49 protein-coding genes are annotated in these 54,119 nt (G+C 65.5%); 18 read left to right on the top strand and 31 right to left on the bottom strand.

The window, feature by feature from the left end:
* The first annotated feature begins 129 nt into the window (after positions 1–129).
* From CQ050_RS29050 to CQ050_RS29040, 3 genes are all read left to right on the top strand, one after another.
* Positions 130–954, top strand: coding sequence for a helix-turn-helix domain-containing protein (locus CQ050_RS29050; protein ID WP_105560302.1), 825 nt, complete (start codon positions 130–132; stop codon positions 952–954).
* Positions 955–1,055: 101 nt separating this feature from the next.
* Positions 1,056–2,924 carry a dihydroxy-acid dehydratase gene (ilvD, locus tag CQ050_RS29045; protein WP_105560301.1) on the top strand — a complete coding sequence of 623 codons (1,869 nt, stop codon included), beginning with the start codon at positions 1,056–1,058 and terminating at the stop codon, positions 2,922–2,924.
* Positions 2,925–3,218: 294 nt separating this feature from the next.
* Positions 3,219–4,100, top strand: coding sequence for a LysR family transcriptional regulator (locus CQ050_RS29040; protein ID WP_105560300.1), 882 nt, complete (start codon positions 3,219–3,221; stop codon positions 4,098–4,100).
* A gap of 36 nt (positions 4,101–4,136) precedes the next feature.
* On the opposite strand, the gene lpdA is transcribed toward CQ050_RS29040, so the two are convergent.
* The 11 genes from lpdA to CQ050_RS28985 all read right to left on the bottom strand — a co-directional run bounded on the left by lpdA (position 4,137) and on the right by CQ050_RS28985 (position 16,319).
* A complete protein-coding gene (gene lpdA, locus CQ050_RS29035) occupies positions 4,137–5,534 on the bottom strand; it encodes a dihydrolipoyl dehydrogenase (RefSeq protein WP_105560299.1) in 1,398 nt (465 codons plus the stop codon).
* 8 nt (positions 5,535–5,542) lie between these two features.
* Positions 5,543–6,844, bottom strand: a complete 1,302-nt coding sequence (locus CQ050_RS29030) for a pyruvate dehydrogenase complex dihydrolipoamide acetyltransferase (RefSeq protein ID WP_105560298.1) — start codon at positions 6,842–6,844, stop codon at positions 5,543–5,545.
* 10 nt (positions 6,845–6,854) lie between these two features.
* Positions 6,855–7,346, bottom strand: coding sequence for a VOC family protein (locus tag CQ050_RS29025; protein ID WP_105560297.1), 492 nt, complete (start codon positions 7,344–7,346; stop codon positions 6,855–6,857).
* On the bottom strand, positions 7,343–9,526 hold the full coding sequence (locus CQ050_RS29020; protein WP_105560296.1) for a thiamine pyrophosphate-dependent enzyme: 2,184 nt from the start codon (positions 9,524–9,526) through the stop codon (positions 7,343–7,345). Before CQ050_RS29020 ends, CQ050_RS29025 begins: the two co-directional genes overlap by 4 nt.
* A 37-nt stretch (positions 9,527–9,563) precedes the next feature.
* Positions 9,564–10,352: an SDR family NAD(P)-dependent oxidoreductase gene (locus CQ050_RS29015; protein ID WP_105560295.1), complete on the bottom strand. Its 789-nt coding sequence runs from the start codon at positions 10,350–10,352 to the stop codon at positions 9,564–9,566.
* Positions 10,353–10,387: 35 nt separating this feature from the next.
* Positions 10,388–11,119, bottom strand: coding sequence for an ABC transporter ATP-binding protein (locus CQ050_RS29010; protein ID WP_105560294.1), 732 nt, complete (start codon positions 11,117–11,119; stop codon positions 10,388–10,390).
* Positions 11,116–11,868: an ABC transporter ATP-binding protein gene (locus tag CQ050_RS29005; protein WP_105560293.1), complete on the bottom strand. Its 753-nt coding sequence runs from the start codon at positions 11,866–11,868 to the stop codon at positions 11,116–11,118. Before CQ050_RS29005 ends, CQ050_RS29010 begins: the two co-directional genes overlap by 4 nt.
* Positions 11,865–13,133 (bottom strand): branched-chain amino acid ABC transporter permease, encoded by a 1,269-nt coding sequence (locus CQ050_RS29000; RefSeq protein WP_105560292.1) that lies wholly within the window; start codon positions 13,131–13,133, stop codon positions 11,865–11,867. The genes CQ050_RS29005 and CQ050_RS29000 overlap by 4 nt, the downstream gene beginning before the upstream one ends.
* Positions 13,130–14,071, bottom strand: a complete 942-nt coding sequence (locus tag CQ050_RS28995) for a branched-chain amino acid ABC transporter permease (protein ID WP_105560291.1) — start codon at positions 14,069–14,071, stop codon at positions 13,130–13,132. Before CQ050_RS28995 ends, CQ050_RS29000 begins: the two co-directional genes overlap by 4 nt.
* 159 nt (positions 14,072–14,230) lie before the next feature.
* On the bottom strand, positions 14,231–15,466 hold the full coding sequence (locus CQ050_RS28990; protein ID WP_105560290.1) for a branched-chain amino acid ABC transporter substrate-binding protein: 1,236 nt from the start codon (positions 15,464–15,466) through the stop codon (positions 14,231–14,233).
* Positions 15,467–15,521: 55 nt separating this feature from the next.
* On the bottom strand, positions 15,522–16,319 hold the full coding sequence (locus CQ050_RS28985) for a shikimate dehydrogenase (RefSeq protein ID WP_105560289.1): 798 nt from the start codon (positions 16,317–16,319) through the stop codon (positions 15,522–15,524).
* Between the two features lie 238 nt (positions 16,320–16,557).
* Between CQ050_RS28985 and CQ050_RS28980 the strand changes: the two genes are divergently transcribed.
* A complete protein-coding gene (locus tag CQ050_RS28980; RefSeq protein ID WP_105560288.1) occupies positions 16,558–17,295 on the top strand; it encodes an SDR family NAD(P)-dependent oxidoreductase in 738 nt (245 codons plus the stop codon).
* A gap of 37 nt (positions 17,296–17,332) precedes the next feature.
* Positions 17,333–18,079: a FadR/GntR family transcriptional regulator gene (locus CQ050_RS28975; protein WP_105560305.1), complete on the top strand. Its 747-nt coding sequence runs from the start codon at positions 17,333–17,335 to the stop codon at positions 18,077–18,079.
* Positions 18,080–18,106: 27 nt separating this feature from the next.
* On the opposite strand, the gene CQ050_RS28970 is transcribed toward CQ050_RS28975, so the two are convergent.
* From CQ050_RS28970 to CQ050_RS28945, 6 genes are all read right to left on the bottom strand, one after another.
* Complete coding sequence (locus tag CQ050_RS28970; protein WP_105560287.1) at positions 18,107–19,444, bottom strand: NAD(P)H-dependent oxidoreductase; 1,338 nt, start codon at positions 19,442–19,444, stop codon at positions 18,107–18,109.
* Positions 19,445–19,525: 81 nt separating this feature from the next.
* Entirely contained in the window at positions 19,526–20,086 is a 561-nt protein-coding gene (locus tag CQ050_RS28965; protein WP_105560286.1) for a 5'-3'-deoxyribonucleotidase, read from the bottom strand.
* 45 nt (positions 20,087–20,131) lie between these two features.
* Positions 20,132–20,662, bottom strand: a complete 531-nt coding sequence (thpR, locus tag CQ050_RS28960; protein WP_105560285.1) for an RNA 2',3'-cyclic phosphodiesterase — start codon at positions 20,660–20,662, stop codon at positions 20,132–20,134.
* A gap of 27 nt (positions 20,663–20,689) precedes the next feature.
* The gene (gene cheD / locus CQ050_RS28955) at positions 20,690–21,469 is read right to left on the bottom strand and encodes a chemoreceptor glutamine deamidase CheD (protein WP_105560284.1); all 780 of its coding nucleotides are present in this window, start codon (positions 21,467–21,469) and stop codon (positions 20,690–20,692) included.
* Positions 21,470–21,820: 351 nt separating this feature from the next.
* Positions 21,821–22,729: an ABC transporter permease gene (locus CQ050_RS28950; RefSeq protein WP_105560283.1), complete on the bottom strand. Its 909-nt coding sequence runs from the start codon at positions 22,727–22,729 to the stop codon at positions 21,821–21,823.
* The gene (locus CQ050_RS28945) at positions 22,726–23,490 is read right to left on the bottom strand and encodes a cell division ATP-binding protein FtsE (protein ID WP_105560282.1); all 765 of its coding nucleotides are present in this window, start codon (positions 23,488–23,490) and stop codon (positions 22,726–22,728) included. Before CQ050_RS28945 ends, CQ050_RS28950 begins: the two co-directional genes overlap by 4 nt.
* Positions 23,491–23,814: 324 nt before the next feature.
* Between CQ050_RS28945 and CQ050_RS28940 the strand changes: the two genes are divergently transcribed.
* The 6 genes from CQ050_RS28940 (at position 23,815) to CQ050_RS28915 (ending at position 29,688) form a co-directional block, all read left to right on the top strand.
* Positions 23,815–24,831: an amino acid ABC transporter substrate-binding protein gene (locus tag CQ050_RS28940; RefSeq protein WP_105560281.1), complete on the top strand. Its 1,017-nt coding sequence runs from the start codon at positions 23,815–23,817 to the stop codon at positions 24,829–24,831.
* Between the two features lie 146 nt (positions 24,832–24,977).
* Positions 24,978–26,168, top strand: a complete 1,191-nt coding sequence (locus CQ050_RS28935) for an amino acid ABC transporter permease (RefSeq protein ID WP_105560280.1) — start codon at positions 24,978–24,980, stop codon at positions 26,166–26,168.
* A 1-nt stretch (position 26,169) separates the two neighbouring features.
* A complete protein-coding gene (locus CQ050_RS28930) occupies positions 26,170–27,270 on the top strand; it encodes an amino acid ABC transporter permease (RefSeq protein ID WP_105560279.1) in 1,101 nt (366 codons plus the stop codon).
* A 60-nt stretch (positions 27,271–27,330) separates the two neighbouring features.
* Entirely contained in the window at positions 27,331–28,071 is a 741-nt protein-coding gene (locus tag CQ050_RS28925; protein WP_105560278.1) for an amino acid ABC transporter ATP-binding protein, read from the top strand.
* 294 nt (positions 28,072–28,365) lie between these two features.
* Positions 28,366–29,055, top strand: coding sequence for a hypothetical protein (locus tag CQ050_RS28920; RefSeq protein WP_105560277.1), 690 nt, complete (start codon positions 28,366–28,368; stop codon positions 29,053–29,055).
* 267 nt (positions 29,056–29,322) lie between these two features.
* Positions 29,323–29,688 (top strand): hypothetical protein, encoded by a 366-nt coding sequence (locus CQ050_RS28915; RefSeq protein WP_233214354.1) that lies wholly within the window; start codon positions 29,323–29,325, stop codon positions 29,686–29,688.
* A gap of 154 nt (positions 29,689–29,842) precedes the next feature.
* Here CQ050_RS28915 and CQ050_RS28905 read toward each other — a convergent pair whose 3' ends face one another.
* Positions 29,843–30,322 (bottom strand): hypothetical protein, encoded by a 480-nt coding sequence (locus CQ050_RS28905; protein ID WP_105560275.1) that lies wholly within the window; start codon positions 30,320–30,322, stop codon positions 29,843–29,845.
* A 208-nt stretch (positions 30,323–30,530) separates the two neighbouring features.
* Between CQ050_RS28905 and CQ050_RS28900 the strand changes: the two genes are divergently transcribed.
* Positions 30,531–31,547, top strand: a complete 1,017-nt coding sequence (locus CQ050_RS28900; protein WP_105560274.1) for a tripartite tricarboxylate transporter substrate binding protein — start codon at positions 30,531–30,533, stop codon at positions 31,545–31,547.
* A gap of 69 nt (positions 31,548–31,616) precedes the next feature.
* Here CQ050_RS28900 and CQ050_RS28895 read toward each other — a convergent pair whose 3' ends face one another.
* The 10 genes from CQ050_RS28895 to gtdA all read right to left on the bottom strand — a co-directional run bounded on the left by CQ050_RS28895 (position 31,617) and on the right by gtdA (position 41,622).
* Complete coding sequence (locus tag CQ050_RS28895; protein WP_105560273.1) at positions 31,617–32,792, bottom strand: ABC transporter substrate-binding protein; 1,176 nt, start codon at positions 32,790–32,792, stop codon at positions 31,617–31,619.
* Between the two features lie 22 nt (positions 32,793–32,814).
* A complete protein-coding gene (locus tag CQ050_RS28890; protein ID WP_105560272.1) occupies positions 32,815–34,029 on the bottom strand; it encodes a 3-hydroxybenzoate 6-monooxygenase in 1,215 nt (404 codons plus the stop codon).
* 19 nt (positions 34,030–34,048) lie between these two features.
* Positions 34,049–35,401, bottom strand: coding sequence for an FAD-dependent oxidoreductase (locus CQ050_RS28885; RefSeq protein ID WP_105560271.1), 1,353 nt, complete (start codon positions 35,399–35,401; stop codon positions 34,049–34,051).
* Between the two features lie 26 nt (positions 35,402–35,427).
* Positions 35,428–36,429 (bottom strand): tripartite tricarboxylate transporter substrate binding protein, encoded by a 1,002-nt coding sequence (locus CQ050_RS28880; RefSeq protein ID WP_105560270.1) that lies wholly within the window; start codon positions 36,427–36,429, stop codon positions 35,428–35,430.
* Positions 36,422–36,799, bottom strand: a complete 378-nt coding sequence (locus CQ050_RS28875) for a chorismate mutase (protein ID WP_369869004.1) — start codon at positions 36,797–36,799, stop codon at positions 36,422–36,424. The genes CQ050_RS28880 and CQ050_RS28875 overlap by 8 nt, the downstream gene beginning before the upstream one ends.
* 8 nt (positions 36,800–36,807) lie before the next feature.
* A complete protein-coding gene (gene maiA / locus CQ050_RS28870) occupies positions 36,808–37,446 on the bottom strand; it encodes a maleylacetoacetate isomerase (protein WP_105560268.1) in 639 nt (212 codons plus the stop codon).
* Positions 37,447–37,486: 40 nt separating this feature from the next.
* Entirely contained in the window at positions 37,487–38,452 is a 966-nt protein-coding gene (locus CQ050_RS28865) for a tripartite tricarboxylate transporter substrate binding protein (protein ID WP_105560267.1), read from the bottom strand.
* Between the two features lie 75 nt (positions 38,453–38,527).
* Positions 38,528–39,787 carry a flavin-dependent oxidoreductase gene (locus CQ050_RS28860; protein ID WP_105560266.1) on the bottom strand — a complete coding sequence of 420 codons (1,260 nt, stop codon included), beginning with the start codon at positions 39,785–39,787 and terminating at the stop codon, positions 38,528–38,530.
* A 2-nt stretch (positions 39,788–39,789) separates the two neighbouring features.
* On the bottom strand, positions 39,790–40,488 hold the full coding sequence (locus CQ050_RS28855; RefSeq protein WP_105560265.1) for a fumarylacetoacetate hydrolase family protein: 699 nt from the start codon (positions 40,486–40,488) through the stop codon (positions 39,790–39,792).
* A 57-nt stretch (positions 40,489–40,545) separates the two neighbouring features.
* Positions 40,546–41,622, bottom strand: a complete 1,077-nt coding sequence (gene gtdA / locus CQ050_RS28850) for a gentisate 1,2-dioxygenase (RefSeq protein ID WP_105560264.1) — start codon at positions 41,620–41,622, stop codon at positions 40,546–40,548.
* Positions 41,623–41,805: 183 nt separating this feature from the next.
* Between gtdA and CQ050_RS28845 the strand changes: the two genes are divergently transcribed.
* Positions 41,806–42,741, top strand: a complete 936-nt coding sequence (locus CQ050_RS28845; RefSeq protein ID WP_105560263.1) for a LysR family transcriptional regulator — start codon at positions 41,806–41,808, stop codon at positions 42,739–42,741.
* A complete protein-coding gene (locus CQ050_RS28840; RefSeq protein ID WP_105560262.1) occupies positions 42,741–43,286 on the top strand; it encodes a hypothetical protein in 546 nt (181 codons plus the stop codon). The genes CQ050_RS28845 and CQ050_RS28840 overlap by 1 nt, the downstream gene beginning before the upstream one ends.
* 102 nt (positions 43,287–43,388) lie before the next feature.
* On the opposite strand, the gene CQ050_RS28835 is transcribed toward CQ050_RS28840, so the two are convergent.
* The 3 genes from CQ050_RS28835 to CQ050_RS28825 form a co-directional block, all read right to left on the bottom strand.
* Entirely contained in the window at positions 43,389–44,867 is a 1,479-nt protein-coding gene (locus CQ050_RS28835; RefSeq protein ID WP_105560261.1) for an efflux transporter outer membrane subunit, read from the bottom strand.
* Positions 44,868–44,939: 72 nt separating this feature from the next.
* Positions 44,940–48,155 (bottom strand): efflux RND transporter permease subunit, encoded by a 3,216-nt coding sequence (locus CQ050_RS28830; RefSeq protein ID WP_105560260.1) that lies wholly within the window; start codon positions 48,153–48,155, stop codon positions 44,940–44,942.
* 26 nt (positions 48,156–48,181) lie between these two features.
* Positions 48,182–49,378 carry an efflux RND transporter periplasmic adaptor subunit gene (locus CQ050_RS28825; RefSeq protein ID WP_199196958.1) on the bottom strand — a complete coding sequence of 399 codons (1,197 nt, stop codon included), beginning with the start codon at positions 49,376–49,378 and terminating at the stop codon, positions 48,182–48,184.
* 388 nt (positions 49,379–49,766) lie between these two features.
* On the opposite strand from CQ050_RS28825, the gene CQ050_RS28820 reads away from it, so the two are divergent.
* The 4 genes from CQ050_RS28820 to CQ050_RS28805 all read left to right on the top strand — a co-directional run bounded on the left by CQ050_RS28820 (position 49,767) and on the right by CQ050_RS28805 (position 53,975).
* Positions 49,767–50,846 carry a LysR family transcriptional regulator gene (locus CQ050_RS28820; protein WP_105560259.1) on the top strand — a complete coding sequence of 360 codons (1,080 nt, stop codon included), beginning with the start codon at positions 49,767–49,769 and terminating at the stop codon, positions 50,844–50,846.
* Between the two features lie 152 nt (positions 50,847–50,998).
* A complete protein-coding gene (locus tag CQ050_RS28815; RefSeq protein WP_105560258.1) occupies positions 50,999–52,114 on the top strand; it encodes an AI-2E family transporter in 1,116 nt (371 codons plus the stop codon).
* Between the two features lie 118 nt (positions 52,115–52,232).
* Positions 52,233–53,006, top strand: coding sequence for a phytanoyl-CoA dioxygenase family protein (locus tag CQ050_RS28810; RefSeq protein ID WP_105560257.1), 774 nt, complete (start codon positions 52,233–52,235; stop codon positions 53,004–53,006).
* 141 nt (positions 53,007–53,147) lie between these two features.
* Positions 53,148–53,975, top strand: a complete 828-nt coding sequence (locus CQ050_RS28805) for an IclR family transcriptional regulator (RefSeq protein WP_105560256.1) — start codon at positions 53,148–53,150, stop codon at positions 53,973–53,975.
* Positions 53,976–54,119 lie beyond the last annotated feature (144 nt).

Raw genomic sequence — 54,119 nt, 5'->3', positions numbered from 1 at the left:
GAGCCCGCAAGCTGCGCATGTTCGAGCAGCTGGTGGCGGTGGGCGTCAAAGAGATTCAGCAGGGATTCGGGGATGGTAGGTACACTGGGAAAGACCGTCTAACGCTATCCAGGCAGTAACCATCGCAAAATGGACATCCCGTCTTCCCCGCCGACCGCAAATACGCGCTCTCCCGCCGATGTGGATTTGTTCCCCTACGAATCGTCGCAGCGGCCGGTGGCGGGGCTGGCGGTGGATTACGAAGATGGCCATCGTGTGCGGCGGCATCGGCACCGCCGAGGGCAGTTGCTCTATGCGATTTCCGGGGTGATGGTGGTGGATACCGATGCCGGCATCTGGATCGTGCCACCGACGCGCGGGGTATGGGTGCCCGCCTGGGTGCCGCACGGCATCCGCATGAGCGGGGAACCGCGCATGCGCACCGTGTTCGTCGAACCCGGCGCCGCGGCGCATCTGCCGGAGCAATGCTGCGTGCTGTCGATTTCGCCGCTGTTGCGCGAACTGATGGTGGCCGCTGCCGATGTGCCGCTGGATTGGGCGCCCGACACGCGCGACGGCCGCCTGATGATGCTGCTGCTGGACGAACTGCGCCAGGAACCCGTGTTGCCGCTGCACTTGCCGCAACCGTCCGAGCCGCGGCTGGCGCGCATCTGCCGCGCCATCGTGCGCCATCCCGAGCGGCAGGCGGGGGCGGCGGAATGGGCCCGCGAATTGGGAGTGGACCCCAAGACGGTGCATCGTTTGTTCGTGCGCCACACCGGCATGACGTTCGGGCGCTGGCGCCAGCAGGCGCGGCTGTTGGCGGCCATGGAGCGGCTGGCGCGCGGCGCGCGGGTGCTGGACGTGGCGCTGGACCTGGGCTACGACAGCCCCAGCGCGTTTGCGGCGATGTTCCGCCGCGCGGTGGGCGAACCGCCCAGCGTGTTCGCGGCCCGCGGCGAGGCGTCCGCCTGATGGCCAAGAACCGCATCGGAGGCCGCCACCGGGCAGCGCCGCCCCGATCCAGCGTATTATTTACCGTTTTGCCGCCACGCTAACAGCACTCGAGACAAATCATGCCGCACTACCGTTCCCGCACATCGACCCACGGCCGCAACATGGCCGGCGCCCGCGCCCTGTGGCGCGCCACCGGCATGAAGGACGGCGATTTCGGCAAGCCGATCATCGCGGTAGTGAACTCGTTCACGCAGTTCGTACCGGGCCACGTGCACCTGCGCGACCTGGGCGCGCTGGTGGCCAAAGAGATCGAGGCCGCAGGCGGCGTCGCCAAGGAATTCAACACGATCGCCGTCGATGACGGCATCGCCATGGGCCACGGCGGCATGCTGTATTCGCTGCCGTCGCGCGAACTGATCGCCGACTCGGTGGAATACATGGTGAACGCGCACTGCGCCGACGCCATGGTCTGCATTTCGAACTGCGACAAGATCACCCCGGGGATGCTGATGGCCGCGATGCGCCTGAACATCCCGGTTGTGTTCGTGTCCGGCGGCCCGATGGAAGCGGGCAAGGTCAAGTCGCCCACCGACGGCACGGTCATCGCCAAGATCGACCTGATCGACGCCATGATCAAGGCCGCCGACCCGAAGGTCTCGGACGCCGAAGTGGCCGAAGTGGAACGCAGCGCGTGCCCCACCTGCGGCTCCTGTTCCGGCATGTTCACCGCCAACTCGATGAACTGCCTGACCGAAGCCATCGGCCTGGCGTTGCCGGGCAACGGCACCATCGTGGCGACGCACGCGTGGCGCAAGGGCCTGTTCGAGCAGGCCGGCCGTCTGGTCGTGGACCTGTGCCGCCGCTACTACGTGGAAGAAGACGAATCGGTCCTGCCGCGCAACATCGCCACCAAGAGCGCGTTCCAGAACGCGATGGCGCTGGACGTGGCGATGGGGGGGTCGACCAACACCGTGCTGCACTTGCTGGCCGCGGCGCAGGAAGCGGGCGTGGACTTCACGATGGCCGACATCGACCGCATTTCGCGCAAGGTGCCGTGCCTGTGCAAGGCGGCGCCTGCCACCGACAAATACCACATCGAAGACGTGCACCGCGCCGGCGGCATCCTGGGCATCCTGGGTGAACTGGCGCGCGCCGACCTGCTGGATCTGTCTTGCGGCAACGTGCACAGCGGCACGCTGGGCAACGCCATCAAGCAGTGGGACGTGGCTGGCGACGCAAGCGAAGAAGCGAAAAAGTTCTACCGCGCGGCGCCTGGCGGCATCCCGACGACAGTCGCTTTCAGCCAGGACGCGACGTTCCTGACGCTGGATACGGACCGTAAGACGGGCTGCATCCGCAGCAAGGAAAGCGCGTATTCCAAGGACGGCGGCTTGGCAGTGCTGTACGGCAATCTGGCCGAGAAGGGCTGCATTGTGAAGACGGCGGGCGTGGACGAGTCGCAGTGGGTCTTCACGGGCCGCGCACGCGTGTTCGAAAGCCAGGACGATGCGGTGGAAGGCATCCTGGGCGACAAGATCGTGGCGGGCGACGTGGTGGTGATCCGCTACGAAGGCCCGAAGGGCGGTCCGGGCATGCAAGAGATGCTGTACCCGACGTCGTATCTGAAGTCCAAGGGCTTGGGCAAGACGTGCGCGCTGTTCACGGACGGGCGTTTTTCGGGTGGTTCGTCGGGGCTGGTGATCGGGCACGCGTCGCCGGAAGCGGCGGAAGGCGGCACGATCGGCCTGGTGGAAGAAGGCGATGTGATCGAGATCGATATCCCGAACCGCAAGATGCATCTGGCAGTGTCGGACGAAGAACTGGCGCGTCGCCGCGCGGCGATGGATGCGCGGGCGGACGGCTGGGAGCCGGTGGGCCGCGAACGAGTCGTGTCGCAGGCGTTGCAGGCTTATGCGGCGTTGGCGACGTCGGCGGACCGCGGTGCGGTTCGGGATTTGTCGCAGCTGAAGCAGAAGGGCAAGCGGTGATTTTCTGATTTTTTTTAGGTGGAAGAAGCGGCGCTTATTGCGTCGCTTTTTTTTTGCGGGTACCCGGGGGCGGGTGTTGTGGGTGTGTTTGGATCTTCGTGGGGCCTGCGTCGTCTTGGTTTGCGCGCTGCTGGAGCGCTGTTTACTGACGAGGTTTGCGGGGCCCGCCTCATTCGGCCGCGCGGGCGGCCGCATTCGGCATACGCGTTGTTTGGGCGTAGTGGTTTGTGGCGGCATCTGGCGTGGTGGGGGGCGGGCTGCCATAAAATGGCGTCAGTCCCGTCTGGAGCCATCATGTCCCTTAACTCTGAAGCGTTGCGCGTGTTTCTTGGCGTTGTTGACGCTGGCTCGATGAGCGCTGCGGCGGAGGTGCTTGGCCAGACTGCGTCAGGCGTTAGCCGGGGGTTGTCGCGGTTGGAAGAAGACCTGGGCGTCATCCTCTTGAACCGCACGACTCGGCGGATGGAGTTGACGGAGGAGGGGGCGCATTTCCTGCCTAAGGCGCGTCAGATCGTGGCGGCGCTGGAAGAGGCGGAGGAATGCATGCGGATGGTGCATCAGCGGCCGGCGGGGCGTTTGCGGGTGGATGCGTCGGTGCCGGTGATGCTGCATTGCGTGGTGCCGCATGTGGGGGAGTTCCGGCAGCAGTATCCCGAGATCACGCTGGAGCTGACCAGCAACGATCGCATCGTGGACTTGATGGAACATCGCACCGATATCGCCATTCGCATGGGTCCGCTGACGGATTCGACGCTGCATGCGCGGCCGTTGCGGCCCGCGCCGCGTTGGATGATGGCCAGCCCGGAATACATCGCGCGGCGCGGGGCGCCGGAGACGGTGGAGGACCTGGCGGACCACGAAGTGTTGGGCTTCACCCATCCCGAGAGCCTGAACGTGTGGCCGCTCAAGCATGCTGGCGGGTCCAGCTATCTGGCGACGCCGACGCTGGCGACATCCAGTGGCGAAACCCAACGGCTGCTGGCGCTGCGCGGCGTGGGCATCGCGTGCCTGTCGGACTTCGTGGTGCGTGAAGACATCGCGGCGGGACGGTTGGTGAAGGTGATGGAAGGCGTGTACAGCGATTACCTGCAACCGATGCATGCGGTGTATCACCGCAATACGCAGCTGTCGCGGCGCATTGCGTGCTTCCTGGATTTCTTCGCGGGGCGCGTGTAGGGCGATGGGTTGCACGCCCGCAACCCATCGTGCCGTCTACGCGTGCAGCGCCCTGCCAAACGCAGAAAGCACGGATTCGTGCAGCGTTTCCGACAGGGTCGGGTGCGCGAAGATGGTCTGCATCAAGTCCTCTTCGGTCGCTTCCAGCGAGGCTGCCACGCCGTAGCCCGTGATCAGCTCGGACGCTTCAGGATGGATGATGTGGGCGCCCAGCAGTTCTCCCGACTTTGCATCGAACACGGTCTTGACCAGGCCCTGGTCTTCGCCCATGGCGATGGCTTTGCCGTTGCCGGCGAAGGTGAATTTTCCGACACGGATTTCGCCGCCCGAGTGTTTGACGTGTTCGCGAGCGCGGGCTTCGGTCATGCCGATGCTGGCGACTTGCGGGTGCGAGTACGTGCAGGCGGGGATGCGTAGCGGGTCGATGGCGTGGGTGGGAAGGCCGGCGATGGCTTCCACGCACAGCACGCCTTCGTGGCTGGCCTTATGGGCAAGCCAGGGGGCGCCGGCCACGTCGCCGATGGCATAGACGCCGGGTTCGCCGGTGCGGCATTGGGCGTCGGTGACGATGTGGGTCTTGTCGACCTTCACGCGGGTGTTCTCCAGGCCCAGGCCTTCGACGTTGCCGACGATGCCGGCCGCGACGATGACGCGGTCAACGTCCAGGTCTGTTTGCTTGCCTTGCTGCGCCAGCGACACCCTGACGCCCGTGGCGGTCAGGGTGGACCCCGTGACGGCGCATTGCGTCAACACGCGGATGCCTTGCTTTTCGAATGCCTTGCGCGCCAGTTGCGAGATCTCGGCGTCTTCCTGCGGCAGGATTTCGGGCGTCATGTCGATCAGGGTGACGTCGGCGCCGATGGCGCGGTAGAAGCTGGCGAACTCCGCGCCGATCGCACCCGCGCCCACCACCAGCAGCGACTTCGGAATCTCAGCCGGCGCCAGGGCCTGGCGATACGCCCAGATGCGCTCGCCGACGGGCAACGCGGGCAGTTCGCGGGCACGCGCGCCGGTGGCCAGGATGATGTGCTTGGCGGACAGCGTCGTGCCGGTATCCAGCGCCAGCCTGCCTGATCCGGCCAGTTTGGCGCTGGCGGCGAACACGGTCACGCCGTTCTTTTTCATCAGGTGCGCCACGCCCTGGCCCAGGCGGCCCGCCACCTTGCGGGACCTGGCCACCATCGCGCCCAGGTCGGGGCGGGCCTCGCCCGCGCCGGTCACGCCATAGTGCGCGGCGTCGCGGCAGGCGCGCAGCACGGTGGCGCTGTGCAGCAGGGCTTTGGTGGGAATGCAGCCCCAGTTCAGGCAGATGCCGCCCAGTTCAGCACGCTCTACCAGGGCGACCGACATGCCCAGTTGCGCGCCGCGGATGGCGGCGACGTAGCCGCCGGGGCCGCCGCCGACGATGATCAGGTCAAACACGGTTTTCGTCATGGCCGGGCTCACAGCAGAATGCGCACGGGGTTTTCGATCAACGTGCGGAACGCAGCCAGCCAGCGCGCGCCGACGGCGCCGTCCACCGCGCGGTGGTCGGCCGACAGCGTTACCGTCATGACGGTGGCGGCGACCAGTTCGCCGTTGTCGCCCACGACGGGACGGCGTTCGGCGGCACCCACCGCCAGAATGGCGGCCTGCGGCGGGTTGATGATGGCGGCGAACTGGCTGATGCCGTACATGCCCAGATTGCTGACCGTCAGCGATCCGCCCGTGAATTCCTCGGGCTTCAAACGGTTGATCTTGGCGCGTCCGGCCAGCTCGACGATTTCGCCGGCAATGGCCGACAGGGACTTGATGTCGGCGTCGCGCACGATGGGCGTGACCAGGCCGCCATCCGTCGCGACGGCCACCGAGATATCGGCGCCTGCGTGGTATTCAATGGCGTCTTCGTGCCAGCTGACATTCACTTCGGGCACTTCGCGCAGCGCCAGTGCGGCGGCGCGCACGATGAAGTCATTGACCGACAGCTTCACCGCGCCGCCCTGATTGGCTTGCGCGCGCAGGGCCAGCAGGGCGTCCATCCGGCAATCCACCGACAGGTAGAAGTGCGGCACGTTCTGCTTGCTTTCGGTCAGGCGGCGAGCGATGGCGCGGCGCATGCCGGTATGCGGCACGCGGCGTGCAGCGGGGCGGCCGGCCGACGGTGCGGCCGCTACCGGAGCACGGTCGCGCGCGGCTTCGACGTCGCGGCGCACGATGCGGCCGTGCGGGCCGGTGCCCGCCACCTCCAGCAGATTCACATGCCATTGCGCGGCCAGGCGGCGCGCCAGCGGGCTGGCGAACAGACGCCCGCCCGGCACGGCGGTGGTAGAGGGGGCGGCAGTCGATGCTGCGGCGGCCGATGCTGCGGCAGCCGGCGCTGCGGCGGTCGATACCGCGGCGGTCGCTACCGTGGCAGCTGGCGCCGCGGCGCTGGATCCTGCGGCAGCCGGCGCAGCAACGGGGGCTGCCACCGCCGGTCCGCCGTGTTCGGCCAGCGCGCGGTCGATCGCCGAGGCGTCGTCGCCGTCGGCCAACAGCACGCCGATCACGGTATTGATCGGCACCGAGGCGGCGCCGGCCGGGACCAGGATGCGGCCCAGCACGCCGGCGTATTCGGCGTTGATTTCGACGATGGCTTTTTCGGTTTCGATTTCAGCCAGCGCGTCGCCGACGGCGACCTTGTCGCCTTCTTTCTTCAACCACTGATGCAAATTGCCGCCTGCCGTATCGGCGGCGACGGAGGGGAGCTTGATAAGGTGTGCCACGATGTTCGTCCTAGTTTTCGGCGGCGATGGCCAGATCGGGCCGGTAGGCGGCGGGGTCGTCGTATTCGACCAGTTCCAGCACATTGCCTTCGGGGTCGCGGAAGAACGCCAGCCAGGTGCCGGGGCGCACTTCCATCGGCGCGGGGGCGCTGTCGAACACGACACCCTTGGATTGCAGGCCGCGTACCACGCCGGCCAGGTCGCGCACGATGAAGGTCAGGTAGGTGGCGCCCTGGCGGTCCAGGATCGCCGCGCCGCGCACGGCGGCTTCGGGCGCCGTGCTGGGCTGCAGCAGCTTGATGCGTTCGCCGTAGGACGTCTGCAGGCGCGCCACGTCGTAGCCATGCACCGTCAGCCCGGTGGCGCGCGCCTTGTCGGCGGGCACGCTCACGCGGTTGACCAGCGTCAAGCCGACCACATCCGTATAGAACGTCAGCAACGCGTCCAGGTTCTTGCAGCAGATGCCGACTTCCATCGGCACGGTCATTTGCAGCGCGCTCATGCCTGTTCTCCCAGATCCGCCAGCACGTCGGCCAGGCCCGCCAGCACTTCCTCGGTATCCGCGAACGCCGCGCGTTCCAGCACCTTCGAAATGCTGGGCGACGCTTCGCCGCCGGTGACGCGCTTGATCGGTTGGTCCAGCCAGTCGAAGTAGCGGCGCTGGATTTCGTCGGACAGCATGGCGCCGTAGGACGTGCCGCGCGCGCCTTGCTCGACGATCAGCACGTTGTTGGTTTTCTGGATGCTGGCGCCGATGGTGTCCCAGTCCAGGCTGGCGCGATCCAGCGTGCGCAGGTCGATCACTTCGGCGTCCACGCCGGCTTCCTCGGCGGCCTTGAGCGCGCGGCTGACCATCGACAGGTAGGTCAGGATGGTGACCTTGCTGCCGGCGCGGCGCACGCGGGCGCGGCCGAACGGAATGGCGTAGTCCAGATCGCCGGCGGGCACGTCGCCCGACGACGCATACAGATCCACGTGTTCGATGACCAGCACCGGGTCCTTGGAGGCCAGCGCGGTGTTCATCAACCCCACGTATTCGAAAGGCGTGGACGGGGCCACGATGCGCCAGCCCGGCGCCGTGGCGAAGATGCCGGCCGGGTCCATCGAGTGCTGCGAGCCGTAGCCCGTGCCCATCGCGACCTTGGTGCGCAGCACGAAGGGCACGTCGATGTCGCCGCCGAACATGTGGCGCGCCTTGCCGATCTGGTTGAAGATCTGGTCGGCCGCGACCCACATGAAATCGGGGTACATGAATTCAACCACCGGCTTGTAGCGGCCGTCCATCGCCAGGCCGCCGCCCAGGCCGGCGAAGGCGTTCTCGGAAATCGGAGTGCCCAGCACGCGGTCGGGGTATTTGTCTTTCAGGCCGCGCGTGGCGCCGTTGGTACCGCCCTTCAGGCGGTGCACGTCTTCGCCCAGCACGACCACGCCGGCATCGGTTTCCATGCGGCGGTCCAGCACGTCGGCGACGGCGTCAACGAACTTGCGCTCGACCTTGTCGCCGCCGTAGCCGTCGACGTCCTGGTAGCGCAGCCCGGCCAATTCGGCGCCGTCGCTGCGCAGGCCCACATCGCGGAAGTCGGGGCGGGGCCAAAGGTCTGCGCGCACGCGGCGTTTGCCCCCGTCTGCGGCTTCGGTCAGGCGGCCGCACACGTCCTTCATGACGTCCTTGCAGCGCTGGCGCAGCGCGTCCACGTCGGCTTGCGTGATCAGCGCGCGGCCGATCATTTCAGCTGCGATCTTGTCCAGCGGATCGCGGCGGCGCCATTGCGCTTCCTCGTCCTTGGTGCGGTAGCCGAAGGCGCTGCCGGGGAAGGGGCCGTTCTGGTGGAAGAAGCGGTACACGTCCACTTCCACGATCGTCGGGCCGTTGCCGGCGCGCATGTGCGCCACGGCTTCCGACATGGCCAGGTGCACGGCCAGCGGGTCCATGCCGTCCACTTTCCACGACGGGATGTTGAACGCCAGGCCGCGCGCCGACAGGCGCGGTTCCGCGGTGGACTCTTCCACCGTGGTCGAGACGGCGTAGCGGTTGTTTTCGATGAAGAAGCACAGCGGGGTCTTCCACGCGGCGGTCAGGTTCATCGTTTCCAGCACGGAACCGATGTTCACCGCGCCGTCGCCAAAGTAGGTCACTGCCACGCGGTCGGTGCCAGCGTGCTTGTGCGCCCAGCCCGCACCGGCGGCCAGCGGCACGCCGCCGCCCACGATGGCGTTGGTGCCCAGCGCGCCCGCCTCCAGCCAGCGCAAGTGCATGCTGCCCCCGCGGCCGCGGCAAAAGCCCTGGGCCAGCCCCATGATTTCGGCCAGCGTCTTTTGCAGGACGTCGTCGATGGCGGGCGTGAGCGGATTGCGCGGGTCCAGACCCAGCGGGGCGACGTGTTGCAGCGCCTTCGCCAGGAACTGGTGGTGGCCACGGTGCGATCCGTTGATCTGGTCGCCCGCGCCCAGCGCCAGCACCGAACCGACGGCGCCGCCTTCCTGTCCCACGGACGAATGCGCGGGGCCGTGCACCAGGCCTTCGGCGGCCAGGTCCAGCACGGCCTCTTCAAAGGCGCGAATCCAGTGCAACTGCGTGAGCATGGTGCCGAGCAGGGCGGGGTCCGCCTGCTGCCAGTCCTTTGCGTCGACCGTCAGTTGCCGCCAGGGCGCTTGGGACTCAAGCGGTTGGTAGGTGGCCATGAGTGAATCTCCAGAGTATTTTTAAGCGTCGATGCGGTTAAAGGTAGCTGTAGCGGCTCCAGCCGCCGTCGGCCACCAGGGTGTGTCCGGTGATGTAGGCGGCCTGGCGCGACGCCAGGAAAACCGCCAGGTCGGCCATTTCGGCCGGCTGCGCCATGCGGCGCAGCGGGGTGCGTTGCTTCAAACGTTCGGGGTCGAGCCGGCCGCGCGCCGCCAGGTCGCGCACCAGGTCGGTTTCGACATAGCCGGGCGCCAGCGCGTTGACGCGCACGCCCATCGGGCCCCATTCCACGGCCAGCGTTTCCGTCAGCAGCACCACCGCGCCTTTGGTCGCGCAGTAGGCCGCGCGGTCGGGGGCCGCCACCACGCCATACATCGAGGCCAGGTTGATGATGCTGCCCGAGCCCGCCGGCACCATGCGGCGGCCGGCGGCCTGCGCGCACAGGAACACGCCGGTCAGGTTGATGTCGACCGCGCGGCGCCATTCCTCCACGGTAACTTCCAGCGTGGGCTTGTTGGCGGATATGCCGGCGTTGTTGACCAGCACGTCGATGCGGCCCCAGGTCTGTTCGACCTGGGCGAAGGCGCGTTCGACGGCCTCGGCGTCGGTAACCGAGGCCTGCACGGCGATGGCGTCGCCACCGGCCACCTTCAGTTCGGCCACCGCCGCATCCAGGGCGGCCGCGTCCATGTCCAGCAGCGCAACGCGCGCGCCTTGGCGCACAAAGGCTTGCGCGGTCGAAAAGCCGATGCCTTTGGCGCCGCCGGTGATCACGACGGTCTGGCCGCGCAGGTCGCTGTGGATGACTTCAGTAGGGTTGTCCAAGGTGTTTGCCTGTAGTGGGGTTGCGTGACGGCGGGTCAGACGGCCAGCCATTCCTGCACGATGTCCTGGCGCTCGTGCAGCTGCGCGGGCGGCCCTTCGAATACGATGCGGCCGTGGCCCATGACGCTGACGCGGGTCGACACCTTCAGCGCGATGGTCAGTTTCTGCTCCACCAGCACCACCGAAACGCCGCGCTGATGGATATCGCGGATCACATCGGCGATAACCTCCACGATCTTCGGCGCAAGGCCCTCGGTAGGTTCGTCGATCAGCATGACCTTGGGGTTGCCCAGCAGGGAACGGCACATGGTCAGCATCTGCTGTTCGCCGCCCGACAGATTGCCCGCGCGGGTGTTGCTGCGTTCCTTCAGGCGCGGGAAGTAGTCGAACATCTGCGCCACGGTCCAGAAGGGCGCGTCGTCGCGTTTGGGCTGTTCGCCCATGCGCAGGTTCTCGTCCACCGTCAGGTTGGCGAAGACTTCGCGCTCCTCTGGCACAAAGCCCAGGCCGGCGCGCGCGATCTCGAAAGGGCGCTTGTTGGTGATGTCGCGGCCTTCGATGGCGATGCGGCCGCCGGTCACGTCCACCAGGCCCATGATGCTCTTCATGGTGGTGGAGCGCCCCGCGCCGTTTCGGCCAAGCAGGCTGACGACTTCACCGCGCCCGATCGACAGGTCGATGCCGTGCAGGATATGGCTCTTGCCGTAATGCGCGTGCACGCCTTGCAGGCTGAGCAAGGGGGATTGCGGATTTGATGCCACGTTCATACCGTTTCCTCTCCCAGGTAGGCTTCACGCACGCGGGCGTCGCCGCGGATCTCGGCGGGCGTGCCCGTGGCCAGAATCTCGCCGTACACCAGCACGCTGATGCGGTCGGCCAGCGAAAACACCACCTGCATATCGTGTTCGACGATCAGCAAGGTGCAATCCCGCGTGACATCCTTGATGAGTTCAACCGTGTAGTCGACTTCGTGCTGCGACATGCCGGCCATCGGCTCGTCCAGCAGAATGACTTTCGGGCGCGAGGCCAGCGTCATGCCGATTTCCAGCGAGCGCTGCTCGGAGTAGTTCAGGTCGCCGGCGGCCGTGTCTTGCTTGGCCGTCAGCCGTACTTTTTCAAGCAGGCGGTCCACGTCTTCGTTGACGGCGCGGTTACGGGCAATGGGCCGCCAGAAGTTGTAGACCAGCCCGTGCATGCGCAGCACCGCCAGGCGCAGGTTCTCGCGGACGGACAGGCGCGGGAATACGTTGGTGATCTGGAACGAACGCGCCAGCCCCAAGCGGTTGATGGCTTCGGGCGCCAGGCCGCCAATGGAACGCGACCGCAGGCTGATGTCGCCCGATGTAGGCGCGAACGAGCCCGACATCAGGTGGAACAGCGTGGACTTGCCGGCGCCGTTGGGGCCGATGACCGCGTGCCGTTCGCCGGCGTCGATCGCCAGGTTCACGCCGCGGATGATCTGCGCTTCACCGAAGGACTTGCGCACGTCGGTCAGGGTGAGGATGTCGTGGCTCATTTTGCGGGCTCCAGCATCGGGGCGGCGGCGTCGTCGTTGCGCCACAGGGCCAGCGCCCAGCGGCAGGCTGCAAGACCCACGGCGAACAGCGCCAGCGGGATCAGCCAGGTGGACACGGCAAGCGGCGCCCACGCCTGGCCGAAGAGCGGAATGGGCGGCCAGCCGGCCTCGGGATTCATGGCCAGCAGCGCGCGGTAGTCGCGGGCGAACATGCGTTGCAGCAGCTCGACCGAGAAGACGGTGGCGGCGGTCAGCAGCAGGCCGCCCGCTACCGACAACGTGGCGCGCGGCAGCCAGTTGGCCAGTCCGCGCTCGCGTAGCGATTTGGCGGCGCGCTGCACCAGGCCGACCAGGCCGTCCGGCACGAACAGCATCACCAGCACGAACAAAATGCCTTGATACAGCAGCCACGACCGGGTGATATCGGCCAGCGTCTGCGACAGGAACGTCAGGATGGACGCGCCCAGCACCGGGCCCAGGAAGGCGTTGACGCCGCCGATATAGGCGAACAGGACCGCATCGGTGGACAGCTTCACCTCGAACAGCACGTAGTTGCCGGCCTCGATGTTCAAGGCCTGCAAGCCGCCCGCGATGCCGGCGAACATGGCCGACAGCGCGAATACCATCGTTTTCAGGGTATGCGGGCGGTAGCCCAGATACCGCAGGCGGTTGGCGTTTTCGCGCAGGCCCAGCGTCAGCCGGCCCAGCGGGGTGCGGGTCAGGCCGTACAGGGCGGCCAGCGAAATCAGCACCCAGGCCAGTACCAGGAAGTACACCTCGATGTCCGATCCGAAGGTAAAGCCCCAGGCCGGCATGCGCATGGCCGATACGCCGGCTTCGCCACCGAATACGCCTTTCAGGTGCGGCGCCAGCGCGTGCAGCAGTTCCGCAAGCGCCAGCGTGATCATCGAAAAGTACACGCCGGAACGCATGGTGGCGAACCAGCCCGCGACCAGGCCGAACAGCAGGCCGGCCACGCCGCCCACCAGCGGCATCAGGGGCGTGGGCAACAGGCCCGCGCCGCCCAGCGCGTTCATGGCGTGGATGGTGGCGAAGGTGCCTACGCCGAAGTACGCGGCATGGCCGAAGGACAGCATGCCGCCCTGGCCCGCCAGCAGGTTGAAGGCGCAAGCGAAGAGCGCGGCAATCAGCATCTGCACGGCTGCCACCAACTGGCCCGGCGGCAGCAGCCAGGGCAGCGCGCACAGGATGCCGACGCAAACGACAAGCAGCAGGGCGCTCGAGGCGATACGGGTTTGGCTCATGCCTGTTCTCCCTTCAGGCCCGACGGCTTGACCAGCAACACCACCAGCATCAGCAGGAACGGCAGGGTCGCCGCCAGGCTGGAAATCTTCACGGTCATCAGACCGCCCACGCTTTCGGCCCACTCGCCTGCGCCGAATACGGCGAACAATGACGCCAGGCTGGCATCGATGCCCACCGAAAACGAGCTGATCAGGCCGATCAGCAGCGATGCGATCATCGCGCCTTCAAGCGAGCCCAGACCGCCCACGACGACCACCACGAACACCAGCACGCCAAGCTCCAGCGCCATGTTGGGGTTGGTCGTGTAGAAGGCGCCAGCGACGGCGCCCGCCAGGCCGGCCATCGCCGCGCCCACGCCGAAGACGCTCATGAAGACCAGCGGCACGTTGTGGCCCAGGGCTTCGGCCATGCGCGGGCGGTAGATGGCCGACCGCACCACGATGCCGACGCGGGTGCGCGACAGCAGCAGGTAGATCACGGCGAACATCGCCAGCGACACGCCGCCCATCAACAGGCGATAGAAGGGATAGTCCGCGTCGAACACGCGGAAGGCCGCGAAATTCAGGAATTGCGGCACCCGGTAGTCCACCGGGAAGTCGCCGTAGAACAGTTTGATCAGCTCGGCGACGATGAACGCCAGGCCGAACGTCACCAGCAGTTCCTGCGCGTGGCCGAACTTGTGGACGCGGCGCAGGAAGTAGCGTTCGACCCCCATGCCCAGCACGCCCGCGATGATCGTTGCCAGCACCAGCGCCGTCCAGAATCCCGTGACGGGCGTCAGCGTGTAGGCGGCGTAGGCGCCGATCATGTAGAACGAAGCGTGCGCGAAGTTCAGCACGCCCATCATTCCGAAAATCAAAGTCAGGCCTGCCGACACCATGAATAGCAGCAGGCCGTAAATCACGCCGTTCAACAGCGAGACGGTAAAGAATTCCATGTCCGCTCCATAATTCTTGCGCTAGGACGCGAGGCGTCCTGCGAGCGATCGCGCACGTTGTTTTTACCGGCCCGCGCCGGTGTGCGCTTATAAGTGCTTGCGGGTGATCGGCGGGTTGCGCGCGGGGATGTCCGGCGCGCGCAACCCGTCGGTCCGCCCTCAGTCCGGCCGCTGCATCTTGCACGTCGCCTGTACCGGCGCCGACACGTCCGCCGCCGCCAGCACCTTCACCGGTTCGAAGCCCATGTCGGTGCCGTCGGCCTTGTACTTGGCGTTCTTGCCGACCTTGGAGACGACCATCGGCAACTGCACCTGGTGGTCTTCAGCGCGCATGGTGTAGGTGCCCAGCGACGAGGTGTAGGTAACCTTTTCCAGCGCGCGCGCCAGGTCCGGCACGGACAGCTTTCCGTCCTTCGGCGGCACCTGCTTCAGGGCTTCGCCCAGGAAGCGCACGCCGATGACCGTTTGCGGTTCCGTGTAGCTGGGGTAATGGCCGGTCTTGGCCTTATAGTCCTCGGCGAACTTGGCGCCTTCGTCGCCCGCAGCTTCGATGTTGTACGGGTGCGCGATGTAGTGGCCCAGGGCCACTTCGCCTGCGTTGGCCAGGTTGCCCACCTGGTCCAGGAACACGGTCGCGAAGCGCACCTTCAGGCCGGCGGCCTGCGTGGCCTTCATCAGCAGCAACAGGTCGTTGGACCAGTTGCCGGTGACGACGGTGTCGGGCGTGGCCGAGCGGATGCGCGCGACGTAGGGCGCGAAGTCCTGGATCTTGTTGACCTCGTGCAGCGTCTTGCCCACCACTTCATAGCCGTACTGCTTGGCGAAGCGCTCGGTGGCGCCTTCCATGTCCTGGCCCCAGGAATAGTTCTGGTTGATGGCGTAGACGCGCTTGCCCAGCGTGCCGTCGGCCGACATCACCGAAGCCAGCGCCTTCACGCGCAGGTCGGCGTTGGTGGCAAAGCGGAAATGGTAGAAGTGGCACTTCTGGCCGGTCAGCTCCAGCGCTTCGCCGCCCACGTTCAGGAAGACGACTTCCTTGCCCGGGTTGCGCAGGTTGTGCTTGCGGACGTCTTCGGTCAACTGGCCCGAGATCGCGGATGACGAGCCCTGCACCAGGATCTGCACGCCGTCGGCGGCGGCGGCGCGAAAGCGGTCGGACGCGCCCACGGGGCCGCCCTGGTTGTCGAATTCAACCAGCTCCAGCGGCTGGCCATTCCAGCCGCCGGCCGCGTTGATGCGGTCCAGTTCGTATTTGACCGCGGCGCGGAATATCAGGCCGGTCGAGGCCTGCGGGCCCGACAGCGTTTCGATCAGGCCGATCTTGACGGGCGCGGCATGCGCGGATGCGGCAATGCCGGCCAGGCACAGCAGGCCGGTGGTGAAAGCCAATTTCATGTGTGTCTCCTCCGTGGGACGGGAGTGGTGAGTCCGTGAATCAAGCAAGCGCGCTTTATTGCGGCTCTTCTACGCCCAGAAAGCGGGCAATTTCGGTGAGTTGTCCTTCCAGCATGTACAAGCCGGGATGGGTGCGGCAGCCTTGCGCGGCGGCGGCGCGCAGCAAGGGCGTGTCCACGCGGCTCATCACGGCGTCGGCCACGACGGTGCCGGAGGCCAGTTCGTGCAGCGCAAAGGGCAGGGGATCGGTGTCTTGCAAGCCCAGCGAGGTTGCGTTGACGGCGATATCACAGGGCTCGGGCACGGGGCCGGCCACGCGGATGTCCAGGCTGGGATATTGGCGGGCCAGATGGGCGGCGAAGGCGTGCGCCTTGTCGGCCGACCGGTTGTAGAGGCGCAGGCTGGCGGGCCCGGCATCGGCCAGGGCGCAAGCAATGGCCTTGCCCGCCCCGCCCAGGCCGGCCAGATAGACGTGGCGCCCGGCGGGATCGTGGCCCTGGCTTCGCAGGCCGGTCACAAAGCCCATGCCGTCGAAGTTGCCACCGGTCATCACGCCGTCCTGCAGGCGCACGGCATTGACCGCGCCGATCAGCTGGGCGGCGGGCGTCAGGGCGTCGCACAGGGTGGCGGCATGTTCCTTGTGAGGCACCGTCACGACGACGCCGCCCAGATTGGCCATGCCGCGCAAGCCGCTGAACAGCGCGGGCAGGGCGTCGGCAGACACATGGAAGGGCACCATGACGGCGTCGATCGCGCGTTCCCGCAACAGGGCGTTCAGCCGCTGCGGCGTCTTGACGTGCGCGATCGGGTCCGCCGCAATCGCAAATACGGTAGTGCTGCCGGTGATTTCCACCTGGTTGTCCCCTGCCTGTCATGTGGCCTGCGGCCGTGTTTTTCTGACCCTTCTTGCCTGAAAGCGCGACTTGAATTACGCTTTCGGAATAAGTTGTCAGGCAACTTTATCAAGTTGTCCGATAAATCATAGGGCATGCGTTTTTCTCGTGTCAAGCGACGGATTCAGGAGTTCAATCCAGGAAACCGCCGCTGCCGAAAGAGCAGGCGGCCCACTCATCGCGCGCTTTGGAGACAAGATGATTTCGTTTGAAGGACAGGTGGCCGTGATCACCGGCGCAGGCAATGGCATTGGTCTGGCGACCGCGCGGCTGATGGCCGCCCACGGCGCCCGGCTGGTGCTGACCGACATCGACCACGCCCGCCTGGAGGCGATCGCGGCCGAGCTGGACCCCAGCGGCCAGCGGGTCTACACCCACGCGCTGGACGTCTCCGTATCGCACGACTGCGAACGCGTGTTCGAATCGGCAGCCAAGCGTTTCGGCGGGCTGGACCATCTGGTCCACTGCGCCGGCATCTACCCGGAACAACTGGTCAAGGACACCAGCGACGAGGCCTGGCGCACGCTGATGCGCGTGAACCTGGACGGCACGTTCTATGTGTGCCGCTCGGCCCAGCGCCATCTGCGCCATAACGGCTCGATCGTGCTGCTGACCTCGCTGGCCGCCCAGCGCGGCAGCTACGCGCACGCCGCCTATTCAGCGTCCAAGGGCGCCGTGCAGAGCTTCACGCGCAGCCTGGCGCTAGAGCTTGCGCCGCAGATCCGCGTGAATGCCGTGGCGCCCGGCATCATCGCAACGTCCATGACGCACGACCTGATCGGCCAGAAGGGCGCGCAACTGCTGGAAAGTACGCCTTTGCGCCGCTTTGGCACGGCCGAGGAGATCGCTGGCGCGATCGCGTTCCTGTGTTCGCCGCTGGCGGGCTTCGTGACCGGCGAAGTCATGCAGGTCAACGGCGGCATCTATATCGCTTAAAGTGCAGGACGCCGCCATCACGATCCGACGATTTTCCATGCAGCCCACTCAAGAACAGGACCCGCCGCGCGCCGCGCCCAAAAGTTCGCTTTCCGCGGCCTTGGGCGACGCGCTGGCCGAGCAGATACGCCAAGGGGTGCTGGCCCCGGGCGACCGCCTGCCCACCGAAAAGCAACTGACCGAAACCTATTCCGTCAGTCGCGCGGTCGTGCGCGAAGCGCTGGCCCGCCTGAAGTCGGAAGGGCTGATCACGTCGCAGCAGGGCAGCGGCGTGTTCGTCGATCCGAATTTCCAGCGCAACGCGTTTCGCATCGCCGCGCCCACGCCGGGCGACACCCAGGACCTTGAACACATCCTGGAACTGATGCTGTCCATCGAAGTCACCGCCGCGCGCTACGCGGCGCAGCGCCGCACCGAGCCAGACCTGAAGAAGATCCGCCAGGCGCTGGTGGGCATGGAATACGCGCTGATCAACGACAAGCTGGGCGACGAAGAGGACTACCAGTTTCATCAGGCGATCGTGCAGGCCACGCACAACCCGCACCTGGTTGCGCTGAACGACTACCTGGAGGCCAATGTGCGCCGGGTGATCCGCAGCGCCCGCCACAACACGGCGCGCAGGTATGCCGAGCGCATGGCGGCCGTGCAAAGCGAACACCAGGCCATCTTCGCCGCGATCGAAGGCTCCGACCCGGACGCCGCCGGCCGCGCGGCCGAACAGCACCTGCGCAACGCGGCGGACCGCCTGCGCCTGTTCCAGGCCGAACGCCCCGCACCCGTCTAAGCAGACGGGGCAAGGCGCGGCCCGGGCCTACGCGAAGGTCTGTTCCATTTCGCGGCGGAATTGCACCGCCGTCGACCGCTCGTCGTATTCCACATCGCGCCAGCGTATCGCCTGCGACTGGCGTACCGGGTTCTTCAGTTTGACCTGGTGCGACAGGCCTAGCGGCAGGTAGCCTTCTTCCACGGAATCCGGCGCGGGCATCAGCCGGCCGTAAACCGTATAGCCGCCTTCGCCGTCCAGCACCTGGCCGGCTTGCAGGTCGCGCTTGGCGGTGGCCACCACGTCGCCATGCCAGCCGGCCGGCGCGCCCGTGGGCTCGCGCCGCAGGCCAACGCTGGCCACGCTGATGCCCAGCTCCAGCCCGATCAGGTGATAGGGCTTGTACATGGCGGTGAAGTTGCCGCTGGGGTCCGTGACCAGCCCGTATTCCTGAAAGCAGCGCCGCACGTAATCGCTGTCGGCGGCCAGCGTCACGTAGACGCCCCAGCGCAGGTCGCGGAACACCGGCCGGCCATCGCGTTCCAGGGACGAAATCACTTCTACTTGTCCGCGATGGTGCAGGATGCCGCCATCTTCGCGCGGGCGCAGCACGCGGGCCAGGTCGTCCACGCCGCACGGCGGGAAATGCAGCCCCGACGGCGACGGCAAAAGACCCGTGGCATTGGACACCGCCGCCATCTCGATGGCGCTTTTGGTGCCGTCCAGGAAGCTGTTGAACATTTGCGCGTTGAAGTCGCCCGCCGCCACCATTTCGGCGGTGAAGCCGTAATAGGGCCACACGGTGTCCGGGGTGGACGTGTGGAATTCCGGCAGGTATTTGGTGCCCTTGCCCGCGGCCATCACTTCGAAGCCGGCGGCGCGTGCCCAATCCACCATTTCGCAGATCAGGGCAGGCTGGTCGCCGTAGGCCAGCGAATACACGATGCCCGCCTCGCGCGCGCGGCGCGCCAGCAGCGGACCGGCCAGCGCGTCGGCTTCGACGTTGACCATGATGATGTCCTTGCCGTGTTCGCAGCAGGCCAGCACGTGGCCGATGCCGGCCGCGGCCTGGCCGGTGGCGTCGATGACGATGTCGACGTCCGGGCTGGCGATGATGGCGTAAGGGGCGTCGCTGAAAAAGACCTTGCCGTTCTTGAACGCGTCATTGGTGCTGGTGGCGTTCAGCGCGCTGGCGGGCCAGCCCACGCGGGTCAGCGCGGCGCGGGCGCGGGCAGGCGCCAGATCCGCCACCGCCACCAGCCGCATCCCCGGCGTGCGGGGCGCCTGGCTCATGAACATCGCGCCGAACTTTCCGGCGCCCAGCAATGCAACTCGCAAAGGCTTGTGGTCGGCTTCTCGCTGCTTGAGCAGACGGTGCAGATTCATGGTGCGGGCTCCTCCGGGGTGGGGGTACAGCCCACACAGAATAGTCCTAAATCATGACGGCTGAACAGGCGCCGCGTGGACTCATTCGTCTGCCGTATAGAGCTCGCCCGCCAGCACGTTGCGCCAGTTCGCCCAGGTGATGCGCGGGCGGTCGCTAACCTGCCGGTTGTAGGGCGCATCGAACAAAATGTGCTTCCAGCGCGGCTTGACCGCGCCTTCGATCAGCGGCTTGTCGTCGATCAGCAGATGGCCATGCACCAGCGTCTTGTCCTTGGTCAGTACCAGCCGGTTGGTGGCTTCGCGCCCCAGGTGTTTTTCCACCCACAGGTACTTCTCGGCCACGCAGTTTTCGAACTGCGATAGCGGCGACGTGCAGATCCGCACGTCCAGCCCCAAGGCCAGCAATTCCTGCACGGCGTCCAGGGCGCCCGGCACCGGCGGCAGGTTGCGGATGAACCCCGGCGCGGTGTAGATGGCCTCGGCCATCCCCCGCAGTTCCGGCGGATAGTCCTGGCGGATGTAGAAGGATTTCCGGTCTTCGAATTCGATGGGGGCGATGTCCGGGTGGCGGGCGCGCCAGGCGTCGATGAAGGCGTGTTCAAAGTCCGCCAGCACGCCGTCTTGGTCCAGCAGGATGATCATGGTGATCCCTGGTCGTTGCAACCGGGTGATTGTGCCAGAGCGGGGCTACCTGTCGGCGGGGCGCGATTGCGCGACGATGCGGTAGCGGCTACCTCCCGTCAGGGACTCGGATGCCACCAGCACCATGCGGTCGTAGCGCCAGGAAAGCGGCGCGGGCGTGGTGTCGGGCGGCTGCGCATGTTCGATGTTGCGCAGCAGGGTCACGTGCGGGCGGAAGGGTTGCGGCGGGGCGGTCAGGCCAAAATCGGCCAGCCATTGCCACAGGCTGTCGTGCGCGGCCTGCAGGCCGGCGGGTGTCTGGCGCGGGCCGGCCCAAAGAATGCGCTGGCGGCTGAACACGCCGTAGTGGTCCAGCGCCACCTCGCCCGCGGGTAGTGGGTGTTCCGGCGTGGCGGCCGCCAGCGTGTCGGCCAGTTGCGCGTCGACCGGGCCTAGAAAGGCAAGGGTCAAGTGCAGCGTCTCGGTGCGCATGACGCGCCCGCCGGTGGTTGGCCGGGCCTGTTCCGCCCAGCTCGCCAGCGACGCGGCGAGCGAGGGCGACGGCCACAGAGCGAAGAAAAGACGGACGCTGGACATGCCCTGATTGTAGGCGCGTCGCGGGACTCAGCTGTCGGTGGTTTCCGATTTGCGCAAGCGGCTCAGCGCGGTATCGAAGCGTTCCACGCCAGGACGGGCAGGCTTGTCGAAGCGTTCGACACCAGGGCGCGCGGGCTTGTCGAAACGTTCGACACCGGGGCGTGCGGGTTTATCGAAACGTTCCACGCCGGGCCGGCTGAAGCGTTCGACGCGTGGCGGGCTTTGCGTCTTGGCCTGGGCGCTTTGTGCTGCCGCCTGTTCGCGCTTGGCGATGATCTCTTCGGCGCGCTGGTGGTGCGGCGCCATCTTGCGCACCATCACGCGGCCGTCGCGCGGGAAGTAATTGATGCGGCGCGCGTGCACGTCGCCCAGGTCTTGCGCCTTGACCGGGATGCCTTCGGTCCTGAGGTAGTTCAAGACGAATTCGCCGTTGCGTTCGCCGATGTTCATCTGCTGCATGGCGCTCAGCACCGCGCCGCCGCCGAACACCTTGGCTTCCAGCCGGTCGCGCACGGCGCCCGCCTTCAGCAATTCGTTGATCAGCACTTCCATCGCGAAAGCGCCGTAGCGCATGGTGGCGGACGCAGGCGATTGCATGTCGCCTTCCGGCAACATGAAATGGTTCATGCCGCCCACGCCCTTGATCGGATCGTGGATACAGGCGGCAACACACGACCCGAGTACGGTCGAGATCATCAGGTCTTCGGCGGTGACGTAGTACTCGTTGGGAAGTACTTTCACCGCCTGACACTGGAACGCGCTATCGAAATAGTGGCGCGTTGCGCGGGCTTCAAGACGGGCGGCCATGGGACTTAAAGGGCAAGAACAGCGATTTGGACACGTAGGACGGCGCTCGGCAAAACAAGGAATGTTTCAAAAAGTGTAAAAAAATGTCGCTTTATTCTTGCATATCCCAGCACACAACGGGAGAAATGCTTGTAACCGTGACGGCGCACCACGTCCCCGATTTTTTTCGGCCGTTTACAGGATGGCTTGCAACCATCGTACCCGGGCGGGTTGCGCGCCTTTCCCCGGATCACGGGGAGGATCGGGCTTTATACGTGGCTTTAGGGCGACCGTGGGGCGGCCGCGGGCGGGGCCTTCAACACGGCTGTTGGGAAAGGCTACCGGCAACGGGCCGACAACGGGCCGGCAGCGTCAGAAGCGCGTGCTGCGCGTGACGGACCAGCGTGCCGACAGCGCGCCCAGGGCGGCCGAGGCGACCACGGCCGCGATCAGCACCGATGCGCCGGGCAGGTGCAGTGCGAACTCGGCGCCATAGCTGCGCGCCAGCCCCAGCAGGGCATCGTTCAGCGGAGACAGGGCGATGGCCGCCACGCCAATGGCCAGCAGGGATGCCACGGCGCCTGACAGTGCGCCCAGATACAGGAACGGACGACGCACGAAGGATTCGGTGGCGCCCACCAGACGGGCAACGCCGATCTCCTCGCGCTGCGACAGCGCTTGCATGCGCACGGTGTTGAACACCGTCGCCAGCACCACGACCGCCACGCAGGCGGCCAGGAAACCCAGGCCGATGCGGGCGAACCTCAGGATGGCCTCCAGCCGTTGCACCCAGGCGCTGTCCAGCTGCACCAGGTCCACGTGGTTCCATTGCTTCCAGGCGCCGGCCAGTTTGTCCGCGCGCCCGGCCAGGTTGTCCCCGTCGGCCAGCGTTACCACCACGGCGTCCGGCAGCGGGTTGCCCGGCAAAACGGCCAGTGCCTGCTGCCAGGCGGGGTTGGCGCGCAGGTCGGCCAGCGCTGCGTCGCGCCCCACCACCCGGACTGCCCGCACGTCTTGCGAATAGTCGTTCTTGATGCGCTTGGCCACCTCGTCGGCGGCGCCGGAGGGAGCATCCACGCGCATGAAGACGGTCACTTCCGGGGTGACGGACATTTCGCGCGCCACCGGCTGGACCGATACCAGGATGGCGCTGCCCAATAGCGGCAGCGCCAGGGCCAGGGCCATGACCAGCAGGTTGGCCAGTGAAGAGAACGGCTGCTTGGCCAACCGGCGCAGGGTCACCATGAGCGCGTAGCGGTGTTGCCGCAACCAGGCGTTCATGCCGATTCTCCCGGATGGCCGAAGCCAGGTTCGGCGCGGCCGCCGCCGGTGCGCGCGGGGGCGGACTGAGGCGGTTGCCCGGCGTCCGGCGGCGAAGCCGGGCCGTGGGAATCGGCAAACTTGCCCGGATCGATGCGCAAGGTGCGGCTGGCGTAGCGCGCCATCAGGTCCTGGTCGTGCGAGGCGATCAGCGTCGTCACGCCGACACGGTTGAAGTCGCGGAACACGTTCATGATGCGCTGCGCGTTGTCGTGGTCAAGGTTGGCGGTGGGTTCGTCGGCGATCAGGATGGCGGGCCGGTTCACGATGGCCCGCGCGATCGCCAGGCGCTGTTGTTCGCCGCCCGACAGTTCGATGGGATTCAGGTCTTCCTTGCCCGACAGGCCCACCTTGTCCAGCGCGGCCCGGGCACGGGCGGCGGCCGAATCCCAGGGATGGCCCTGGACGGCCAACGGCAGCATCACGTTTTCGAACGCGCTTCGATCGAACAGCAGGTGGGTGTCTTGCAGGATGACGCCGACCGCGCGGCGCAGATACGGCCGGGCGCGCGCGGGCAGCTTGTCCAGCCGTTGCCCGTTGACCTGGATGGAGCCGCGGCTGGCGGGCTCCAGCCCGCCGATCAGCTTGAGCAGCGTGGACTTGCCGGCGCCTGACGGCCCGGATACGAAAACGAATTCTCCCGCGCTGACGCGGAAGTTGATGTCGGCCAGAATATTGCGGCCGCGACCATATGATTTGAATACGTGCTGGAATTCGATCATGGCGGCTGTCAGATGAAGCCGCAATAGTAACTCGGGGACAGTAAGCGGCCTACGCCTGTTCTTGGGCGGGCTGTGAAAAAGCGTATCCATGTGACCGCCCGGACACGTTTTCGCCAGAACGAAATGAATGCGTCTTGAGACAAATCGGATACGCTACAACACGTCCCCGTTTTCGTACGAAAACACTGATTGATTTCGCCAGTGTCCCTAAATTTCAAGGGAATTCCCGGATGTGCCGGCCGCTGCGTGGACGCTACCATCCGCCCCATGCGTCGGCCCAACCCGGTCGAGGCAAGGCTCGATTTGTCCCACACGGAGATCACGATGAAAGTACTGAAACTCGCTGCAATTGGCGCGGCACTGCTTGCCGCATCCACGGCTGCCAATGCGGGCGCGACCTTCGATAACGTTAAAAAGAAAGGGTTTGTCCAATGCGGGGTTTCGACGGGCATTCCGGGTTTCTCGATCGCCGACAGCAAGGGTGAATACAAGGGCATCGACGTCGACCTGTGCCGCGCCATCGCCTCCACGATGTTCGGCGACGCCTCCAAGGTCAAATTCACGCCGCTGAACACGCAGCAACGCTTCACCGCGCTGCAGTCGGGCGAAGTCGACGTGCTGACCCGCAACACCACCGTGACGCTGACCCGCGACACGACGCTGGGCCTGATCGGCGTGGGCGTGAACTACTACGACTCGCAAGGCGTCATGGTCTCCAAGGACCTGAACGTCAAGAGTGCGAAGGAACTGAACGGCGCCACCATCTGCGTGCAGCCGGGCACCACCACCGAATTGAACCTGGCTGACTGGTTCCGCGGCCAGAAGATCGAGTTCAAGCCGGTCGTGATCGACAAGTACGACGAAATCATCCGCGCCTTCTCGGCCGGCCGCTGCGACGCCTTCACGACCGACAAGTCGCAACTGGCTTCCACGCGCACCACGCTCGAGAACCCGGACAAGTACGTCATCCTGCCGGAAGACTTCTCCAAGGAGCCGTTGGGCCCCATGGTCCGCCAAGGCGACGAGCAATGGTTCAACGTGGTCCGCTGGTCGCTGAACGCCATGCTGGAAGCCGAGGAATACGGCATCACCAAGGCGAACGTCGAAGAAATGGCCAAGAGCCCCAATCCCAATATCCAGCGCATCCTGGGCGTGACCCCGGGCATGGGCAAGAACCTGGGCGTGGACGACAAGTGGGCATTCAACATCATCAAGAACGTGGGCAACTACGGTGAAAGCTTCGAAAACACGCTGGGCAAGAACAGCGCGATGAAGCTGGAACGTGGTTTGAACGCGTCGTATAAGCAAGGCGGTTTGATGTACGGCTGGCCGGTGCGCTAACACACGGCTGCCTGGCAAAACGGAGCCTCGGGCTCCGTTTTGCCTAGGGCCTATCAGGCCCTACCCCGCCATAGAGCGGGCGGCAGGAGTGGGGGGCGTGGCCTTGCCGGCGTTGCCACCCGGTGTACGACTTCTGTAGATTCAACATGACGACTTCCAATAAAAACGCCCCGATTTCGGCGCCCCGCCGGCGGCTGAACTGGAACGACCCCGGCGTGCGCTCCGTGGTCTACCAGGTGCTTGCGCTGGCAGCGGTAGCCTGGGCTGTGTGGTTCCTGGTTTCCAACACGCTTCACAACCTGTCCGTGCGCAATATCGCCACGGGCTTCGGGTTTCTGAGCCGTGAAGCCGGGTTCGCGATCGGCGAAACGCCCATCGCCTACAGCCCCGCAAACGATTACGGCCGTGCCATCCTGGTCGGCTTGCTCAACACCCTGCGCGTCGCCGTCATCGGCATCGTGCTGGCCACCATCCTTGGCACCCTGATCGGTATCGGCCGCCTGTCCAAGAACTGGCTGGTGGCGAAGATCACCTCGGTGTACGTCGAGGTGATGCGCAATGTGCCGCTGCTGCTGCAGCTGTTCTTCTGGTACGCGCTGATCACGGAAAACATGCCGGGCCCGCGCCAGGCGCACAATCCGATGCCGGGCGTCTTCATTTCCAACCGCGGCCTGAAAGTCCCCGGGCTGGAAGGCAATTCGCTGGACTGGATGCTGGCCGGACTGGGATTGGCCATCGTGGCCATCATCTTCCTGGGTCACTACGGCAAGAAGCGCCATGAGGCCACCGGCCATATGTTCCCGCTGGGTCGCTGGGCCATCGGCCTGCTGATCGGGTTGCCGGTCGTCGGCTGGCTCGTCAGTGGCGCGTCGCTGACGCTGGACATGCCGGAACTCAAAGGCTTCAACTTCTCGGGCGGTTTGACGCTGTCGCCGGAATTCGCCGCGTTGCTGGCGGGTCTGGTGATCTACACGTCGGCGTTCATCGCCGAAGTGGTGCGGTCGGGCATCCAGGCCGTGAACAACGGCCAGTGGGAAGCCGCCGGTTCGCTGGGGCTGCGCCGCAAGCAGGTGCTGCGCCTGGTCATCCTGCCGCAGGCGCTGCGCGTGATCATCCCCCCGATGACCAGCCAGTACCTGAACCTGACGAAGAACAGCTCGCTGGCGGTCGCCATCGGCTATCCGGACATCGTGTCGGTGGTCAACACCACGCTGAACCAGACGGGCCAGGCGATCGAGGGCATCCTCATCATCATGGGCGCCTACCTGACGGTCAGCCTGTCGATCTCGATATTCATGAATTGGTACAACAAGCGCATCGCGCTGGTGGAGCGTTGAGATGAGCAGCACTACGCATACCCCCAGCGAAGGCCTGCCGCCGCCCAGCACGCACGTGGGCGCATGGGCATGGATCAAGTCCCGCCTCTTCTCGTCGCCGCTGAACATCCTCATCACGGTACTGCTTGCGTGGTTCCTGCTGATGGCGGTGCCGGCGCTGCTGGAATGGGCCTTCTTCAAGGCTGACTTCAATGCGGCCAATGCCCAGGAATGCCGGGCTTCCGGTGGCGCCTGCTGGGCGTTCATCATCGAGAAGCACCGGCTGATCCTGTTCGGCACCTATCCATTCGACGAGCAATGGCGTCCGCTGATCGCCACCATCATCCTGGTGGCGGTCATTGTTTGCAGTGGCATCCGCCGTTTCTGGAACTGGAAGCTGGCGGTCATCTGGGTTGTCGGCCTGACCGCCGTGGCGCTGTTGATGTGGGGCGGCGTGTTCGGCCTGACCTACGTGGAAAACGCCCGCTGGGGCGGCCTGCCGCTGACGCTGATCCTGTCCACGTTCGGCATCGCCTTCGCGTTCCCCATCGGCGTGCTGCTGGCCCTGGGCCGGCGCTCGAAGATGCCCGCCATCAAGGCGCTGTGCGTCGTGTACATCGAGCTGATCCGTGGCGTGCCGCTGATCAGCCTGCTGTTCATGTCGTCAGTGATGTTGCCGTTGTTCCTGCCGGAAGGCTTTTCGATCGACAAGCTTTTGCGCGCGCAGATCGCCATCATCATGTTCGCCGCCGCCTATATCGCGGAAACGGTGCGCGGTGGTTTGCAGGCCATCCCGAAAGGGCAGTACGAAGGCGCGGATTCGCTGGGCCTGAACTACTGGCAGCAGATGCGCAAGATCATCCTGCCGCAGGCGCTGAAGATCGTGATCCCGCCGCTGGTCAGCATCTTCATCGCGCTGTTCAAGGACACGTCGCTGGTGGTGATCATCGGCATCTTCGATTTGACCTTGGCGGCCAAGGCGGCCTTGTCCGACGCGGCATGGCGCGGATTCGGCGTAGAGGCGTATCTGTTCATCTCGCTGATCTACTTCGTGTTCTGCTTTTCCATGTCCAAGTACAGTCAGGCGCTTGAAAAACGTCTTGCGACTGATCACAAACGCTAGCCAATGCCGCGCGTCCGCCGCATGGCGGGCGCGCGCAGCGATATTTACGGGAGTACAGGCATGCCGGATGCCATTATTCGTTTGCAGGACGTGAACAAGTGGTATGGCCAGTTCCACGTGTTGCGCAACATCAACCTGGACGTGGCGCAAGGCGAGCGCATCGTGGTGTGCGGCCCCTCGGGGTCGGGCAAGTCCACGATGATCCGCTGCATCAATCGTCTGGAAGAGCACCAGAAAGGCCACATCATCGTGGACGGCACGGAGCTCACCAATGACCTGAAGCACATCGAGACGATCCGCAAAGACGTGGGCATGGTGTTCCAGCACTTCAATCTTTTCCCGCACCTGACGGTGCTGGAAAACCTGACGCTGGGCCCCATGTGGGTGCTGAAGAAGCCGCGCGCGGAAGCCGAGGCGACCGCGATGAAGTATCTGGAACGCGTGCGCATTCCGGAACAGGCCAAGAAATTCCCCGGCCAGCTGTCAGGCGGCCAGCAACAGCGCGTGGCCATCGCGCGTTCGCTGTGCATGAACCCCAAGATCATGCTGTTTGATGAGCCGACGTCCGCGCTTGACCCCGAAATGGTCAAGGAAGTGCTGGACGTGATGGTCAGCCTGGCCCAGGAAAGCGGCATGACGATGATCTGCGTGACCCACGAAATGGGCTTCGCACGCAAAGTCGCCAACCGCGTGATCTTCATGGACCGAGGCGAGATCATCGAGCAGAACAGCCCGGACGAGTTCTTCGACAACCCGCAGAACGACCGGACGAAGTTGTTCCTGAGCCAGATCCTGCATTGATCTGCTGACGACAAAAAGCCTTCACGGCAAGCACCCCAGCAGCTGGATTACGGTCCGGCTGCTGGGGTGTTTTTTATGGATGTATCGCATTGACTGCAAGATTCCTCGTCGCTACAGATCTACTTCAGGACCGAATGGTGCCGCGCGTTTCGGTCACGCTGTCAGCGGAAGGGCTAGCGCGCAGGCGCGCTTCTGGGACGGAAACTTTTTTTGAAGACCGGTTTCGGCCACAAACAGAGGTTCAATTTCGTGGCAAACTTTTATAATAAATACTTCGCATAGGAAACATCGCCATTGTCGAGCGCCCTTCAATATCTCTCGTCGCCGGCCTTACGTTGGGCATTGCCGACGCTGGTCCTTCTGGCCACCACCGGGTGCGGGTCTAATTACGCCGATAGCCCGGCCAAAGCACCGCTGCGCAAGCTTAACTCCGCTCCGACGCAGGCTTATGAGATACGACTCACACTTGCTAATGCGTCCGATCTCTCAAGCGCAGACGACGGCAAATCGCCGTTTACGGTAATCGAGGGCACTGTGCAGTTCGACGCCAGCAACGGCGCCCGCTGTGGAAAATCCAACGCCCTGTCCGGCCACGTGCCGACATTGTCCAGCCACGAACCGTTCCGACTTTCCCGTATATCCGCCACCGAGTACGTGGGCACCGTGTATGCCGACATGCTGCTCGATGAGGACTATTACGGTCGGGGGGTATGCCATTGGGCATTGACAGAGGCTCGCGTCGCTTTGCGAGCGCGGACGGACATCGCCGATACGCGATTCGTAGCCGGGCTGCCTGCGAAAGAAGTGCTCGCGGGCGCTACACAGGCGCGCTATTTCTGGAAAGGGTATTACCCTCGATTCGAGAACGGGCAACATTCTGATTATGGAAGGAGCCAGTTGGATGCCGTTCCGGCCGATAAGCTTAACGAGTTTTTCACCGTGACACTGAAGGCCAGGAAGATCGCTGGCGACGTTCAACGCTAGTGAATGCAGGACGGAAGGAACTGGCTCCCCCCGCTTTCACCGATTAGACCTTGCCCGGATCGCGGGGCGCTAGCCTGTGCTCCTCGATGGCTCCGAGCTGCAAGGCGCCAGGGTTTCGAATACATTGACGCCCTAAATAAATAAATGCGAAAGCTTCGCGGCCAGATTTGCGTCGGGGAATCTGGAGGCACTTGGCAAGTTTTTCGATGGCGTGCCCGTCAAAGAGCACCCATCTCTCAACGATGGAACCTTGGGATAACGGTCAAAATGAAGAAATTAGCACTGCTTGTCGTCTTGTCATCACTACTGGGGGGATGCACCTCTGGACAGATGAACATGCTGATGGGCACTCGGAACAAAACCTACAACGACGTCAATGCACCTTGGGTCGGCAGCACGGAAGAGCAATTGATTTCCAAGTGGGGACCGCCCAAAAAGAGCTATACGCTTGAAAGCGGCGCAAGAATCATTTCGTACGAAGAGATCTGGGGCCCACTCTCCGCATACCACGTATGCATAGAGAAATTCATGATCGAAAAGGGTGTCGTGACCAAATGGGGGATTTCGGATTGCCCAAAACGCATTTCCGGCACGCTACCGAAAGACGCCCCTATTCCACAACCGACCCTGTAGGGCAACGCGTCCTGATTCGCAGACCCAGGCTATGGGCATGTCGTCTACGGCAAACTGCACGGACGGCCAATAGCCATCCATGAACCAGGTCGCCCCGCGCGTCAGAGGAAATGCAGCGCCGCGTTGGCATATGGGGCTGCGGTTGCATACGACGTTACGCCAGAAGCGCCGCCATGGCGCGGCCCGCAATCATGTCTTCGAACAGGCCCGCGAGATTCGGGGCGACGTCGCGCGTGTCCTCGAATTCCGGCTCGATGCCGTGCACGATGCGGCCCGAGTCGCGTTCTATCGCCAGGAATTCGTAATCGCCCGCAACGCTCATGTAGATCGGCGTGTGCTGTTGCCAGAAGTCCAGGACTGCCTGCCGGCCGGCGTCGTCCAGCGCGGCCTCCAGGCTGATATCGCGCAGGGTGTGCCAGGGAAAGGCGCTGTCCGCCGTGCAGGCATGGTCGGCTGCGCTCAGGAACCAGCGTGTCTGGTTCGCGTTGTGCAATTCGGTGAATGTCGCCAGGAAAGCGCCATAGCCGTACGCCTCGCCCGGCGCGGCCGCTGGCGTCGAGGTGGGCGTGGTCCGCAGCACCGTCCAGCCATGAGCAGCGAGATGATCCAGGAAGCGTTGTGGCTGCGATGTCATGTCGGTTTCCTCGGATGGGGTATCTATGATATTGCAGTCTGACGCCTTATTTTTTGATCGCGGGAGCGGTTCGCTTTCAAGCACCCCAAGCGTTGGCTTGAATCGCGTGATCTTCGGCTTAATTCCAGGCGTATCCTTTTGTTACGTCGACCCGCTTGCTGCGGTATGCTACTGACCGCCATAGATCTGGAGTGAGGAGAAAAACACCATGACGAACACCCCCCGTAGCGCGGTCCGCCGCGCCTTGCTGCAAGGCGCCGTGGCGCTGGCCGCCACCCTGCCTTTCGGCGCGCCCGCCCTGGCGCAAGCCACTGATTTCCCTACGAAGCCGATCCGCTTTGTCGTGCCGTACCCGCCTGGCGGCCCGCTGGACACCATGGCTCGCATGTTGGCCGAGAAGGTGCGCGGTTCGCTGGGCCAGCCCGTGATCGTTGAAAACCGCTCGGGCGCGGGCGGCAACATTGGCGCCGACCTGGTGGCCAAGGCCCCGGCCGACGGCTATACGCTGGTGATGGGCGCGGTGGCCACGCACGCCATCAACCCCTGGCTGTTCGCGAACCTGCCCTACGACCCGGTCAAGGATTTCGCACCCGTGACCATCGTGGCGTCGGTGCCGAACGTGTTGGTGATGAACGTTGAATTCGCCGACAAGAACAAGATCAAGACGCTGGCCGACCTGGTCGACTACGCCAAGAAGAATCCGGGCAAGCTGAACTACGGTTCGGGCGGCAACGGTAGCGCCGGCCATCTGTCTGGCGAGCTGCTCAAGGCGCGTGCAGGCATCAGCGTGGAACACATTCCTTACCAGGGCGCGGCGCCCGCGCAGTTGGCGTTGCTGTCGGGGCAGTCGGATTTCATGTTCGACAATCTGGCGGCGTCGGCGCCGTTGATCAAGGACGGCAAGGTCAAGGCGCTGGCCGTGACGACGGCAAAGCGTTCGTCGTTGCTGGCGGATGTGCCGACGGTTGAAGAGTCGGGTGTGAAGGGCTTTGACCTGGGCACGTGGTTTGGCGTGTTCACCACGGGTGGCACGCCGGCGCCGGTGGTGGCCAAGTTGAACAAGGCCTATGCCGATGCGATGCAGCAACCGGATGTGAAGCAACGCCTGTTGACCATGGGCTCGGAAGCCAGCCCGATGACGCCGGAAGCCTTTGCCGATTTCGTGAAGAGCGAAAAGGCCAAGTACCAGGAAATCGTCAAGATCTCGGGCGCCAGCTTGAATTGATGGATCGTTGATCCGACGCCACGGCAGGTCTTTGGGGGCAGCATGCGCTGCCCCCCTTTCATTTGCTGCCTACATCTTGCAGTCGGCCGCGTGCACGTCGGTGTGGTCGCGGGCCAGGACTTTCTGGTTCTTGTACACGAGCTTGCCGTCCGGGCCGGCTTCGATGTGCAGCAGGTACCAGTCCTGTACCGGGTGCTGGTTGGGACCGAACTTGAATTTGCCGCGCACGCTGGGGAAGTCGGCCTTCCGTAACGCATTGCGGAAGTCGTCGGCGCGGCCGGTGACGTCGCCGTTGACGGCTTTAAGCGCGGAGGCGATCAGGTTGGCGGTGTCGTAGGCTTGCGCGGCATACGCCGTGGGCGGGCGTTTGTAGGCCTTGGTGAAGGCGTCGACGAAGTGCTTGTTCTGCGCGTTGTCCAGGTCGGCGCTCCATAGCGAACTCAGATAGAAGCCCTTGCTGGCCGTGCCCGTCGCGGCCAGCATGCGGTCGTCCATCGAGTAGATGGGCGTGATCATCCGGATCTTGTCAGACAGGCCGGAGTTGGCGAACTGCTTGGTCAGGTTGATGCCTGCGCCGCCCGGGTGGAACTGGAAGATGGCATCGGGATTCAGCGAACGGATGCGGGCAAGCTCCACCGAGAAATCGGCTTGTTCCAGCTTGGTGTAGATCTCTTCGGCGATTTCGCCCTTGTAGGCGCGCTTGAAGCCGGCCACGGCGTCGCGGCCGGCCTGATAGTTCGGGGCCATGACGACGACGCGCTTGGCGCCCAGTTCGTTGGCGGCGATGCCGGCCGTGTCGGCGTAAGAGTCGTTCTGGAAGGCGACGGCGAAATAATTCGGGTTGCAGGCCTTGCCGGCGTAGTTGGAGGGGCCGGCGTTCAGGCTGACGTAGAAGCCCCCGGCGTTCAGCACCGTGGGGCCGACGGCCGCCATGACGTTCGAGAAGTTCACGCCCGTGAAGAGCCGCACGCCGTCCTGCACCATCTTGTCGGCGATCTGCTTGGCGTTGGCGGGTTTGAGCGCATCGTCTTCGACGCGCACGTTGACGGGCACGCCGCCCAGCTTGCCGCCGCCTTCCTTCACGGCCAGCATGAAGGCGTCGCGCTCGTCCTCGCCGATGTAGCCGGCGGGGGTGGAAAGCGTGCCGATAAAGCCGATGTCGACCGGCTTTTGCTGCGCGTGGGCCGCGGATGCGGCCAACGCCAGCAGGATGGCGGCCGTGCCGCCGATAGCGCTCTTTTTCATGTTGTCTCCTCTGGTGCTGTTGTTATGCCGCCGTGAGGCAGTTTTCCACCTTCCAACCGTACAGCCACTGCAACGCGTCATAGAACTGGGACTGGCTGCGGCCGGTCCACAGCAGGTTGCGCACGGTGCGTTCGACGCCCCGCGCGTGATAGAGCCGGCCCATTTCCCGGGTGGACCAGACCACGCGCGCGCTGCGCGGGATGCGGACCGATTCGTAAAGGCGAAAGGCGGCCTCCAGGTCGTGTCCGCAATGCCGCACGGCCTGGCCCAGCGTCACCGCGTCTTCCAGCGCCATGCACGCGCCCTGGGCCATGTATTGCGTCATGGGATGGGCGGCATCGCCCAGCAAGGTCACGCGGCCCTGGCCCCAGTGTTCGACCGGTTCGCGGTCGGCGGTGGCCCAGCGCTTCCAGGATGTGGGGCGATCCAGCATCTGGTGCGGGCGCGGATGGATGCCCTGGAAGTACGACAGCACTTCTTCCTTGCTGCCTTCGCGCACGCCCCATTCCTCTTGCTCGCGGCTGTGGAAGGTGACGACCAGGTTGTACTGCTGGCCGCCGCGCAAGGGGTAGTGCACCAGATGGCAATGCGGGCCGGCCCACAGCACGGGCGCGTTGATGCGCAGCTCTTCGGGCATGTTGTCGCGTTCGACCACCGCCCGATAGACGACGTGGCCGGTCACGCGCGCGGGGTCGCCCACCGTGCGTTCGCGGATCACCGATTTGACGCCGTCCGCGCCCACCACGGCATCCGCGCGGTAGCGGTTGCCCTCGGTATCGGTAACCTCGACGCTGCTGCCGTCTTGCGACATGCCCGCGATCTGGGTGGACGTGCGAAAGCGGATCAGCGGGTTCTGCTGCACGGCTTCCAGGATGGACAGGTGGATGTCGGCGCGATGGATCACGGCGTATGGGCCGCCGAAGCGCGTTCGGAACGCGTCGCCCGTGTCGATGCGCACGACTTCCCGGGCGTCGACCGCATCCATCATGATGATGTGATCGGTGAAGACCGCGCGCGTGCGCGCCGTCTGTCCGACGCCCAAGGCGTCCAGCGCCGCGAAGGCGTTGGGCCCCAACTGGATGCCGGCGCCGATCTCGCCGATATGCGCGGCCTGCTCCAGCAGTTGCACTGCGATGCCTTGCCGGGTCAGCGCCAGCGCGGCGGCCAGGCCGCCGATGCCGCCGCCCACCACGATGACGGATCGGGTTGCCTGAGTGGTTGTCGTGGACGTGTTCATGGTTGTTCTCCGTGGCCCGTCATTCCTGGCCGCCCAGGAAGGCGCCTTGCCGCTTCAACTGGGCCTGCAAGGCCGCGATGGGCACGTCGGCGGGCGCGATATCGGCGCGCAGGGCCATCGCTGCCGCGGTGCCCGCCGCTTCTCCCATGACGAAGCAGCTGCCGCTGACACGCGCGGCCGACTGGCCTTCGTGCGTCATCGATGCGCAGCGTCCCGCCACCAACACGTTGTCCGCGACGCCGGGGCCGCGCTTGGGCACCATCATGCGGAACGGCAGCTGGTTGTAGCCGCGCGATTCGGGAATGGGCGGCCACAGCCATTGCACATCGCCTGCCGTGTGCATTTCCAATGGCCAGCCGTTCACGCCAATGCTGTCGTCAAAGTCGGCGCAACCCAGCACGTGTTCCTTGGTCAGCACGGCTTCGCCGACGATGCGGCGGGTTTCGCGAATGCCCAGCTGCGGCGCGATGTCCAGCACATACGCGTTCTCGAATCCCGGCACCTTGGCGCGCAGGAACGCCAGGTATTGCACGATCTGGCGGCGGCCTTCCAGTTCGCCGGCGGACAGCGAGCCGGCGTCGGTGCCATCGGCCGCGCTGCCGTCGGCATTGGCCAGTTGCGTGACGTTGACGCGCCATTCGTAGTCGTGCTTTTGCGGACGCACGATGGCGCCCCGGCGCGGGAACGTGAATTCACCGCTGGCCGCGGCCTGGTCCATCAAGACGGGGATGGTCTTCCAGGCTTCCTGGGCGCGCGCGCCGTCCACATTGCCCACCTTGAACATCAGGGTGGGGTAGAGCATATGGCCGTGCTCATCCCCCTTTTCGAAGGGCAGGCCGCCCCATTTCGCAATGTCGGCATCGCCCGAACAGTCGATGAACACCTTGGCGCGCACGGCGCAGCGGCCGGATTTGGTTTCCAGGAACAACGCGTCCACGCGGCCATCTTCGGCGCGCGTCAGACCGGTAGCCAGCGCGTGGAACAACACCTGTGCGCCGCTATCTTGCACCAGGCCGTCCGCCGCGCACTTGAAGGCCGATATGTCATAGGCCTGGGCGTGGATCTTGCCCAGGATCAGATGGGGGTCGTTCAAGCCGTCCATGGCGCGCATGCGGTCAAGCAGGTCGTTGGTCATGCCATGCACCACTTGCCGGATGTCGCCATGGATGTTGGCATGCAGGCCGCAGAAGTTCGACACGCCTGCCGCCGTGCCCATGCCGCCCAGGAAGCCGTAGCGTTCCGCCAGCAGGACGCGGGCGCCGTTGCGCGCGGCGCTGGCGGCCGCCAGCACGCCGGCGGGGCCGCCGCCCAGCACCACGACGTCGTACTCGCCGTAGAGCGGGACCTGGCGCGCGGGTTCGTTGATGACCATTCGATTCTCCTTGCTTGCGTGGCGGCTCACTGGCCTTTGATGCCCAGCTTCTTGATCAGGGGGGCCCAGCGCTTCAGTTCGTCGTCCATGTAGGCGCGGAACTCGGCCGGCGTGCTGCCGACCGGATCCATGAACGGCGTTTGCAGCCGCTTGGCGACTTCCGGGTCGCGGATGGCCTGGATCAGCGCATCCGACAGCTTCTTCTGGATGTCGGCCGGCACCTTGGACGACACCACGAAGCCGATCCACGCGGATCCCTCGATACCCGGCACGCCCACTTCAGCCAGTGTCGGGATGTCCGGCAGCAGCGCGGAACGCTTGGACGAGGTGACGGCCAGGGCCTTCAGCCGCCCGTCTTTCACCATCGGCATGACGGCGATGGGGGGTAGCGCCGCGAACTGCGTATCGCCCGACAACAGCGAAGTCAGCGCGGCGGGCGACGAGGGGTAGGGCACGTGCGTGGCGCGCGCGCCGATCTGCTGCAGCAGTAGTTCTACGGCCAAGTGCGATACGGTGCCTGCCCCGGGCGACGGAAAGTTGTATTTGTCCGGATTCCGCTTCAGCGCATCCAGCAACTGGCCGACATTGCCGATCCCGGCCGACGCGGGCACGACCAGCACGTTGGGCTGGTGCACGGCCAGTGTCAGCGGTGACAGGTCGGTCGCCGGCGCATACGGCAACTTGTCGAACAACAGCGTGTTGTTCACCAGCGGGCCGGTGATGGATACGCCGAAGGTGTAGCCGTCGGGCTTGGCGTTGGCGATGGCGAAGGTGCCGATGTTGCCGCTGGCGCCCGGCTTGTTTTCGATGACGATGGTCTGGCCCAGGATGGCGCCCGCCTTTTCGCCGACGATGCGGGCGACCTGATCGGGACTGGACCCGGGTCCGAAGGGCACGATGGCTTTGAGCGGTTGCGTGGGCCACGCATCGGCGGCAAGCGCCGAGGTCAGCGGCGCGGCGGCGGCCAGCCCCATCAGGGCGCGCGCCGCCACGCGACGGGCCAGCGTCAGCGAACGGAGCTTATTCATGCGCGTCTCCCACGTCTTTCATGCTGTTGAAATAGGTTTGTTCGTTGGCGATGAACGCGGCGACCATCGCGCGGTAGGCCGCGTCGACGACCGCTTCAAGGTTGGCGAAGCCTGGGTTGTGCCGTTGCGCCAGCGCGCGCGCCTTGTCGAACACCTGAGCCTGGCGCGCGGGCGCGCTGACCTGGAACGCATCGCGCTTGAAGCGCGCGGCGTCTTTCACGTACATGGCGCGCTCGGCGATCAGGCGCACGATTTCGTCGTCCAGCCGGTCGATGTTGGCGCGCACCTCGGCCAGGTTGGCGCATAGCGGTCGGTAGTCCGGGTCGGTGTATTCGCGCAGCGGCGCGCCGTGGGTGTCGGGTTCTTGCATTGGCGTCGTCATTGGGTGTAGTCGGGTTGGCGCGTGGGCGCGGCTTGCTGGAAGGCGGGCTGCGCGTTGCAATGGTCGAAGATGCGCAGGATGCGCGGGTAGGCGGCCAGGTCGCAGCCCATTCGCTGCGCGTTGGCCACTTGCGGCACCAGGCAGCAATCGGCCAGCGTGGGTGCGTCGCCGAAGCAATAGGCGCCATGCCCGTGGCGCGCCAGCAGTTCCTCGACCGCGGTCAGGCCTTCGCGGATCCAGTGGTGGTACCAGGCGTTCTTCTGTTCGTCGGTTGCACCCAGCACGTCTTGCAGATAACGCAGGATGCGCATGTTGTTGACGGGGTGGATGTCGCAGGAAATGGCGTCGGACAATTCCAGCACGCGTGCGCGGGCCAGGACGTCGGCCGGGATCAGGCGCGGCTCGGGATGCGTGGCGTCCAGGTAGTCGATGATGGCAAGCGATTGCGACAGCCGGATATCGCCGTCGGCCAGCAGCGGCACGCCCGCCGACGGGTTCTGCGCCACATAGTCGGCGGCGCGTTGTTCCTGCCGGCGCAGGTTCACGGGCAGATACGTGTAAGGCAGGCCCTTGAGCGCCAGCGCGATGCGCACGCGGTAGGACGTCGAGCTATTGAAGAAGCTGTGGAGTTGCATGGGTTGTGCGTCGGTAGGGGCGGAAAGTCGAGGAATGGCCCTATTCGGCCGTGATGCCGGTGCGCGCGACAACGTCGTCCCAGCGCTTGGCGTCACGAGCGATCAGGGCGCCAAAATCGGCGGGCGTGGACGTCGCGGGGACCATGCCGTGCGCATCAAAGGCGGTGGCCGTGGCCGGCGTCTTCAGGATGGCGTTGATTTCCCGGTTCATGCGGTCGACGATGGCGGGCGGCGTGCCCTTGGGCGCCAGCACGCCGTACCACATGTCCACGTCGGCGCCTTGCAGGCCGGCTTCCGTCAGCGTGGGCGTGTCCGGCAATTGCGGCAGGCGCTTCGGGCTGCCCGTGGCAATCACTTTCAGCTTGCCAGCCTTGATTTGCGGCAGCGCCACGTGCACCGGCAGAAACATGTAGTCCAGGCGGCCACCGAGCATGTCGGTGACGGCGCCCGCCGTGCCCTTGTAAGGCACGTGCAGCATGGTGGCGTGGGTGCGGTCCAGGAACAGCGCCATCGAGAGGTGATGCGGCGTGCCCACGCCGGGCGTGCCGTAGCTGAGTTTGCCCGGGGCGGCGCTGGCCGCGCGCACCACGTCATCGACGGTATTGGCGGGGTTGGACGGATGCGTGACCAGCAGCAGCGAACCCCAGGACGTCAGGCCGACTGGCGCAAAGTCCTTCTGCGGATCGAACCTTAGCTTGCCCTTGTAGAGGCTGGCGTTCATGACGAACGTATTCACCGTCACCAGAAAGGTGTAGCCGTCGGCCTCGGCGCGTGCGGCTTTTTCGCTGCCGATGTTGCCGCTGGCGCCGGCAAGATTCTCCACCACGACGGGCTGCCCCAGCGTTTGGGGAAGGCTTGCCGCCAGTTGGCGGGCGATCAAGTCGATGCCGGTGCCCGGCGTGAACGGAACCACCAGCGTGATGGGCCGTTCGGGCCATGCCGCGTGGCTGGCCGCGGCCGCAAGCGCCAGCGCCGCGGCGCCAAGAAGGCGGATGAACTTGCACATGGTTTGTCTCCAGTTGCTGTTGCCGGTCATGCGCCGGCTTGATGTCGACGGCGGCCCAGGCCGCGCCGGGTCGCGCTATACGTAGGATGCCCGGGCTTTCAGCGCCTGGGGGTCGAAACCGGCCACCTGCTTGTAGCGCCGCGAGATGCTCTCAAGTTCATCGCGGCTGATCACGTCTTCGATGCGCGTGTACGGACGGTCGGCGGAACGTTCATGCACCTCGCGCAGGATGGCGTCGGGCGGATTGCTGCGGTTGGTCAGGACCACGCGGGTGGTGGCCTCTACCCGGGCGCGGTCATAGGCCTGCAACGCGTCGGGGATGAGCCCCTGGCGCTTTAACTGGCCCGTCAGATAGCGGGCGTCTATCACCGCCTGGCCCGCGCCGTTCGAGCCACGGGGCACCATCGGGTGCGCGGCGTCGCCCAGCAAGGTCATGCGGCCTTTCGTCCAGGTGGGCAGCGGGTCCTGGTCCACCATCGGATATTCCAGAATGGCGTCGGCGTCCTGGATCAGGCGCGCGACATCCAGCCAATCGAAATGCCAATCGGCGAACGCGGGAAAGAAATCCTCAAGCCGGCCGCTGCGGTTCCAGTCGCGAACGGCGGGTTCGGCGGCTTCGATCTCGGCCACCCAGTTCACCAGCTGGTTGCCGTTGGCGTCGATGTTGTCGCGGATGGGATAGATGACCATTTTTCCGGTCGACAGCCAGCCCGCCCGGACCATGCTGGCGCCGGACAGGAACGGCTTGCATCGTGTGGTGCCGCGCCACATGTTCACGCCGGAATAGCGGGGCGCGCCTTCTTGCGGATAGAGCTGCTTGCGCAGCACCGAGTGGATGCCATCGCAGCCGACCGCGATGCGTCCGCGCACGGGGGCCAGCGCATTGCCGTCGTTGTCCTGGAAGCGCGCCGTCACGGTGTCGGCATCTTGCTCCACGCCGGTGCAGCGGGCATTGACCGTCACGCAACCGTCGCCCAGGCGTTGCCGCACGGCCGCCAGCAGCACCATTTGCAGATCGCCGCGATGGATGGAGTATTGCGGCCAGTCGTAGCCGGCGTCCAGGCCGGCGGGCTCGCCGTAGATGAACTGGCCGTGGCGGGTATAGAACACGGATTCGCGCGTACGCACGGCAATTGCGTCCAGCGCGGGCAGCAGACCCAGCTCGTCCAGTTCGCGGGTGGCATGCGGCAGCAGGTTGATGCCAACGCCCAGCGGCTTGATCTCGGACACGGCTTCGTAGACGCGGCACGCGATGCCGGCCTGATGCAGGCTTAGCGCCAACACCAGGCCACCGACTCCGGCGCCCACGATGATCACATCGGTGTCGTATCGCATGGCTACACCATCCGCACGCTGAGCGTGCCCAGGCCGTCGACGCCGCCCACCATCGTGTCGCCGCGCACCACGGGCCCCACGCCTTCGGGCGTGCCGGTGTAGATCAGGTCGCCGGCTTCCAGGCGGAAGTACCTGGACAGATAGGAGATGGTTTCGGCGATGGACCAGATCAGCTTGCCGATGTCGCTGCGTTGCTTGTCGGCGCCGTTGACCTGTAGCCAGATGGCGGCCTGGCCGATGCCGTTGACCGACCCGGCGGGGTGCAGCGGGCCGATGGGCGCGCTGTGGTCGAAGGCCTTGCCCAGTTCCCACGGGCGGCCGGCTTCACGCATTTTCATCTGCAAGTCGCGCCGCGTCATGTCCAGGCCCACGGCATAGCCCCAGACGTGCGCCAGTGCGTCGTCCACCGCGATATGGTCGCCGCCCTTGCCGATGGCCGCGACCAGTTCGATCTCGTAATGCAGGTTGGCGGTTTCGGGCGGGTAGGGCAGGTCCAGCGTTTGGCCGTCGGCGACCGGCACGACCGCGTCGGCCGGCTTGCAGAAGAAGAAGGGCGGTTCACGGTCGGGATCGAAGCCCATTTCGCGGGCGTGGGCGGCGTAGTTGCGGCCTACGCAGTACACGCGGCGGACGGGGAAGGCATCCTGGCTGCCAGCGATGGGCACGGCGACAGGAGCGGCGGGAGCAAACACGAAAGACATGGATCACCCTTGGGATACGGGGGTTGGGAAAATCGGAATGGGTCGCGCGGCGCCCGATCAGGCGATGCGTTCTTCGCGCCACAGGCCCAGCGCGTCCTGCACGGGGCGGTCCGAATAGCTGAACAGCGTGGCGTCTTCCAGCGCGGCAAGTTGCACGGGCAGCCAGGACGGGGCGACGAAGACGTCGCGCGGGCCGAAGTGGAATTCCTGGTCGCCGATGCGCGCCGTGCCACGCCCTTCCACCACGCTGTAGACCGTGGAGTCGGTGCTGCGGTACGTCTTGCCCTGGAAGCCGGCGGGCAGCAGTTGCATGAACGTGGCCATCGTCGGCATGGGGTAGCCGCCCGTGGCAGGGTTCAGGTAACGCAGCTTCACGCCGTCCCAGGGATCCAGTTCCCCGTGGCGGTACAAGGCGTCCAGCGCCTCGCGGCTGCGTTCGTAGGGGTAGTTGAAGATGGGCGAGGTGCCGCTTGTGGCCTGATGGCGCACGGGCGCCATGTTGTGTCCGAAACGGGCCATGCTGTCGCCCTCGGGCCGGGTGACGGGCTGCGTGGCCTGGGGATAGTTTTCGGCGAAGCCGGCGTCCAGGAACCGTAGCAGCGGGATGTCCAGGCCGTCCAGCCACACGACGGGTTCCCCGCCTTCCGCGGTTTCGGCATTGCCGTGGTCGTGCCAGGTCCAGGACGGCGTGATGATGAAGTCGCCCGGGTGCATGGTGGTGCGCTCGCCGTTCACCGCCGTGTAGGCGCCGCGTCCTTCCACGATGAAGCGCAGCGCTGACTGCGTGTGGCGATGGCTGGGGGCGATCTCGCCAGGCAGAATCAATTGCAGGCCGGCGTACAGGCTCTGCGTGATGCTGGCTTGGCCCGGCAGCCCGGGATTTTCAAGGATCAGCACGCGGCGCACGGCTTCTTCCGCGGTGATCAGCGAGCCGGACGCCATCACGTCGTCGCGCACGTCGTCGTACTTCCACAGGGCGGGCACGCAGCGAGGGGCGGGCTGGCGGGGTACCAGGTTGTGCAGGGACTCCCACAAGGGAGCCATGTGCTTCTTGGCGATGCGCGTGTAATAGGCTGCGCGATCAGCGCTGCGGTCGGCAGCGTGATCGGCGCCGGCGGTGTGGCCGTCGGGCATGGTTGTCTCCGGTATGTCCGGCTATTGCCGGCTTCTACGGGTGGCCGCCGCGTGGGTCGCGGCTGGTCCGGGTATGGAGACGATTATGCGCAGGCAGCTATGTGTTTAATAATGAAATTATCTTATTATCCATACGAATAACAATATACATACGAGACAAACCTCCTTCCAACGAGGGCCCGCATGGACTGGACTCACCGCCTGCGGCTGCGCAATTTGAAGATGCTGCTCAGTCTGGCGCAGACCCGCAACATCAGCCATTCGGCCGCGATGCTCAACACCACGCAGCCGGGGTTGTCCAAATGGCTGAAAGACCTGGAAGACGATATCGGCCTGCCGCTGTTCGAGCGTCACGCGCGCGGCTTGCGCCCAACCCCGCATGGCGATGTGCTGATCGCTCATGCGCAGCGTGTGGAATCGCAGCTGGACCGCGCCAGCGCCGACATGGCCGCGCTGCGTGAAGGCGGCGGGGGCCGCGTGGTGATTGGCGCATCGGGCGCGTCGGCGTCCGATACGGTGCCGCTGGCGGTGATGAAGCTGCTGGAACGCATGCCGCAAGCGCGCGTGAAACTCGTCGAGGGCACGACGGACCGCCTGCTGGCGCAACTGGCCCAGGGAGACCTCGACATCGTGGTGGGACGCTCGGCGCCCGAACACCATGACCCCGCGATCCGGTTCGAAGCCTTGTACCTGGAACCGATCCACCTGGTGGCGCGTCCGCGCCATCCGCTCTTCGCCATCGAGCAACCCGGTTGGCAGGACCTGTTGTCGTACCGCTGGATCCTGTGGCCCAAGGGCACGCCCATCCGCAATGCCGTGGACGCCGCGTTGGCGGCGGCGGGGCAGGCGCCGCCGGCGGACCATGTTGAGTCGAACTCAGTCACGATCAACCTCACGCTGATCAACAACAGCGACATGATCGGCGTGGCGTCGCATCGCGCGGCGCTGCGGTTTTCACAGATGCGGGCGATGCGGATCATCCCGATGCGGCTTTCCGGCTTCGGATCCGTGGCGATGTACTGGCGCGAAGACGCCTTCAGGCCCCTGGCGGTGCAGGAAGCGATGGCGGCCTTGCGCAACACCGTGTCGGAACACGCACCCGGCGTGACAAGGCCGTGATGCCTGCTTCCGGCACGGGCTTGAATGCGTTGATCGCACAGTGCCGCCGGGTGGAGGCGGCGTTGGCGGGCGGCGTCGATCCGGCCACGTCGGTGGCCATGCATCGGTTCCTGGCCGACATGGACGCCCGGCGGACCCCGCCGGGTATGTGGTCGCCGTTGGCGTTGTCGGTGCTGGTGATGACCGGCGGCCTGGGCGTGGGAATCGAAGTGCTGAGCCTGCTGCTTAGCGTGGCCGGCGCGGCCTGGGCGGCATTCGCCCTGGTGGCGGTGTGCGCGGCGACGGCGCTGGCGTTGTCGATCGGGGTGGTGATGCTGATGGCGGGGCGGTCCGCCGGGCTGGTGGTGGTGAAGTGGCTGGCGATCGGGTGGGTGGCGGTGGGCGGCCTGGGGCTGATCGCGTGGACGCAGGGGGATGTGCGGGCCGTGGGGCCGGTGGTGGCGCTGCTGGGTGGATTGGGGGCTTGGTTAGTGGCGAACAGCGGAGCGTTTTTTGTGTTCGTGGGGTATCGGGTGGGAAGGCGGTATCTCGATCGTCGGGGGTAGGGGCGGTTCTTAAGGCGGCCGGCCGGCCGGCCGCCCGGCCGGCCGCGCGATGGACGTTGGCGCAAGGGTGTAGCGCATTGCGCGCTACACCCAGCCTGCTGGCTACTTGGCCGCCACGGTTTCCGGCGGAACCGGATTTTCCCAGCCGCCGCCGATTGCGCGGATCAGGCCTACCGCCGAGCGCGCCTGCTCGCCGCTCAATTGCACGGCGACGCGTTGTTGCAGCAGGACGCTGCGATCGGCTTCGATCACGTCCAGGTAGCTGATCGAGCCTTCGCGGTACTGCGTGTGCGACAGCTTGGCGGCGCGGGCCGAGGCTTCGACGGCGGCGTCTTGCGCCTTGGTCTGGTCCGCCAGGATGCGCAGGTTCGCCAGGTTGTCTTCGACTTCGCGGAACGCGTTCAGCACGGTCTGGCGGTAGACGGCGACGTCTTCCTCGTAGACGGCGCGGGCGCGGTCCAGGCCGGCCTGGCGGCGGCCGCCGTCGAAGATGGGCATCGACAGCGCGGCGCCGACCAGCGGGCCCAGCAGGAAGGTGCGGCTGGACCACTGGAACAGGTTACCCAGGTCGGACGACTCATAGCCGAAGGCGCCGGTGATGTCCAGGCGCGGGAAGAACGCGGACTTGGCCGCGCCGACACGGGCGTTGGCGGCGGCCATCGCGCGTTCCGCGGCAGCGATGTCGGGGCGGCGTTCCAGCAGCGTCGACGGCAGACCGGCGGGGATGGACAGCGCGACCTTCTGGATCGGCTGCGGCGGCATCGTGAAATCGGACGGGGCGCGGCCCAGCAGCACGGCCAGCGCGTGTTCGGTCGTGGCGCGGCGGCGGTCGATGCCCAGGGCTTCCGATTGCGCGGATGCCAGCTCGGCCTTGGCGCGCGCCAGGTCCAATTCGCTGATGTCGCCCGCGTCGTAGCGGCGCTGGATCAATTGCAGGGTGTCGGTGCGCAGCTTCACCGTCTGGTTATACAGCTGCGATTCCGCGTCCTGCTCGCGCACCAGGAAGTACGTAGTGGCAACGTCGGCCTGCAGGGCCAGCAGCACCGACCGGTACAGGGCCTCGCTTTGCTGGGCGTCGGCGGTGGCGGCGTCGGCGGTGGATGCCACGCGGCCGAACAGGTCGGCTTCATACGACACCGCGCCTTGGGCGCGCCACGTCGTCACCGGATTAGTGGACGTGCCGTCCGGCAGCCCTTGCGACACGGCCGAGGGGCGTTGGCGGTTAGGGCCGAAGGCCGCATCCAGCGTGGGGAAGAAGCCGGCGCGGGCCTCGCGTTGCAGCGCGCGCGATTGCGCCAGGCGGGCGGCGGCGGCTTGCAGGTTCTGGTTGGCCTGTTGCGCTTCTTCCTGCAATTGGTTCAGGCCGTCGTCGCCGAACACCTTCCACCAGGCGCCGCGCAGCGCGTCTTCAGACGGCTCTGCGGGCTTCCAGGTGCCGGCTTCGGATGCAGGCAGGGCGGCTTCCTTGAAGGCCGCCGGCGCGGCGGCGGACGGCTTTTCGTAGGTGGGGCCCACCGCGCAGCCGGCCAGCACAAGCAGGACGGCAAGCAGGGCGGAACCGCGGGTCAGTCTTTGGATCATGATGAATTCTCTTTGTCGCGCGCCCCGCCCGCAGGGGCAAGGCGCGCTGGCTTCTCTGTGGGTCTGCCGGCCTCAAGCGTGGGGCTGCGTGGCGGGCGGCGCATTCGTGTCGATGTGCGGCGCGCACTCCGGCGCTTCATGCGGGGCCGCCGAGTGCAGCGGCTTGCCGCCCAGCGAACGCAGCAGCACGTAGAACACCGGCGTCAGGAACAGGCCGAACAACGTCACGCCCAACATCCCGAAGAACACCGCCACGCCCATGGCATGGCGCATTTCGGAACCGGCGCCGGACGACAGCACCAGCGGCACCACGCCCATGATGAACGCGATGGACGTCATCAAGATCGGGCGCAGACGCAGGCGGCTGGCTTCGATGGCGGCTTCCAGCGGCGTGCGGCCGCTCATTTCAAGCTCGCGGGCGAACTCCACGATCAGAATCGCGTTCTTCGCAGACAGCCCCACCAGCACCATCAAGCCGATCTGCGTGAAGATGTTGTTGTCGTTGCCCGTCAGGTAGACGCCCGTCAGCGCGGCCAGGATGCTCATCGGCACGATCAGGATCACGGCCAGCGGCAAGGTCAGGCTTTCATACAGCGCGGCCAGCACCAGGAACACCAGCAGCACGCTGATCGGGAACACCCACAAGCCGGCATTGCCCGCCAGAATCTGCTGATACGTCAGGTCGGTCCATTCGAACTTCACACCGCGCGGCAGCGTTTCGGCGGCGACACGTTCGGCCGCGGCTTGCGCCTGGTCGGACGAGAAGCCGGGCGCCGGTCCGCCGTTGATGTCGGCGGCCGTGTAGCCGTTGTAGCGCACCACCATTTCAGGCCCGAAGGTCTGCTTGACCGTCACCAGCGACGACAGCGGCACCATGTCGCCCGCGGCATTGCGGGTCTTCAGTTGCAGGATGTCGTCGGCGTGGGCGCGGAACGGCGCATCGGCTTGCGCACGCACCTGGAACACCCGGCCGAAGCGGTTGAAGTCGTTCACGTACATCGAACCCAGGTAGATCTGCATGGTGTCGAACACTTCCGTCACCGGCACACCCAGCTGCTTGGCCTTCACACGGTCCAGATCCACGTCCAGCTGCGGCACGTTGATCTCGTAGCTGGAGAACGACGGGCCCAGTTCAGGCGTTTGACGCGCCTTTTCCAGGAACGCCTGCTTGGCCTTGTCCAGTTCGGCATAGCCCAGCGCGGCGCGGTCTTCCAGTTGCAGCTTGAAGCCGCCCAGCGTGCCCAAACCCATCACGGGCGGCGGCGGGAACACGGCAATGAACGAGTCCTGGATCGTCGCGAACTTCTGGTTCAGCGAGGCGGCGATGGCGTTGCCCGAGAGCGCGGCGCCCTTGCGTTCATCAAAGGGCTTGAGCGTCACGAACACGATACCGGCGCTGGAGCTGTTGGTGAAGCCGTTGATCGACAGGCCCGGGAAGGCGATGGCGGATTGCACGCCAGGTTCCTTCAGGGCGATGTCGCTCATGCGGCGGATCACCGCTTCCGTGCGGTCCAGCGACGCGCCGTTGGGCAACTGCGTGAAGCCGATCAGGTACTGCTTGTCCTGCGCGGGCACGAAGCCGCCGGGCACCAGGTACGACACGCCGATGGTGGCGGCCACCAGCACCGCGTACACGCCCATCGCACCGGCCTTGCGGCGGATCACGCCGGACACGCCCGTGCCGTAGGACTCGGACGCGCGGCCGAACATGTTGTTGAACCAGTTGAAGAAGCGGCCGAAGACGCGGTTCATGCCACGGGTCAGCCAGTCCTGCTTGTCGTGATGGCTTTTCAGCAGCAGGGCCGACAGCGCGGGCGACAAGGTCAACGAGTTAAAGGCCGAGATCACCGTCGAGATAGCGATGGTCATGGCGAACTGCTTGTAGAACTGGCCGGTCAGGCCCGTCATGAAGGCCAGCGGCACGAACACGGCGCACAGCGTCAACGCGATAGCGATGATGGGGCCGCTGACTTCACGCATGGCGCGGTAGGTCGCGTCGCGTGGACTCAAGCCCGCCGCGATGTTGCGTTCCACGTTTTCCACCACCACGATCGCATCGTCCACCACGATCCCGATGGCAAGCACCATCCCGAACAGCGACAAGGCGTTGATGGAATAGCCGAACACCAGCAGCAGCGCGAACGTACCCACGATGGACACAGGCACGGCAAGCAGCGGGATGATCGATGCGCGCCACGTTTGCAGGAACAGGATCACCACCAGCACGACCAGCGCGATGGCTTCCAGCAGCGTGTGCACCACGGCTTCGATACTGGACCGCACGAACTGCGTGGGGTCGTATTCGATGCGGTATTCCACGCCCGGCGGAAAGTCTTGCGACAACTCGGCCATGGCGGCGCGCACTTTGCTGGAGACGTCCAGCGCGTTCGCGCCCGGCGACTGCATGATGCCCATGCCCACCGCCTGCTTGTTGTCCAGCAGCGAACGCAAACCGTATTCCTGCGCATCCAGCTCCACGCGGGCGACGTCGGACAGGTAGGTCACGGCGCCGTCGGGCGAGGTCTTCAGGATGATGTCCTTGAACTCTTCCTCGCTTTGCAGGCGGCCACGCGCATTCACGTTCAGTTGCAGCGGCACGTCGCCTTGCGTGGGCGATGCGCCGATCACGCCGGCGGCGACCTGGACGTTTTGCTCGCGGATGGCGGCGACCACTTCCGACGCGGTCATGCCGCGCTGGGCGACCTTTTGCGGGTCCAGCCAGACGCGCATCGAGTAGTTGCCCGAGCCCCACACCGTCACTTCGCCCACGCCCGTGATGCGGGCCAGACGATCCTTGACGTTCAGGATCGCGTAGTTGCGCAGATAGGTGATGTCGTAGCGGTCATTGGGCGAGATCAGGTGCACGACCAGCGTCAGCGTGGGCGAACTCTTGGCCGTCGTCACGCCCAGGCGCTGCACGTCGGGCGGCAGGCGCGGCAGCGCTTGCGACACGCGGTTCTGCACCAGCTGCTGCGCCTTGTCCGGGTCCACGCCCAGCTTGAAGTTGACCGTCAGCGTCAGGTTGCCGTCGCTATTGGCCTGCGACTGCATGTACAGCATGTCTTCCACGCCGTTGATGGATTCTTCCAGCGGCGAGGCAACGGTTTCGGCGATGACCTTGGGGTTGGCGCCCGGGTATTGGGCGCGCACCACCACCGACGGCGGCACGACTTCCGGATATTCGGAAATGGGCAGCTGGAACATGGCCAGCAAGCCAGCCAGCAAGACCAGGATGGACAACACGCCGGCGAAAATCGGCCGGTCGATGAAGAACTTTGAGATATTCATGAACGTTCTCTGTAGACGCGCAGGCCTTACTTCAGCTCGGCTGCGGCGGTCTTGACCGGGGCAGCCTTGGCGGCAACCATGGGCACGACGGTCGGGGCCACGGCGTCGCCGGGGCGGATGCGTTGCAGGCCATTGACGACGATGCGTTCACCCGCGGCCAAGCCGGTATCGATGACGCGCAGGCCTTCCTGGTTGGCGCCCAGCTTCACCTGGCGGTAGACGGCGTGGTTCTTGTCGTCCAGTACCAGCACGTAGCGCTTGTCCTGGTCGGTGCCGATGGCGCGTTCGTCGATCAGTACGGCCGAACGCGGGTCGCTGCCGCCCAGGCGGACGCGGGCATACAGGCCGGGCAAGAGCGAACCGTCGGCGTTGTCGAATTCGGCGCGCACGCGGATCGTGCCCGACGTCGCGTCCAGGCGGTTGTCCACGGATTGCACGAAGCCGGTGCGCGAATAGCCTTCCTCGTTGGCCAGGCCCAGTTCGACCGGCACCGAACCTGCGCGGCCGTTGCGCGCCGGGTTCACATACCTAAGGAAGGTTTGTTCGTCCACGTCGAACGATGCGTACATCTTCGCCACCGACACCAGCCTCGTCAGCGGCACCGACGCGGCGCCGGCGGCGACCACGTTGCCCACGGTGACTTCAGCGCGCGAGACGCGGCCGGCCACCGGGGCTTCGATGCGCGTGTAGCCCAGGTTCAACTTGGCGGAGTCCAGCGCGGCTTGCGCGCCTTGCAGGTTGGCGGCGGCTTCGCGCGCGGCGTTCTGCTTTTCCTCGAAGTCGCGGCGGGCGATGGCGTTGTCCGCCAGCAGGCGCTGGCCGCGGGCCAGTTCCGTGGCGGTGTAGGACGCGCGGGCCTTTGCGGCCGTCAGGGCGGCGGCGGCGCGGTCCACTTCAGCCACGTAGGGGCGCGGATCGATGGTGAAGAGCAGGTCGCCCTTCTTGACGATGCTGCCGTCCTGGAAATGCACTTGCGTCAGCGTGCCGGACACCAGCGGGCGGATGTCGACGCGGTCGATGGCTTCCAGGCGGCCGGAATAACGCTGCCAGTCCACGATGGTCTTGGTGACGACTTCGGCCACCTCGACGGGCGTGGCGGCGGGGGCGCCTTGCGCCATGGCGACATTGCCGCCGGCGGGGCCCCGGGTCAGGGCATAGCCGCCTCCGGCCGCGAGAACGGCTGCAAAGACGACGAGCATAGCGATACGATTGCGCGAAACCATGATGTTTCCTTGAGTGGTATAGGGGCGAAAGCGCGCTTGTTTGAGCCTGGGGCGGAGGCGGCTCCGGCAGTCCGGGGCATGGCAGTCCTTAACGTCCGCGGGATATATGCATATGCTGCAATGCAGCATGCAACAGGGTTGCGATTCCCGGGCAGTGGCGCCTTGGCGGGGCGGAGTCACTGCGGTGGCGGAAGTTGAGGATTGACATGCCCTGTGGAGGCGCCGGGAGGCAAGGGCACTTCAAGATGGTTTGCATTCTGAGTGTTTTGTGGGGCCGGATAAACATGTCTATCTCGGCAACACTGTTCGACAGAAATGACTAATCAGCGGCGAAATCGGGTTATGCTCCGTTCACCCCGACTTATTTGCCCAAAAGGACACCGTCGCCATGGACCGTTTTCAGGCTATGCAGGTGTTTGTGCGCGTCGTGGACGCCAATAGCTTCACTCGGGCGGCCGACAGCCTCTCGCTTCCGCGCACCACCGTCACCACCATCATCCAGAACCTCGAACGCCTGCTGGGCGTGCGCCTGCTCAATCGCACCACGCGCCGTATCGGCCTGACGCCGGACGGCGCGGGCTATTACCAGCATTGCGTGCGCATCCTGGCGGACGTCGAAGAAACCGAGGCCTGTTTCCAGGAAGCGGCGCTGCGCCTGAAAGGGCGGCTGCGCATCGACGTCCCGACCTGCATCGGGCGGCTGATCCTGATTCCCGCATTGTGTGATTTCCACGACAAATACCCCGACGTCGAGCTGGTGCTTGGCCTGGGCGACCGTCCCGTGGATATGGTGCAAGAGGCCGTTGACTGCGTGATCCGCGCCGGCGACCTGGAAGATTCCAGTCTGGTTGCGCGACGCATCGGCACCTTGCAGACCGTCACCTGTGCCTCGCCCACCTATGTGGCGCGCCACGGCATGCCGCAAACCATCGAATCGTTGCGCGACCACCACGCGGTGCACTACTTCATGAGCCGCACGGGCCGTAACTGCACCTGGGATTTCAAGGTCGACGGCAAGCACCAGGAAGTGGACATGAAGGGCACGGTGGCGGTGAACGAAGCCGGCGCCTACCTGGACTGCGGCCTGAAGGGCTTCGGCCTGATCCAGGTGGCCCGCTATATGGCGCTGCCGCACTTGCAATCCGGTGAACTGATCGAAATCCTGCCGCAGTGGAAACCCAGCTCCACGGCAATTTCCGTGCTGTATCCGCAAAGCCGCCAGCTATCGCCCAAGGTGCGCGCCTTCACCGATTGGGTAGCGGAATTGTTTGCCGGTTGCCCGTTGCTCAGTGGCCGCGATGAAACCGATCCGGCCGCCAGCTCGTGCGGCGTCTTCCAGCGCCAACTGGGCATGCCCAGCGCGATGACCCTGGCGCAGCCCCAGCCCCAGACCGAACCCGCACGGCTGCAAACGACGCCGCCGCGTCGCCGCAGCGCGCGCGAAGAGGCCGCCGAATACGCCTTGTAAGCGGTGGGCGTGGCGGGCCGACCGGGCCGCCACGCCGGGAAAACCACGGGAAACCCCGTAGTAAATACAGGGCTTGCGTCCCTCGTATTTCTTGAAACGTCTGTATAGTCCGACAGTCAAAGCCTACAACGCCCTTACTGTCGATCCGCTCTATGCAGCCTGTTCTACCCGCTTACCTGATCGCCCGTTGGCTGCTGCTGCTTGTCTTATTGGCAGGGGTTTACTTCCTTAGCGGTTTTCTCGTTCCCGCGCTTGCCGCGCTGATCATCGGCCTGGCCAGTTGGCCCTTGTACCAGCGTCTGGTCCGGCGCTGCGGCGGCCGCACGGCGGTCGCGGCATCGCTGGCGCTGCTGGTGGTCGTCGTGGTGCTGATCGTGCCGATGACCTTGGCGCTGTCCTACGCCATCAAGGAAGCCAGTACCTTTTTCGCCTGGGCCATCGCGGCCAACCGCCACGGCGTGGCCGTGCCCAACTGGATCACGTCCATGCCCGTCGTGGGCGAGCGCCTGGGCCAATATTGGGAATCGTATATCGGCCAGCCCCACGCGCTGGGCGCGCTGGTCGAAGCCGTCAGCGGCGAACATCTGGGCAATATCTACCGCATGGTGCTGGCGGCCACGGGCAACGTGTTCCAGTTGCTGCTGACCGTGCTGTTCATGCTGATCACGCTGTTCTTCGTCTACAAGGACGGCATCCGCATGGTCGCCCAGCTGGACGTGCTGGGCGAGCGCATCCTGCCGGCGCGCTGGCAGCGCTTTTCGCGCGTGGTGCCGGCCACCATCAATTCCACCGTCACCGGCATGGGCCTGATCGCGTTGGGGGAAGGCCTGGTGCTGGGTATCGCCTACTGGGTGGCGGGCGTGCCGTCGCCAGTGCTGCTGGGCGTGGTCACGGGCTTCATGGCACTGATTCCCGGCGGCGCGCCCTTGTCGTTCACGCTGGTGTCGCTGTACCTGGTGGGCTCCGGCCATCTGGTGGCGGGCATCGCGCTGATGGTCTGGGGCAGTGTCGAACTCTTCATCGTCGACAAGACCCTGCGTCCGCGCCTGGTGGGCGGACCGGTCAAGCTGCCGTTCCTGCCCACGTTCTTCGGGCTGGTGGGCGGCGTGAAGACCATGGGCATCGTGGGGCTGTTCGTGGGCCCGGTGCTAATGGCCTTGCTGGTGGCCGTGTGGCGCGAATGGGTGCACCACGAAGTGCAGGAACGCGACGCGGCCCGGCTGCATCCCCCGATTGCCCCGCCAGCCGAAAAAACACCGTCCACCTGACGCCGGCGCGCGCGGCGCTTTGGTAATCTAGCCATCCCCGCGTATACCGGCGCCTGACCGGTACGCGCCTGCCCCGCACGCAGACGCTTCGCAACCGCCGCGGGGTGTGAGGATCGAGATGTCCGGGTTACTGCCTGATGATCAGATAGCCGTCCTGCGCAAGCAGGGGTTTGTGGTGGCGCGCCAATTCGTGGACGCCGAGCGGGTAGCGGCGCTGCGCGCGCTGGCCGAACGCCATTTGCGCGAGCACGTGGCCCCCATCGAATACGAAGCCGATCTGCGCTACCCCGGCGCGCCCGAGTCGCGCGCCGCGGAAGGCGGGCTGACCGTGCGCCGTCTGCTCAGCGCCTATGCGCGCGACCCCTTGTTTGCCCAATGGGCGACGGACCCCGGCATCGGCCAGTGGCTGGCCCGCTATTTCAGCGAGCCGGCCGTGCTGTCGACCGTGCACCACAATTGCGTGATGACCAAGCATCCGGCCTACGGCAGCCTGACGGGCTGGCATCAGGACATTCGTTATTGGTCGTTTTCGGATACGGACCTGGTGTCCTGTTGGCTGGCCTTGGGCCCTGAAAAGCGCGAGAACGGCGGGCTGTCGTTCATTCCGGGGTCGCACGCGGCGGCGTTTACGGCTGATCAGTTTGATGGCCAGAAATTCTTCCGCGACGACGCGCCGCAGAACGCGGACTGGATCGCGCGGGCGGTCTGCCCGGAACTGGAGGCGGGAGATGTGGTGTTCTTTCACTGCCGCACGTTGCACGCGGCCCAAGGCAACCGCAGCGACCGCGTGAAACTGTCTGTGGTGCATACCTATCACCCACAGTCCTGCCATCCGGTGCCGGGCACCCGGTCTGCCTCGCAGCCAGGGGTGCCGCTGGAAACGCAGGGCTGACAAAGCGCTGGAAGTAATTGATATTTGCTATTAATAATTGAATTACAATTACATTAAGCGCGATACGCGATGAGGGGCCGGCATTACCCCCGTCGCGTTGATTCTTGCGCGGCATCCCTAGAACTCAATAGGCTGTTCCCTGTGCGCAAAGCTACCCCTGACGACACGGAAAAACCGCAGGCGCCGACCGAGACCCGGTCTTCGCTGTTTGTCGGTTCCACTGAAAAAGCCTTTCAGGTGCTGCATGCGTTCGATGGTTCGAAACGCCATATGACGCTGGCCGATATCGCGCGCGCATCCGGACTGGACCGCAGCGCGACGCAGCGCCTGGTCTATACGCTGGAAACGCTGGGCTATCTGCGCCGCATTCCGGATACGCGCAATTACGGCCTGACGCCGAAGGTGCTGCAGTTTTCGTACAACTATGTGCGTGCGAACGAGCTGATCGACAAGGCGTCGCCATATCTGCTGGACATCAGCCGGACGCTGGGCGAGACGACGAATCTGCAAGAGCTGGACGGTCACGAGATTGTGTTCGTGGCCCGCTTTCCAGGCCACCATCTGGTAAACGTGGATATCGCGGTGGGCAGCCGCCTGCCGGCGTTTTTCACGGCGTCAGGCACGGCGATCCTGTCGCGGCTGTCGGACGAACACCGCCGCGAGATCCTGGCGCAAACAAGGCTGGAACCGATTACGCCCTATACCGAGGTGAACCCCGACAAGCTGCTGGACCGCGTGCAACGGGTAGCGGAAAAGGGTTACGCGATTATCGTGAACGAGACGGTGCTGGGGGATATTTCGGTAGCGGCGCCAGTGATCGATCATCGGGGGTTGGCGGTGGCGGCGATCAATATTTCTGTGCCGACTACTAGGTGGACCGTGGCGCGGGTAGAGGCAGAGTTGGCGCCGCATGTGCAGGTGGCGGCGACTTCGATTTCTAAATCTAAGTTTTCTGCTTATTCGAGGTAGGGGGCGGGGGCTCGGAGGGGCTTTGGGTCTTCTTGGGGCTTGCGTTGGATCTTCGTGGGGTGTGCGTTGGATCTTCGTGGGGTGTGCGTTGGATCTTCGTGGGACGCTCGCCGCCGGGGTCGGGTGGGTGGCGCGCGCCCACGA

This window comes from Achromobacter sp. MYb9 (assembly GCF_002975275.1).
Lineage (GTDB): Bacteria > Pseudomonadota > Gammaproteobacteria > Burkholderiales > Burkholderiaceae_B > Achromobacter.
This window is presented reverse-complemented; position numbering and strand designations above follow the sequence as displayed.

Coding starts and splice junctions, on each gene's coding strand:
- CQ050_RS29050 (WP_105560302.1), top strand. CDS start 130: ATGGACATCCCGTCTTCCCCGCCGACCGCAAATACGCGCTCTCCCGCC.
- ilvD (WP_105560301.1), top strand. CDS start 1,056: ATGCCGCACTACCGTTCCCGCACATCGACCCACGGCCGCAACATGGCC.
- CQ050_RS29040 (WP_105560300.1), top strand. CDS start 3,219: ATGTCCCTTAACTCTGAAGCGTTGCGCGTGTTTCTTGGCGTTGTTGAC.
- lpdA (WP_105560299.1), bottom strand. CDS start 5,534: ATGACGAAAACCGTGTTTGACCTGATCATCGTCGGCGGCGGCCCCGGC.
- CQ050_RS29025 (WP_105560297.1), bottom strand. CDS start 7,346: ATGAGCGCGCTGCAAATGACCGTGCCGATGGAAGTCGGCATCTGCTGC.
- CQ050_RS29020 (WP_105560296.1), bottom strand. CDS start 9,526: ATGGCCACCTACCAACCGCTTGAGTCCCAAGCGCCCTGGCGGCAACTG.
- CQ050_RS29010 (WP_105560294.1), bottom strand. CDS start 11,119: ATGAACGTGGCATCAAATCCGCAATCCCCCTTGCTCAGCCTGCAAGGC.
- CQ050_RS29005 (WP_105560293.1), bottom strand. CDS start 11,868: ATGAGCCACGACATCCTCACCCTGACCGACGTGCGCAAGTCCTTCGGT.
- CQ050_RS29000 (WP_105560292.1), bottom strand. CDS start 13,133: ATGAGCCAAACCCGTATCGCCTCGAGCGCCCTGCTGCTTGTCGTTTGC.
- CQ050_RS28995 (WP_105560291.1), bottom strand. CDS start 14,071: ATGGAATTCTTTACCGTCTCGCTGTTGAACGGCGTGATTTACGGCCTG.
- CQ050_RS28990 (WP_105560290.1), bottom strand. CDS start 15,466: ATGAAATTGGCTTTCACCACCGGCCTGCTGTGCCTGGCCGGCATTGCC.
- CQ050_RS28980 (WP_105560288.1), top strand. CDS start 16,558: ATGATTTCGTTTGAAGGACAGGTGGCCGTGATCACCGGCGCAGGCAAT.
- CQ050_RS28975 (WP_105560305.1), top strand. CDS start 17,333: ATGCAGCCCACTCAAGAACAGGACCCGCCGCGCGCCGCGCCCAAAAGT.
- CQ050_RS28970 (WP_105560287.1), bottom strand. CDS start 19,444: ATGAATCTGCACCGTCTGCTCAAGCAGCGAGAAGCCGACCACAAGCCT.
- CQ050_RS28965 (WP_105560286.1), bottom strand. CDS start 20,086: ATGATCATCCTGCTGGACCAAGACGGCGTGCTGGCGGACTTTGAACAC.
- thpR (WP_105560285.1), bottom strand. CDS start 20,662: ATGTCCAGCGTCCGTCTTTTCTTCGCTCTGTGGCCGTCGCCCTCGCTC.
- cheD (WP_105560284.1), bottom strand. CDS start 21,469: ATGGCCGCCCGTCTTGAAGCCCGCGCAACGCGCCACTATTTCGATAGC.
- CQ050_RS28950 (WP_105560283.1), bottom strand. CDS start 22,729: ATGAACGCCTGGTTGCGGCAACACCGCTACGCGCTCATGGTGACCCTG.
- CQ050_RS28945 (WP_105560282.1), bottom strand. CDS start 23,490: ATGATCGAATTCCAGCACGTATTCAAATCATATGGTCGCGGCCGCAAT.
- CQ050_RS28940 (WP_105560281.1), top strand. CDS start 23,815: ATGAAAGTACTGAAACTCGCTGCAATTGGCGCGGCACTGCTTGCCGCA.
- CQ050_RS28935 (WP_105560280.1), top strand. CDS start 24,978: ATGACGACTTCCAATAAAAACGCCCCGATTTCGGCGCCCCGCCGGCGG.
- CQ050_RS28930 (WP_105560279.1), top strand. CDS start 26,170: ATGAGCAGCACTACGCATACCCCCAGCGAAGGCCTGCCGCCGCCCAGC.
- CQ050_RS28925 (WP_105560278.1), top strand. CDS start 27,331: ATGCCGGATGCCATTATTCGTTTGCAGGACGTGAACAAGTGGTATGGC.
- CQ050_RS28915 (WP_233214354.1), top strand. CDS start 29,323: ATGAAGAAATTAGCACTGCTTGTCGTCTTGTCATCACTACTGGGGGGA.
- CQ050_RS28905 (WP_105560275.1), bottom strand. CDS start 30,322: ATGACATCGCAGCCACAACGCTTCCTGGATCATCTCGCTGCTCATGGC.
- CQ050_RS28900 (WP_105560274.1), top strand. CDS start 30,531: ATGACGAACACCCCCCGTAGCGCGGTCCGCCGCGCCTTGCTGCAAGGC.
- CQ050_RS28895 (WP_105560273.1), bottom strand. CDS start 32,792: ATGAAAAAGAGCGCTATCGGCGGCACGGCCGCCATCCTGCTGGCGTTG.
- CQ050_RS28890 (WP_105560272.1), bottom strand. CDS start 34,029: ATGAACACGTCCACGACAACCACTCAGGCAACCCGATCCGTCATCGTG.
- CQ050_RS28885 (WP_105560271.1), bottom strand. CDS start 35,401: ATGGTCATCAACGAACCCGCGCGCCAGGTCCCGCTCTACGGCGAGTAC.
- CQ050_RS28880 (WP_105560270.1), bottom strand. CDS start 36,429: ATGAATAAGCTCCGTTCGCTGACGCTGGCCCGTCGCGTGGCGGCGCGC.
- CQ050_RS28875 (WP_369869004.1), bottom strand. CDS start 36,799: ATGCAAGAACCCGACACCCACGGCGCGCCGCTGCGCGAATACACCGAC.
- maiA (WP_105560268.1), bottom strand. CDS start 37,446: ATGCAACTCCACAGCTTCTTCAATAGCTCGACGTCCTACCGCGTGCGC.
- CQ050_RS28865 (WP_105560267.1), bottom strand. CDS start 38,452: ATGTGCAAGTTCATCCGCCTTCTTGGCGCCGCGGCGCTGGCGCTTGCG.
- CQ050_RS28860 (WP_105560266.1), bottom strand. CDS start 39,787: ATGCGATACGACACCGATGTGATCATCGTGGGCGCCGGAGTCGGTGGC.
- CQ050_RS28855 (WP_105560265.1), bottom strand. CDS start 40,488: ATGTCTTTCGTGTTTGCTCCCGCCGCTCCTGTCGCCGTGCCCATCGCT.
- gtdA (WP_105560264.1), bottom strand. CDS start 41,622: ATGCCCGACGGCCACACCGCCGGCGCCGATCACGCTGCCGACCGCAGC.
- CQ050_RS28845 (WP_105560263.1), top strand. CDS start 41,806: ATGGACTGGACTCACCGCCTGCGGCTGCGCAATTTGAAGATGCTGCTC.
- CQ050_RS28840 (WP_105560262.1), top strand. CDS start 42,741: ATGCCTGCTTCCGGCACGGGCTTGAATGCGTTGATCGCACAGTGCCGC.
- CQ050_RS28835 (WP_105560261.1), bottom strand. CDS start 44,867: ATGATCCAAAGACTGACCCGCGGTTCCGCCCTGCTTGCCGTCCTGCTT.
- CQ050_RS28830 (WP_105560260.1), bottom strand. CDS start 48,155: ATGAATATCTCAAAGTTCTTCATCGACCGGCCGATTTTCGCCGGCGTG.
- CQ050_RS28825 (WP_199196958.1), bottom strand. CDS start 49,378: ATGGTTTCGCGCAATCGTATCGCTATGCTCGTCGTCTTTGCAGCCGTT.
- CQ050_RS28820 (WP_105560259.1), top strand. CDS start 49,767: ATGGACCGTTTTCAGGCTATGCAGGTGTTTGTGCGCGTCGTGGACGCC.
- CQ050_RS28815 (WP_105560258.1), top strand. CDS start 50,999: ATGCAGCCTGTTCTACCCGCTTACCTGATCGCCCGTTGGCTGCTGCTG.
- CQ050_RS28810 (WP_105560257.1), top strand. CDS start 52,233: ATGTCCGGGTTACTGCCTGATGATCAGATAGCCGTCCTGCGCAAGCAG.